The sequence below is a fragment of the Candidatus Thiothrix phosphatis genome (genome assembly GCF_035668035.1).
GTDB classification, from domain to species: Bacteria; Pseudomonadota; Gammaproteobacteria; order Thiotrichales; family Thiotrichaceae; genus Thiothrix; species Thiothrix phosphatis.
The window spans coordinates 1-53571 of the sequence record NZ_JAYMYJ010000132.1 but is presented as its reverse complement, the minus strand read 5'-3'; the positions used below and the strand labels follow the sequence as shown (position 1 = coordinate 53571).

Annotated in this window: 57 protein-coding genes and 2 tRNA genes; 13 read left to right on the top strand and 46 right to left on the bottom strand. The window is 55.0% G+C overall.

Annotation, left to right across the window (positions count from 1 at the left end; genetic code table 11):
• Window positions 1–134 precede the first annotated feature (134 nt).
• Entirely contained in the window at window positions 135–1709 is a 1575-nt protein-coding gene (locus tag VSS37_RS15495; RefSeq protein ID WP_324696653.1) for an SUMF1/EgtB/PvdO family nonheme iron enzyme, read from the bottom strand.
• A gap of 252 nt (window positions 1710–1961) precedes the next feature.
• Between VSS37_RS15495 and VSS37_RS15490 the strand changes: the two genes are divergently transcribed.
• Together VSS37_RS15490 and VSS37_RS15485 are read left to right on the top strand one after the other, a co-directional pair.
• Complete coding sequence (locus VSS37_RS15490; RefSeq protein WP_324696651.1) at window positions 1962–2441, top strand: hypothetical protein; 480 nt, start codon at window positions 1962–1964, stop codon at window positions 2439–2441.
• Between the two features lie 36 nt (window positions 2442–2477).
• A complete protein-coding gene (locus VSS37_RS15485) occupies window positions 2478–2954 on the top strand; it encodes a SixA phosphatase family protein (RefSeq protein ID WP_324696649.1) in 477 nt (158 codons plus the stop codon).
• Window positions 2955–2957: 3 nt separating this feature from the next.
• On the opposite strand, the gene ychF is transcribed toward VSS37_RS15485, so the two are convergent.
• The 9 genes from ychF to VSS37_RS15440 all read right to left on the bottom strand — a co-directional run bounded on the left by ychF (window position 2958) and on the right by VSS37_RS15440 (window position 9727).
• Window positions 2958–4049, bottom strand: a complete 1092-nt coding sequence (gene ychF, locus VSS37_RS15480; RefSeq protein ID WP_324696647.1) for a redox-regulated ATPase YchF — start codon at window positions 4047–4049, stop codon at window positions 2958–2960.
• Window positions 4050–4074: 25 nt separating this feature from the next.
• The gene (gene pth / locus VSS37_RS15475; protein WP_324696645.1) at window positions 4075–4650 is read right to left on the bottom strand and encodes an aminoacyl-tRNA hydrolase; all 576 of its coding nucleotides are present in this window, start codon (window positions 4648–4650) and stop codon (window positions 4075–4077) included.
• A gap of 11 nt (window positions 4651–4661) precedes the next feature.
• Window positions 4662–5234, bottom strand: coding sequence for a 50S ribosomal protein L25/general stress protein Ctc (locus VSS37_RS15470; RefSeq protein ID WP_324696644.1), 573 nt, complete (start codon window positions 5232–5234; stop codon window positions 4662–4664).
• A gap of 73 nt (window positions 5235–5307) precedes the next feature.
• Window positions 5308–6264 (bottom strand): ribose-phosphate pyrophosphokinase, encoded by a 957-nt coding sequence (locus VSS37_RS15465; protein WP_445971495.1) that lies wholly within the window; start codon window positions 6262–6264, stop codon window positions 5308–5310.
• A gap of 28 nt (window positions 6265–6292) precedes the next feature.
• A tRNA-Gln gene (locus tag VSS37_RS15460) sits at window positions 6293–6367 on the bottom strand.
• 51 nt (window positions 6368–6418) lie between these two features.
• Window positions 6419–6493: transfer RNA gene (locus VSS37_RS15455), tRNA-Gln, on the bottom strand.
• A 19-nt stretch (window positions 6494–6512) separates the two neighbouring features.
• The gene (gene ispE / locus VSS37_RS15450) at window positions 6513–7355 is read right to left on the bottom strand and encodes a 4-(cytidine 5'-diphospho)-2-C-methyl-D-erythritol kinase (RefSeq protein WP_324696641.1); all 843 of its coding nucleotides are present in this window, start codon (window positions 7353–7355) and stop codon (window positions 6513–6515) included.
• The gene (lolB, locus tag VSS37_RS15445; protein WP_324696639.1) at window positions 7355–7984 is read right to left on the bottom strand and encodes a lipoprotein insertase outer membrane protein LolB; all 630 of its coding nucleotides are present in this window, start codon (window positions 7982–7984) and stop codon (window positions 7355–7357) included. The genes ispE and lolB overlap by 1 nt, the downstream gene beginning before the upstream one ends.
• 24 nt (window positions 7985–8008) lie before the next feature.
• Window positions 8009–9727 carry a tetratricopeptide repeat protein gene (locus tag VSS37_RS15440; RefSeq protein WP_324696638.1) on the bottom strand — a complete coding sequence of 573 codons (1719 nt, stop codon included), beginning with the start codon at window positions 9725–9727 and terminating at the stop codon, window positions 8009–8011.
• A 148-nt stretch (window positions 9728–9875) separates the two neighbouring features.
• On the opposite strand from VSS37_RS15440, the gene hemA reads away from it, so the two are divergent.
• Genes hemA through prmC form a run of 3 tightly spaced genes read left to right on the top strand, consistent with a single transcriptional unit; the run spans window position 9876 to window position 13088 of the window.
• Window positions 9876–11156: a glutamyl-tRNA reductase gene (gene hemA / locus VSS37_RS15435; protein ID WP_324696637.1), complete on the top strand. Its 1281-nt coding sequence runs from the start codon at window positions 9876–9878 to the stop codon at window positions 11154–11156.
• A complete protein-coding gene (prfA, locus tag VSS37_RS15430; RefSeq protein ID WP_324696635.1) occupies window positions 11153–12232 on the top strand; it encodes a peptide chain release factor 1 in 1080 nt (359 codons plus the stop codon). The genes hemA and prfA overlap by 4 nt, the downstream gene beginning before the upstream one ends.
• Window positions 12225–13088 carry a peptide chain release factor N(5)-glutamine methyltransferase gene (gene prmC, locus VSS37_RS15425; RefSeq protein WP_324696634.1) on the top strand — a complete coding sequence of 288 codons (864 nt, stop codon included), beginning with the start codon at window positions 12225–12227 and terminating at the stop codon, window positions 13086–13088. Before prfA ends, prmC begins: the two co-directional genes overlap by 8 nt.
• On the opposite strand, the gene VSS37_RS15420 is transcribed toward prmC, so the two are convergent.
• The 6 genes from VSS37_RS15420 to VSS37_RS15395 all read right to left on the bottom strand — a co-directional run bounded on the left by VSS37_RS15420 (window position 13085) and on the right by VSS37_RS15395 (window position 19690).
• Window positions 13085–16834, bottom strand: a complete 3750-nt coding sequence (locus tag VSS37_RS15420) for a hypothetical protein (RefSeq protein WP_324696633.1) — start codon at window positions 16832–16834, stop codon at window positions 13085–13087. The two genes, prmC and VSS37_RS15420, sit on opposite strands and share 4 nt — an antisense overlap.
• Window positions 16797–17261: a type IV pilin protein gene (locus VSS37_RS15415; protein ID WP_324696632.1), complete on the bottom strand. Its 465-nt coding sequence runs from the start codon at window positions 17259–17261 to the stop codon at window positions 16797–16799. Before VSS37_RS15415 ends, VSS37_RS15420 begins: the two co-directional genes overlap by 38 nt.
• Before the next feature lie 12 nt (window positions 17262–17273).
• On the bottom strand, window positions 17274–17780 hold the full coding sequence (locus VSS37_RS15410; RefSeq protein WP_324696631.1) for a pilus assembly PilX family protein: 507 nt from the start codon (window positions 17778–17780) through the stop codon (window positions 17274–17276).
• 9 nt (window positions 17781–17789) lie between these two features.
• Window positions 17790–18656 (bottom strand): PilW family protein, encoded by an 867-nt coding sequence (locus VSS37_RS15405; protein ID WP_324696630.1) that lies wholly within the window; start codon window positions 18654–18656, stop codon window positions 17790–17792.
• Window positions 18657–18665: 9 nt separating this feature from the next.
• Complete coding sequence (gene pilV / locus VSS37_RS15400; RefSeq protein WP_324696629.1) at window positions 18666–19247, bottom strand: type IV pilus modification protein PilV; 582 nt, start codon at window positions 19245–19247, stop codon at window positions 18666–18668.
• A 260-nt stretch (window positions 19248–19507) separates the two neighbouring features.
• Window positions 19508–19690, bottom strand: coding sequence for a hypothetical protein (locus VSS37_RS15395; protein WP_324696628.1), 183 nt, complete (start codon window positions 19688–19690; stop codon window positions 19508–19510).
• A 133-nt stretch (window positions 19691–19823) separates the two neighbouring features.
• Here VSS37_RS15395 and VSS37_RS15390 point away from each other — a divergent pair, with 133 nt between their 5' ends.
• Window positions 19824–20720, top strand: a complete 897-nt coding sequence (locus tag VSS37_RS15390; RefSeq protein WP_324696627.1) for a formylglycine-generating enzyme family protein — start codon at window positions 19824–19826, stop codon at window positions 20718–20720.
• Window positions 20721–20729: 9 nt separating this feature from the next.
• Here VSS37_RS15390 and VSS37_RS15385 read toward each other — a convergent pair whose 3' ends face one another.
• The 10 genes from VSS37_RS15385 to VSS37_RS15340 form a co-directional block, all read right to left on the bottom strand.
• A complete protein-coding gene (locus VSS37_RS15385; protein WP_324696626.1) occupies window positions 20730–22067 on the bottom strand; it encodes a dihydroorotase in 1338 nt (445 codons plus the stop codon).
• Between the two features lie 20 nt (window positions 22068–22087).
• A complete protein-coding gene (folA, locus tag VSS37_RS15380; protein ID WP_324696625.1) occupies window positions 22088–22573 on the bottom strand; it encodes a type 3 dihydrofolate reductase in 486 nt (161 codons plus the stop codon).
• An 8-nt stretch (window positions 22574–22581) separates the two neighbouring features.
• Entirely contained in the window at window positions 22582–23109 is a 528-nt protein-coding gene (locus tag VSS37_RS15375; RefSeq protein WP_324696624.1) for a ClpXP protease specificity-enhancing factor, read from the bottom strand.
• Window positions 23106–23735, bottom strand: a complete 630-nt coding sequence (locus VSS37_RS15370; protein WP_324696623.1) for a glutathione S-transferase N-terminal domain-containing protein — start codon at window positions 23733–23735, stop codon at window positions 23106–23108. Before VSS37_RS15370 ends, VSS37_RS15375 begins: the two co-directional genes overlap by 4 nt.
• An 84-nt stretch (window positions 23736–23819) precedes the next feature.
• The gene (locus tag VSS37_RS15365; RefSeq protein WP_324696622.1) at window positions 23820–24593 is read right to left on the bottom strand and encodes a cytochrome c1; all 774 of its coding nucleotides are present in this window, start codon (window positions 24591–24593) and stop codon (window positions 23820–23822) included.
• Between the two features lie 11 nt (window positions 24594–24604).
• Window positions 24605–26032, bottom strand: a complete 1428-nt coding sequence (locus VSS37_RS15360; RefSeq protein ID WP_324696621.1) for a cytochrome b — start codon at window positions 26030–26032, stop codon at window positions 24605–24607.
• Window positions 26032–26634 carry a ubiquinol-cytochrome c reductase iron-sulfur subunit gene (gene petA / locus VSS37_RS15355; RefSeq protein WP_324696620.1) on the bottom strand — a complete coding sequence of 201 codons (603 nt, stop codon included), beginning with the start codon at window positions 26632–26634 and terminating at the stop codon, window positions 26032–26034. The genes VSS37_RS15360 and petA overlap by 1 nt, the downstream gene beginning before the upstream one ends.
• A gap of 287 nt (window positions 26635–26921) precedes the next feature.
• On the bottom strand, window positions 26922–27677 hold the full coding sequence (locus VSS37_RS15350; RefSeq protein WP_324696619.1) for a Nif3-like dinuclear metal center hexameric protein: 756 nt from the start codon (window positions 27675–27677) through the stop codon (window positions 26922–26924).
• A complete protein-coding gene (hisC, locus tag VSS37_RS15345; RefSeq protein WP_324696618.1) occupies window positions 27674–28726 on the bottom strand; it encodes a histidinol-phosphate transaminase in 1053 nt (350 codons plus the stop codon). The genes VSS37_RS15350 and hisC overlap by 4 nt, the downstream gene beginning before the upstream one ends.
• Window positions 28727–28829: 103 nt before the next feature.
• The gene (locus VSS37_RS15340) at window positions 28830–29195 is read right to left on the bottom strand and encodes a rhodanese-like domain-containing protein (protein WP_324696617.1); all 366 of its coding nucleotides are present in this window, start codon (window positions 29193–29195) and stop codon (window positions 28830–28832) included.
• A gap of 201 nt (window positions 29196–29396) precedes the next feature.
• On the opposite strand from VSS37_RS15340, the gene VSS37_RS15335 reads away from it, so the two are divergent.
• Both VSS37_RS15335 and VSS37_RS15330 read left to right on the top strand, forming a co-directional pair.
• Entirely contained in the window at window positions 29397–30257 is an 861-nt protein-coding gene (locus VSS37_RS15335; RefSeq protein WP_324696616.1) for an SIR2 family protein, read from the top strand.
• Between the two features lie 2 nt (window positions 30258–30259).
• Window positions 30260–30496, top strand: a complete 237-nt coding sequence (locus VSS37_RS15330; RefSeq protein WP_324696615.1) for a hypothetical protein — start codon at window positions 30260–30262, stop codon at window positions 30494–30496.
• A gap of 96 nt (window positions 30497–30592) precedes the next feature.
• On the opposite strand, the gene VSS37_RS15325 is transcribed toward VSS37_RS15330, so the two are convergent.
• Window positions 30593–31387, bottom strand: coding sequence for a P-loop NTPase family protein (locus tag VSS37_RS15325; protein ID WP_324696614.1), 795 nt, complete (start codon window positions 31385–31387; stop codon window positions 30593–30595).
• A gap of 114 nt (window positions 31388–31501) precedes the next feature.
• Window positions 31502–33070 (bottom strand): ATP-binding cassette domain-containing protein, encoded by a 1569-nt coding sequence (locus tag VSS37_RS15320; RefSeq protein WP_324696612.1) that lies wholly within the window; start codon window positions 33068–33070, stop codon window positions 31502–31504.
• A gap of 266 nt (window positions 33071–33336) precedes the next feature.
• On the opposite strand from VSS37_RS15320, the gene VSS37_RS15315 reads away from it, so the two are divergent.
• Window positions 33337–36708: an SdrD B-like domain-containing protein gene (locus tag VSS37_RS15315; protein ID WP_324696611.1), complete on the top strand. Its 3372-nt coding sequence runs from the start codon at window positions 33337–33339 to the stop codon at window positions 36706–36708.
• A gap of 12 nt (window positions 36709–36720) precedes the next feature.
• On the opposite strand, the gene VSS37_RS15310 is transcribed toward VSS37_RS15315, so the two are convergent.
• From VSS37_RS15310 to VSS37_RS15295, 4 genes are all read right to left on the bottom strand, one after another.
• Entirely contained in the window at window positions 36721–36987 is a 267-nt protein-coding gene (locus VSS37_RS15310; protein WP_324696610.1) for a nitrogen fixation protein NifZ, read from the bottom strand.
• A gap of 84 nt (window positions 36988–37071) precedes the next feature.
• Window positions 37072–38289 carry a cysteine desulfurase NifS gene (gene nifS / locus VSS37_RS15305; protein WP_324696609.1) on the bottom strand — a complete coding sequence of 406 codons (1218 nt, stop codon included), beginning with the start codon at window positions 38287–38289 and terminating at the stop codon, window positions 37072–37074.
• Window positions 38290–38306: 17 nt separating this feature from the next.
• Window positions 38307–39194, bottom strand: a complete 888-nt coding sequence (nifU, locus tag VSS37_RS15300; protein ID WP_324696608.1) for a Fe-S cluster assembly protein NifU — start codon at window positions 39192–39194, stop codon at window positions 38307–38309.
• A 33-nt stretch (window positions 39195–39227) separates the two neighbouring features.
• Window positions 39228–39551, bottom strand: a complete 324-nt coding sequence (locus VSS37_RS15295) for a HesB/IscA family protein (protein ID WP_324696607.1) — start codon at window positions 39549–39551, stop codon at window positions 39228–39230.
• A 281-nt stretch (window positions 39552–39832) separates the two neighbouring features.
• Here VSS37_RS15295 and VSS37_RS15290 point away from each other — a divergent pair, with 281 nt between their 5' ends.
• Window positions 39833–40921: a calcium:cation antiporter gene (locus tag VSS37_RS15290; protein ID WP_324696605.1), complete on the top strand. Its 1089-nt coding sequence runs from the start codon at window positions 39833–39835 to the stop codon at window positions 40919–40921.
• Between the two features lie 16 nt (window positions 40922–40937).
• Here the strand turns inward: VSS37_RS15290 and VSS37_RS15285 are convergent, their stop codons facing one another.
• The 5 genes from VSS37_RS15285 to VSS37_RS15265 all read right to left on the bottom strand — a co-directional run bounded on the left by VSS37_RS15285 (window position 40938) and on the right by VSS37_RS15265 (window position 44581).
• On the bottom strand, window positions 40938–41420 hold the full coding sequence (locus VSS37_RS15285) for an Rrf2 family transcriptional regulator (protein WP_324696604.1): 483 nt from the start codon (window positions 41418–41420) through the stop codon (window positions 40938–40940).
• The gene (gene draG / locus VSS37_RS15280) at window positions 41417–42349 is read right to left on the bottom strand and encodes an ADP-ribosyl-[dinitrogen reductase] hydrolase (protein WP_324696602.1); all 933 of its coding nucleotides are present in this window, start codon (window positions 42347–42349) and stop codon (window positions 41417–41419) included. The genes VSS37_RS15285 and draG overlap by 4 nt, the downstream gene beginning before the upstream one ends.
• Window positions 42328–42903, bottom strand: a complete 576-nt coding sequence (locus VSS37_RS15275) for a nitrogen fixation protein NifQ (RefSeq protein WP_324696599.1) — start codon at window positions 42901–42903, stop codon at window positions 42328–42330. Before VSS37_RS15275 ends, draG begins: the two co-directional genes overlap by 22 nt.
• A 232-nt stretch (window positions 42904–43135) precedes the next feature.
• Window positions 43136–43276 carry a hypothetical protein gene (locus VSS37_RS15270; protein WP_324696597.1) on the bottom strand — a complete coding sequence of 47 codons (141 nt, stop codon included), beginning with the start codon at window positions 43274–43276 and terminating at the stop codon, window positions 43136–43138.
• 3 nt (window positions 43277–43279) lie between these two features.
• A complete protein-coding gene (locus VSS37_RS15265; RefSeq protein ID WP_324696596.1) occupies window positions 43280–44581 on the bottom strand; it encodes a ferredoxin reductase family protein in 1302 nt (433 codons plus the stop codon).
• A 314-nt stretch (window positions 44582–44895) separates the two neighbouring features.
• On the opposite strand from VSS37_RS15265, the gene VSS37_RS15260 reads away from it, so the two are divergent.
• Window positions 44896–45699 (top strand): metallophosphoesterase family protein, encoded by an 804-nt coding sequence (locus tag VSS37_RS15260; RefSeq protein ID WP_324696594.1) that lies wholly within the window; start codon window positions 44896–44898, stop codon window positions 45697–45699.
• Window positions 45686–46558 (top strand): diacylglycerol/lipid kinase family protein, encoded by an 873-nt coding sequence (locus VSS37_RS15255; protein ID WP_324696592.1) that lies wholly within the window; start codon window positions 45686–45688, stop codon window positions 46556–46558. Before VSS37_RS15260 ends, VSS37_RS15255 begins: the two co-directional genes overlap by 14 nt.
• On the opposite strand, the gene VSS37_RS15250 is transcribed toward VSS37_RS15255, so the two are convergent.
• A complete protein-coding gene (locus VSS37_RS15250) occupies window positions 46548–47309 on the bottom strand; it encodes a S1 family peptidase (RefSeq protein ID WP_324696591.1) in 762 nt (253 codons plus the stop codon). The genes VSS37_RS15255 and VSS37_RS15250 overlap by 11 nt on opposite strands.
• 121 nt (window positions 47310–47430) lie before the next feature.
• A complete protein-coding gene (locus VSS37_RS15245) occupies window positions 47431–48021 on the bottom strand; it encodes a LemA family protein (RefSeq protein ID WP_324696590.1) in 591 nt (196 codons plus the stop codon).
• Between the two features lie 231 nt (window positions 48022–48252).
• Between VSS37_RS15245 and VSS37_RS15240 the strand changes: the two genes are divergently transcribed.
• Window positions 48253–48828 (top strand): Uma2 family endonuclease, encoded by a 576-nt coding sequence (locus tag VSS37_RS15240; protein WP_324696588.1) that lies wholly within the window; start codon window positions 48253–48255, stop codon window positions 48826–48828.
• 43 nt (window positions 48829–48871) lie between these two features.
• Here VSS37_RS15240 and VSS37_RS15235 read toward each other — a convergent pair whose 3' ends face one another.
• Genes VSS37_RS15235 through nifB form a run of 7 tightly spaced genes read right to left on the bottom strand, consistent with a single transcriptional unit; the run spans window position 48872 to window position 53254 of the window.
• A complete protein-coding gene (locus VSS37_RS15235; protein ID WP_324696586.1) occupies window positions 48872–49219 on the bottom strand; it encodes a 2Fe-2S iron-sulfur cluster-binding protein in 348 nt (115 codons plus the stop codon).
• Between the two features lie 17 nt (window positions 49220–49236).
• Window positions 49237–49521, bottom strand: coding sequence for a 2Fe-2S iron-sulfur cluster-binding protein (locus VSS37_RS15230; protein WP_002707388.1), 285 nt, complete (start codon window positions 49519–49521; stop codon window positions 49237–49239).
• Between the two features lie 50 nt (window positions 49522–49571).
• Window positions 49572–50855, bottom strand: a complete 1284-nt coding sequence (locus tag VSS37_RS15225; protein WP_324696584.1) for an FprA family A-type flavoprotein — start codon at window positions 50853–50855, stop codon at window positions 49572–49574.
• Entirely contained in the window at window positions 50852–51283 is a 432-nt protein-coding gene (locus VSS37_RS15220; RefSeq protein WP_324696583.1) for an ArsC/Spx/MgsR family protein, read from the bottom strand. The genes VSS37_RS15225 and VSS37_RS15220 overlap by 4 nt, the downstream gene beginning before the upstream one ends.
• Complete coding sequence (locus VSS37_RS15215; protein WP_324696582.1) at window positions 51276–51431, bottom strand: hypothetical protein; 156 nt, start codon at window positions 51429–51431, stop codon at window positions 51276–51278. The genes VSS37_RS15220 and VSS37_RS15215 overlap by 8 nt, the downstream gene beginning before the upstream one ends.
• Before the next feature lie 26 nt (window positions 51432–51457).
• Complete coding sequence (locus VSS37_RS15210; RefSeq protein WP_324696580.1) at window positions 51458–51736, bottom strand: 4Fe-4S dicluster domain-containing protein; 279 nt, start codon at window positions 51734–51736, stop codon at window positions 51458–51460.
• Window positions 51737–51748: 12 nt separating this feature from the next.
• The gene (gene nifB, locus VSS37_RS15205) at window positions 51749–53254 is read right to left on the bottom strand and encodes a nitrogenase cofactor biosynthesis protein NifB (protein WP_324696578.1); all 1506 of its coding nucleotides are present in this window, start codon (window positions 53252–53254) and stop codon (window positions 51749–51751) included.
• Between the last annotated feature and the right edge of the window lie 317 nt (window positions 53255–53571).

Genomic DNA, 53571 nt, shown 5'->3' with positions numbered 1-53571 from the left:
CGTTGGTCCTGGGCTTTTTTGCGTTGGGGCTGATGGCTAGTGGATTGGTTTTGGCCGGGAGGAAACCGTCGTCATGAGCAAGCAATGCCCACCTACGTCCCGCTACGCTGCCCGCGCCTGCGCCTCCCGGCGACCTATTGACCTTGGGAAAGCCGGAATCCCACGTTGAAGTCCCGGAAATCTGGCGAGTTCCTGAAGCGGTAAGCGGAACGCACGAACCACGGTCCGAAGCCCCACGAGCCACCGCGAATCACGCGGGCAGAGCCTGAACCCGGCCCCTGCGGGGCACTTGCAGGGGAAGACTTATAATAATCATCTGCATACCGATCCTGTACCCATTCCCAGACATTGCCCTGCATGTCATAAAGACCATAACCATCAGGCTTGAAACTGCCCACCGGCGCAGTATAAATATAGCCGTCATTACAACTTGTCACCCATGTCCAGTCAGGATATTTTTCCTTGGCTGCCTGATCCGCCATGTTCGCAAAGCTGCAACCATCCGAACCCTTTTGCCCCCAAGGAAACGCCCCTTCCTTATCCCCCTTCGACTGATCCCCCCGCGCCGCATATTCCCACTCCGCTTCTGTCGGGAGACGGTATGGCTTTTCTGGCTTGATTTCGCCATTCAGCCATTCCAGGTATTTCTGGGCGTCATCCCAACTGACGCAGGCGACCGGGTCATTGTCCGTCTGTTGGAAACCCAGCTTGCGCCACGAATTGCCCTTTACTTCTCCCCATGCACCTTTTTCATCCAGCGAATAACAGGAACCCGCCGTCTCAGCCGTGGTTCGATAACCTGTCGCATCGGCAAAGGCGCGGAACTGGGCGACGGTCACTTCGGTTTTCGCCAGTTTGAAGGCGGCGAGCGTGACTTTATGGGCGGGCTTTTCATCATCTTCACAGCCACCCTCCACATCGTCGCGTTTACCGTCACAGCCCATCGTAAAGCTGCCTGCGGGGATCGGAACCATCTCCGGCTCCAGCGGCGATTGGGCCTTCGCTGCCGCAGGCTCAGGTTTGGTTGCCGGGGGAGGTGCAGGCGCAGGATTTGGTGCCACCGGTTCGGCGACAGGCACTGATACAACCGGGGGAGGGGCGGAATGCTCAGGTTGCCGCTGGGTGTAAACATATCCGCCAACCGCAGAGACAGCAACCAACCCCGTGACCCACAAGCCGACACGGGATGGGGGCGGCGGCAACGGTGGTGGCCGGTTTCCGCCCGCCCCCAACAAGCTGTAAATCTGCGCCGCCAACTCGATAAAGGCGGGGTGGTCAGGCTTGCCATTCCAGCGGGTGAAATCCCCGGTTTGCCGCAGGGCAAACCCAAATGGCGGCTCAATCCCGTCAATCTTGATAGGCAGCAGCACATTGCGGGCCTTGCCCTTGCTGGCCTCTTCCAGCACCCATTCTGACTGCACCGACTGCTTTGACCACACCACCACCACACAGCGGCTGTTATTGATGGATTCATCAATCTTGCGGTGCCAATTTTCCCCGGTGTGGATGGATTGATGATCCCAAAACACCGACCAACCCTGTTGCGCCAAAGCGTCAAACAGCGGGCGCAGCCGCCCACGGTCTTGGGTTGAATAGCTCAAGAAAATGTCGTACATGCTGGTCACTGGTGGATAATCCCCGATAGACGGATGATAAATGATATTCGGCGTGATTGCTTCCTTACCAGTAACGCCTGTTGGACAGGCCATGCCAGCCCACGCCGGATGCCCCCCCTACCGGAACATGCTATGGTTGACACCGGTGCAATGGAAAAACATACAGGAGCATGACAATGGGCGCAGCGGAAAAATTACCAGAACGGTTCACCTACGCCGATTACTGCAAATGGCCTGAAGATGGGCATTGGGAACTGATAGAGGGCGTAGCGCATGCAATGGCTGCCCCATCACGGCAACTTGCGTTATCCTCTGCGGTATGACCAACAACACAGGACTACCCCCATGCTCTGGCTCGACTGGCTGAAAAAATGGAAGATGCAGAACCTGCAAATCAATGCAAAATTTCTACAAGTCACACTGGAATTCCACGACGGTGACCGTGATGCCGCCTGGGAAATGTATGTCGAACTGCTGACCCGCATCACCACCCAGGCACTGCCCGCCGGGGATGGCGACGAAAAAGCCGCGTTGGACAGCATCCATTCCCTGTTCCCCACCACCCGTGCCATCATCAAACAGCACGGGCGCGGCTGCCTGCAATTCACCAAGCTGGCGATTGTGGTGCTGAACCAGATCATCCGCCCCTTCACCGCCAAGTGGCACAAAATATCCTTATCCGGTGGCTTTGCCGATTCCGCCCAACGCGCCGAATTCCGCCAGGAACTCGCCGGATTGCAGACAGCCTTGCGCCGCTACACCGGCATGCTGGGGGAAATGGCCGGGGTGGAGGAAGATCTGGTGTTGCTTGAACTGGCGGATTGAAAATTAGTCGGTTACGGATGACCTATGGCAAACCACATGACGACATTGACCTTTTTACGCCACGCCACGGCGCAAGACCGCCTGTTGCCCATCCCCGACGCAGCCCGTCAGTTGATAGGGAAAGGCAAGCGCCAAGCCGAGCGCGCCGCTGACTTTTGCAGCAGGCATAGGCTGCTCCCCGCTTATCTGCTGTGCAGTCCGCTAGCGCGGGCGCAAGAAACGGCGCAAGTGTTCCAGCATAAGCTGCGCGGCTGCCCACCACCGCAAACCGTTGGCTGGCTGGCAGGGGCAGATGCGGAGACCATGCGGGAAGAACTGGAAAAGCTGGCGGGCAGCGGCCAGGATGACATCTGGCTGGTCGGTCATGAACCGGATTTTTCCGAGCTCATCTCCCTGCTGCTGGGTAGCCGGAAACCTATCGTGCAGGTCAAAAAGGCGTCCCTGATCCGCCTGGAGACGGATTTTCAGGGTGGTGAGCTGCTGTGGGGCATCCCCAACAGCCTGATGAAATGAAGCCTAAACGTTGAACAGGAAGTTCAGCACGTCGCCATCCTTGACGATGTAATCCTTGCCTTCCGCCCGCATTTTTCCGGCTTCCTTGGCACCCTGCTCACCCTTGCAGGCGATGAAATCATCATAGGCAATGGTTTGCGCCCGGATAAAGCCGCGTTCGAAATCGGTATGGATCACGCCTGCGGCCTGCGGCGCCGTCGCGTTCTTGCGGATAGTCCACGCCCGCACTTCCTTCACCCCCGCCGTGAAGTAGGTCTGCAAGCCCAGCAGCGAATACCCGGCGCGGATCACCCGGTTCAGCCCTGGTTCGTGCAAGCCCATGCTTTCCAGAAACTCATCACGTTCAGTATCTTCCAGTTGGGAAAGCTCTTCCTCGATGGCCGCGCACACCGGCACCACTTCCGCGCCTTCACGGGCGGCGATTTCATGTACGGTATCCAGGAAAGGGTTGTTCTCGAAGCCGTCCTCGCTGACATTGGCGATGAACATCAGCGGCTTGATGGTGATCAAGTGCAAATCACGCAGCAGCAGGCGTTCTTCCGCTGACAAAGCCAGCGAGCGGGCGGAATTGCCTGCGGATAAATGCTGGTACATGCGCTCCGCCATATTTTTCTGCGCCACCGTTTCCTTGTCGCCGGACTTGGCGGCGCGGGCCAGACGGTTGACGGCCTTTTCAGCGGTTTCCAGGTCAGCCAGCACCAGCTCAGTGTTGATGGTCTCAATATCGGAGGCCGGGTCAATCTTGCCCGCCACATGCACGATGTCGTCATTCTCAAAGCAGCGCACCACCTGGGCAATGGCGTCAGTTTCGCGGATGTGGGCGAGAAACTTGTTGCCCAGCCCCTCGCCCTGCGACGCGCCCGCCACCAGCCCAGCGATGTCGACGAACTCCATCGTGGTCGGCACTATCCGCTCCGGCTTGACGATGGCTGCCAACGCATCCAGCCGTGGGTCAGGCATGGGAACGATGCCGACATTTGGCTCAATCGTACAGAACGGGTAGTTCGCCGCCTGGATGCCCGCTTTGGTGAGGGCGTTGAACAGGGTGGATTTGCCCACATTCGGCAACCCAACAATTCCGCACTTGAATCCCATGATGTCAGTACCTTGTGTCTCAAAATTAGCGGGTGTGCAATGCCTGCATGGCCTTTTGCATCTCACCCTGCAAAATCAGTCCAATCTGGTCGGCGGCAGCGTCAATCGCCCGCAAAATGACAATTTCATCATCCTGCGAAGGGCGCGACAACACATAATCCACCACTTTGTTACGGTCGCCGGGATGCCCGATCCCCAAGCGCAAGCGCCAGTAATCCGCGCCCAAATGGGCATGGCAATCGCGCAACCCATTGTGGCCACCGTGACCGCCGCCTTGCTTCAAGCGCACATCGCCTGCCGGAATGTCCAGCTCATCATGCGCCACCAATATCTGTTCCAGCGGAATACGGTAGAAATCGGCCAGTTGCCGCACCGCCAATCCACTACGGTTCATGAAGGTCATCGGCTTGAGCAGCCAGACAGCGTTGCCGCCGACCTGCAACTTGCAGGCTTCGCCAGAAAAACGCTTCTCAGCGGCAAACTGGCCGGAATAACGCCTCGCCAGTTCGTCAACAAACCAAAACCCGGCATTGTGCCGGGTTTTGTCATACTGGCTGCCGGGGTTGCCCAAACCTGCGATGAGGCGTATCGGGGTTCCCATCCTTCACCGCCTTAGTGGCAGGAGGCAACAGCCGAGTCGTGGTCTTCGCCCAGCGCCAAAGCTGGCAGGCTGACGCCTTCCGGCAATTTCAGGTCTGACAGGTGCAGAATCTGGCCTTTTTCCATCTCGACCATATCCACTTCGATGTACTCAGGCAGGTTCTTCGGCAAACAGGAAACTTCAACCTCGGCAACCACATGGCTGATGGCAGCACCCTGCTCTTTTACACCTTTGGAAATGTCTTCATTGATGAAATGCAGCGCAACATGGATGCGGATTTCCTGGTCGTCACTGATGCGTTGCAGGTCGACGTGCATCACGACAGGCTTGGAAGGATGGCGTTGCAGGTCACGCAGGATAGCCCGCTCTTGATGATCACCGAAATCAACGGTAATGATCTGGGAATAAAACGCTTCATCCTGCAAGTTGCGCACCATTTCATTGTGGCGCAACGTGATGGACTTGGCATCCTGAGCCGCGCCGTAAATGATGGCGGGAACCAGATTTTCCCTGCGCAGGCGGCGGCTCGCACCCTTGCCCTGCATTTCACGTAGCTGCGCTTGCAGAACGTATTTTTTTGACATGTTGTTTCTCCGAAATAAATGGCCGGAATCCGCGACCAGACCCAGCCTGACAAAACCCGCGGACGGGAGTTACTTACAAGCCTTCAAACAGGGAGCTGACTGACTCATCCTGATTGATGCGTAAAATCGTTTTCGCCAGCACACCAGCGACTGAAAGCTGGCGAATCTTATCACATTTGCGCGCGCTTTCACTCAACGGAATCGTGTCGGTGACCACCACCTCATCCAATGCGGAATTTTCGATATTGCTGACCGCTTTACCGGAAAATACAGCATGACTGGCGTAGGCCCTGACGCTCAAGGCGCCATGCTCCTTCAACGCCACCGCCGCATTGCACAGTGTGCCGCCGGTATCGATCAGGTCATCAATCAGGATGCAATGGCGCTCTGCCACATTGCCGATAATGTTCATGATCTCGGACTTGTTGGGTTCCGGACGGCGCTTGTCGATAATCGCCAGATCCGCATCGCCCAAACCTTTCGCCAGCGCCCGGGCACGCACCACACCACCGACATCCGGCGACACCACCATCAAATCCGGCAAATCTTTACTCAGGATATCGTTCAGCAACACCCCGGATGCATAAATATTGTCAACCGGCAGGTCAAAAAAGCCCTGCACCTGATCGGAATGCAGATCAATCGTCAGCACACGGTCAACATGCCCGGTGGAAATCATGTCCGCCACCAGTTTGGCCGAAATCGGCACGCGCCGTGAACGCACCCGGCGATCCTGACGCGCATAACCATAATAAGGGATGACAGCAGTAATCCGCCCCGCCGAGGCCCGGTAGAGCGCGTCAGCAACGATCAACAATTCCATCAGGTTATCATTGGTTGGCGAGCAGGTGGATTGCACTATGAACACATCCCGACCACGCACGTTTTCCAGCAGCTCGACATGCACTTCACCATCACTGAAGCGCTCAGCCTTGATTTTGCCTAAGGGGATACCGAGGTGATCGACGACTTTGTGGGCGAGTTCCGGGTTTGCGTTGCCCGTAAACACCATCATTCTATCGTCAGACATGACACTTCCGCATTGAGTTGGGAGGAAATGGCAGGGCTGCTAGGATTCGAACCTAGGGATGCTGGAATCAGAATCCAGTGCCTTACCGCTTGGCGACAGCCCTGCTGAAAAACTTTCAACTTGAAGCAAATAAACTTGCAATTGTCCGGCATAATGGCAGGGCTGCCAGGATTCGAACCTGGGTATGCTGGAATCAAAATCCAGTGCCTTACCGCTTGGCGACAGCCCTGCTGAAACAACACAACTGATTATATTACTACCAGTCTTTGCCTGAGAGGCGATATTGTAACCCCTCGGGCAGCAAAACCAAACCATTCAGAAGGTAAGTTTTGCAGGATATCCTCACCTTCCGGCCGATTTTTGACAGATGCAAACAAGCAACTTCCAGAGCCGGTCAATCTCGCTTCTGCGTACCGGGACAACCAGCCTATGGCTTTGGTGACTTCCGGATAACGCTTTTCCACCACCGGCTGGAAGACATTAGCACCTTGCCCGTCATGGAAGCGGGCTAATGTAATGGGCGGGCAATCACGTGTCAAGTCTGGTGCAGAAAAAAGTTCGGCCGTAGGCACATGCGTTCGTGGATGGATAACAACGTACCATTTTTCCGGTGTATCCACGGGTGTTAATATTTCGCCGACCCCCTCCGCCCAAGCGGCATGGCCATGCACAAATACCGGCACATCCGCCCCCAACTGCAACCCCAACGCCGCCAGGGCTTCATCATCCAGGCCGCATCCCCACAAACGGTTCAGCCCTTGCAATACGGTGGCGGCATCTGAACTGCCCCCGCCCAAACCACCACCCAGCGGAATTTTTTTGTTCACCTGGATGTCAGCACCCAACCCACTTCCGCTTTCCTGCTGCAACAAGCGGGCCGCCCGCACGGCAAGGTCGGCCGCTTCCGGCACACCCGCCACCTCGGCAACCCGGTGGATGACACCATCGTCCCGCACATCAAGGGTGATCTCATCGCTGAAATCGAGAAAAATGAACAACGTTTGCAGCAGATGATAACCATCCGCACGCCTGCCAGTAATGTGCAGGAACAGATTAAGTTTGGCCGGGGCCGGTAGTGCCAGTGTCCGCATCAATAGCGTGTCCGCCAATCTTTTGCGATCACCTTGACCTTGGTGTTGTCCGGCGCACGGCTCAGGTTGATTTTTTCCGGCAACGCTTTCCAGTCATTACCCTGCCAACCGTTATATTCCACCAGCCAGCCGGATTGTTGCAGGACTTCCGGCCTGCCTTGCGCATCCAGCTTGACCTGCTGCACTGGCGCATCCGGTTCCGGCACACCACGCACCCAATATTTCATCCCGTCGAGCGGCAGGGAAACCCCCAATTGCCCTTGCAACAGGCGTTCAGCACTGGCGTCCTTATAGGTTTTGCCATTGGTTTGCAAGGTCACTTCTGAAGCGTTGCCTTTGAGATAAGCCACAATGGAGCCGGTCAAGGGGTTTTTGATATTCATTTCATACCCATCGTTGCCATTTTGTAGCCAGGACATATTGAAAGAAGCGCTTTGCTCCTTGAATTGCACCCCGACCTTGCCCTGCAAACGCCAAGCGCTCATGCGGGCAAAATCGGCCTGCCGCTGCCGCCAGGCTGATTCCGCAGCGGGTGAAGCGACCTCAGTGGTATGCCGGGGTTGGTTCTGGGAGGCGCATCCGCCAAGCGTAAGCAAGCAACAGCCAATTACTGGCATCCATTGTTTCATGTTGTTTTTCCTGGGAATTGGGGATTATAAACCGACCAGTTTTTCCTTGATCCTGACCAGACGTTCATCTTCTGGATACTTGGCCAGCATGGCATCCAGAATGGTTTTGGCTTCCGCTTTCTTGCCGCCTTCTGACAGGACTTCAACCAAATGGCCTGCGATTTCCGGATCCTGCAACAGATTATAGGCCTTCTGCAGCATGCTTTCCGCCTCCGCCAATTTACCCGTGCGAAATAGGATCCAGCCCATGCTGTCCATGATCGCCGGATCGTCCGGATGTGCTTTCAACGCCTTGCTGACCATTTCTTCCGCTTCCGGGTAGCGCTGCGTGTTAACCGCCAACATATAGCCCAAAGCGTTCAGCACGGTGGGATTATCCGGCTGCTGTTTAAGCAATGCACGCAGATTGGCCTCAGCCGCAGCAAAATCACCGGATTTTTCGGCACTGAGCGCGCGCGCATACAATGTGTCGAAATCGTCCGGTTTCAGGGCAAGCGCCTTGTCGAAACTGGCGATGGCATCCTTATAACGCCCCTTTTCATGCAGCAAATGCCCATCCACTTGCCACAACAGTGATTTCCGGCTGTCGAGGGTGGCAGCCTGCATTTGTCCGGCCAGCCATTGGCGGGCGGCATCCAGGCTTTCAGTCTCCACCAGCAAAGCCGCAATGCGGGTAGTGGCTTCACGGGCATAATTGCCTTCCATGGCTTTTTTGTAGGTTTCAATGGCATCCTGGGGTCGCTTCTGCCCCTCCTGGATTTGCCCCATGAAATAGCTGGCTTCGTTGACCCGCTCAGGAATATTCATCAATTTTTTGATCAACGGTTCTGCCAGTGCATATTCCTTTTGCTCCAGATACAACAGGCCCAGCGTGTAAAGGATGTCGATATTCTCAGGATGGCTGGTGTAAAGCTGTTTGTATATCGGGGTTGCGTCAGCACGACGGTCAGCCAAGATCAGCATGCGTGCATAATCCAGCTCAAGGTCAATATCCTCACTGGACTTGGAGGCGGTTTCCAGTTCCGTCACCGCTTCGGCAAGTTTGTCCATCCCCACCAACGCTTTGGCGATCAGGCGGGAAGCCTGCGTCTGTTGCGCCTTGTCCCCTGCCTGTTTGGCGGCTTTGGCTGCCTTCAAGCCATCTTCAAACTGGTCGGAATTGATCGCCAGTGTGGCTAGGGCAAGTTGCGCGCGTGGCGAGCTGTCGACTGTTTGCACATAGTGTTTGAATGTCTGGTAGGATTTTCCAGTATCAGGCTCCAACGCCAATAGGGAAACGATGAATTCAAAACCATGCCCTTCTGTTTTTTCCACGTTATCCCGGACTTTGACCAAATCCTTGACCGCAGCGTCATATTTTTCACCGCGCAGGTTATTGATCGCCCGGTGTTGCAAGGCTTCCGGCGAATTTGGATCCAACTCAATCCAGCGTTCCAGCGCCCGCGCTGCCAAGGCGTTGTCGTTTGCATCAAGTGCCAGCTCCACCGCGCGTTTGGCGAGCGCCGGGTCGTCCGACTGTTGCGCGGCGGCGGCATAGTGCAGGGCGGCCTGCCCTGGGTTGCCTTGCCTGATGAACATTTCCGCCGCCAAAATATTGTAGATTTGGTAGCTGAGTGGGCTGCTGAAGGTGGCGACATTACTGGTTTGCTGGCCAGCAAAGGTGTTGCTCCCCAAGGCGCACCCGCCAATCAGGATTGTGAGGGCAAGGCTGATAAACCGGCGTGGCAAGCGTGTGCTTTGCATGTGGTTCTCCGGTATTCTGCAATACCATTAATGTTTACGTTGTCAGCTCTTTTAAGGATATATTCAGCGAATTACCTTGTAATCGCCCATAACGTATCAGAAAATTCGCGGTTCTGAAAACGAAATGTATCCGTTGGAATAGCGCCGAATGTCCATCCTGATCGTTGGGGTCAATCACAAAACTGCTCCAGTCTCCATCCGGGAAAAGGTTTCCTTCTCGCCTGAAAGCATGCCTCAAGCCCTGCATTCTGTCCATCAGATAGTACAAGAGAACCTCATCCTGTCCACCTGCAACCGCACTGAAATCTATGTCGCCAGCCATCAGCAACAACCTGTGGACACCCTGATGGAATGGCTGGCGGGCTGGCACAATATAGCAACCACCCACTTAAAGCCTTACCTGTATGTCCACCAGCAGGAGGACGCCGTCCGCCACGCCTTGCGCGTCGCTTGCGGGCTGGATTCATTGGTGCTGGGCGAACCACAGATTCTCGGCCAGCTGAAATCCGCCCTGCAAGCCGCCAGCGACAACGCCGTCACCGGCAGCCAACTGAACCGGCTGATGCAACATGCCTTCTCAACGGCCAAAAAAGTGCGCACCCAAACCAGCATCGGTGCCAACCCGATTTCAGTCGCCTTCGCCGCTGTCAGCCTAGCCAAACAGATTTTCAGCAAACTGGAAAAACAGACCGCCTTGCTGATCGGTGCCGGTGAAACCATCGAGCTGGTTGGCAAGCACTTGGCCGCCAACGGCATCGGCCATGTCATGGTCGCCAACCGCAGCCTGGACAAGGCGCAGAAACTGGCGGCCAACTACGGGGGCAAAGGCATCGGCTTGCAGGATCTCGCCGAACACCTGCCGCAGGCTGACATCGTGATTTCCTCCACTGCGTCACCCGTCCCTATCCTGGGCAAGGGAGCGGTGGAACGCGCCCTGAAAATCCGTAAACACCGCCCCATGTTCATGGTCGACATTGCGGTGCCGCGTGATATTGAGCAGGAAGTCAGCAACCTGGATGATGTCTACCTGTATACGGTCGACGACCTGCAATCGGTGATCGAAGAAAACTTGCAATCCCGCCGCGCCGCCGCCGAGCAGGCGGAAAGCATGGTGGTGGAGGAAGTCGTCAGCTTCATGTCCTGGTTGCGTGCGCAAGACCACATGGCCACCATCCGCGACTATCGTGCCCGCACCGAGAACATCCGCCAGGAAGTCTTTGACAAGGCGTTAAGCCTGCTGCATAACGGCAAAAGCCCGGAAGAGGCGCTGCAATTCCTTGCCCATACCCTGGCCAACAAACTGTCGCATGACGCCACCCAAGCCATGCGCCACGCCGCCAGCAATGGCGACCACGCCCTGCTGCAACACGCCAAAATCCTGCTCAACCTGCCCTCCCCTGCAACCGACAACAACGGCAAACACCTGTGAAAGCATCCATCCTGCAAAAACTCGAAACCTTGAGCGAACGTTACGCCGAAATTGCCGCCTTGCTGGGCGAAGCGGACGTTATCGGCAACCAGGCGCAGTTCCGCAAACTGTCGATTGAATACAGCCAATTGGAGCCGGTGGCGCAAGGCTTCCATGCCTACCAGCAAACCGCCGCCGACCTCGAAACCGCCCAAGAAATGCTGGCCGACCCAGAAATGCGCGCCATGGCGGAGGAAGAAATCGACGTAACCCGAAACCGCCGCGCCGCACTCGCCATCGAACTTCAAAAACTGCTGCTGCCCACAGACCCGCATGACGGCAGCAACGTGTTTCTGGAAGTCCGCGCAGGCACCGGCGGCGATGAGGCCGCCATTTTCGCGGGCGACCTGTTCCGCATGTACTCCCGCTACGCCGAAAGCCGCCGCTGGCAGATCGAAATCATCAGCCAGAACGAAGGTGAACACGGCGGCTACAAGGAGATCATCACCCGCATCATCGGCCAGGGTGCCTATTCACGGCTGAAATTTGAATCCGGTGCCCACCGGGTGCAGCGCGTCCCCGCCACCGAATCGCAAGGGCGCATCCACACTTCCGCCGCCACGGTCGCCATCCTGCCAGAAATTGATGAAGTGGAAGCCGTGGACATCAACCCGGCAGACCTGAAGGTCGACACCTACCGCGCATCCGGCGCTGGCGGCCAGCACGTCAACAAGACCGAATCCGCCATCCGCATCACCCACCTCCCTACCGGCATCGTGGTCGAATGCCAAGACGAACGCTCCCAGCACAAGAACCGCGCCAAGGCGATGGGCTTGCTCCAATCCCGCATCTTCGAAATTGAGCAGCAGAAGCAGGCCAATGAACAGGCGGCTGCCCGGCGCTTGCTGGTCGGTTCCGGCGACCGTTCCGAGCGCATCCGCACCTATAACTTCCCGCAAGGGCGCGTGACTGACCACCGCATCAACCTGACGCTGTACAAACTGGATGAAATCATTGCGGGCAGCTTAGACCAGGTGATTGAACCGTTGATCAACGAATACCAGGCAGACCAACTGGCGGCGTTGGCGGATGAATGAAACGGTCGAGGGCAAACAGCAAAATCTCCGGCAACTGCTGACGGCAGCCAGTGAGCGGTTGGCATCAACCTCGCCATCGGCACGGGCGGATGCTGAAATATTGCTGGCACATTGCCTGCAAAAGCCGCGCAGTTACCTGTTCACCTGGCCTGAAAAGGAAGTGGGGCAAACCCTTGCCGCTGAATTCACCCGTTTGGTTGACGCGAGGGAACGGGGCGTTCCCGTGGCGCACCTGACGGGCTTCCGCGAATTTTGGACGCTGAACCTGAAGGTCACGCCCGACACCCTGATCCCCCGCCCGGAAACTGAACTGTTGGTCGAAACGGCGCTGACAAAACTGGCGGGCAAACAGGTGGTGCTGGATTTGGGCACCGGCACAGGCGCGATTGCGCTGGCCTTGGCTTGTGAAGTTCCTGCCTTGCACATCATTGCCGCCGACATTTTCCCTACCGCCCTTGCAGTGGCGAAAGAAAACGCCCAAGCCCACGCCATCCGCAATGTGCAATTCATCCTCTCAGACTGGTTTGATGCCCTGCCCGCCCAGCGTTTCGACCTGATTGTTTCCAACCCGCCCTATATTGAGGTTCAGGATCCACATCTGGCGCAAGGCGATGTCCGCTTTGAGCCGCCGGGGGCGCTGGTTTCTGGCGACGATGGCTTGCATGACATACGCCGGATCATCCAGGATGCGCCGCAATGGCTGGCAAACGGCGGATGGCTGCTGCTGGAGCACGGTTATAACCAGGGGTTGGCGGTGACAGGATTATTGTGCTCGGCGGGTTTCCAGGCAGTGCGTTGCCTGCCGGATTTGGCAGGCAACGACCGGGTCAGCCTGGGGCAGTGGCTGGCTGTTTAGTCGGACACATCATTGTCGCGCCAGAAAATGCGCGGCAGGATGTCAGACAGATCCGTCTTACCGGCAATGTCTTCCACACTGCTGCCGGTATTGCTGTTGTCACTGTTGGAATCATCCATGACCGGCAGTTGCATCTTGCCAACCCGGATTTCGACCGTTTGCTTGCAATCACCCTCTTTACAGTCCGTCCCATCTTTGGCGGTCGGCATGCGGAAGACAATCTTGGCGGCGTCCAGGATTTCATTGACCCCAGCCACCACGAAATCATCCTTGCTGTCATCCGTACTGCGGTCAAGATTGGCGACCGCCTTACCCGTGAACAGGTCAAGCACATAAGCGCGGGCGCTGTTGGGCGGCACTTCACAGGGGTCACCAGAAGCAGACTTGCCATTTTCATCCACTGGCGCGAAGGTGGTGAAGACAACCTTGTTAAGGAATGACACGGCCGGAGCCAACACTTTTTCACCGACATTGTCAAACGCGTAGTACCAACCCTTGTGACTGCCATTCAACAGGCTGTCCTCAGCGCTGGCAAAACCGCCTGCATCGCCGATATTGGTACGTGCATTGACCAAATCAGAGTTCTTGACCGTGGTGAAACCTGTCGGCCCTGTCGGCGGCTCGTTATAGACGTTAGGGTCCATGATGACATAGAAACGGTCTTTGGTATTGGTGTTGAGCGGATGGGTGCGGTAACCGCTCCCCAACGCAATGGTCATCAGCACCTTGCCGTTGTACTGCATCATGGCGACATCCGGTTCGTAGAAAAACTTGCGGGTATCCGTACCATAATCACCATCCGTGCCTAATGCGGCGATTTTGGTCAGTATGGCGTCCTTATAGTCATACATGCTGGAATCCGTGTCACGCAGGTCATGATCCATATCCACGCGCCACAAATTGCCGCCGGTATCGGCAAAGTACAGCCGGTCAAGCGCGCCATTGCGATCCATATCCAACACACGGATGTCGCCCGGCACACTGTCCTTGACTGGATTACTGGATGCGCTGTTGTTAAACAAATCGCGTTGCAAATCCCAAAGCAGTTCGCCTGTAAGCGCATCCACAATCATGACGTCACGCCCCAACGTGTCAGGCTGTCGGCTCAAATTATCACCTGATTTATAAGGAATCTGATTGTCCTTGGCCGAATCATAACCTGCGCCAAACACCAGCACATTCTTCAGTTCACTGCTGCTGTTGCTGCCAACGCGCATTTTTGCCAGGGCAGGCTTTGACCAAGTTTCCCCCAATGTGTCCCACGGCCCATCATCAATGCCGACCACGTTTTCTTTTTTCCACAAAATCATCGGATTGTCGGGCGATGTGATGTCAATGGCATAATAAACATTCCCCCCCCGGCGCAGGCCAAAGTACAGCACCCGCTTGTCACCGTCGGTGGCCTTGATGACGCCATCCATATTTTTGTCGTAATTCCAGAGCGTCACTGGGCCATCAATGCCATAAACATGATCCTCTGACGGCTTATTGTCAAAGAAGGTCTTGATATTATCCAGCAAACTACTGGGCATGAAACCCCACTTCTCCTCTCCGCTTTCAGCGTCAATGGAATGCAGGTAACCTTCATTGGTGGCAGCAAAAATACGCTGTTGGGTACCGTAATCAACCACCAGCGGCTTGGAGTTCAGAATGTCGCCCATATGCTGACGAAGCGTGCCGTCAGGATTTTTTCCGCGCACAAAATTCAGCAGGGCTGTGCGCTCATCACTGCTGATGCTGCTGCTGGACAGCGGACAGGTGGTCACTTCCTTGATATTGACGCACCCGGAATTATTGCCCGGAATGCCCTGCACAGTATGGGACACTCCATTACAATCTATATACTTGCCCAAGCAGCTGATACCGTCGCTAGTCCCCATCCACCAATCCTGCAAGCTATTTTTCGTGATATAAGTGCCTGCCAACATGGTGCTGGTGATATTGGCGTTGCTGGCGTCCAATTTGTTGGCGGCGACGGTTAGATCCAGTGAATTGCCAACATCAGTATAGAGGTTGCGGTCTACCGGGTTTGGCAGCCTGCTGGCGGCACCGCCAGTGGCGACATCATTGCCGCTGGCGGCGACGCCCCAGAAATCATAAGCGCCATCCACAAGCTCGCCTTTTTCATTGACCGCCACACTGCCATTTTTATCCACAATCTTGCTGGCAACCGTACCATCGGTCTGGGTGAACTGCTTGCGTTTGAACTTCTTCAGATTACCTGGCCAAGTCGGTTTAGTGTCGCGGTTAAACATCGGAATATAAACATCATCGCTATTCGCCAACATAGTGTTTTCATCGACGGCATAGGTTGGCGAGCTGAAAGATGAGGACGTCTTCTCAACAGAGTTGAGGATGGATTGGAACGCGTTGGATAAGTCAGCGGCGCTATTGGCAGGGAAAAAGCCGTTCTCTGCCGTAACCAAGCTTTTCATATAAGCCGTGCCTGTTGGCTCATCCGCCATGGCGAACGCCACAGCATAGGTTTCGACTTTTTGGTCACCCGACAGCGTTGCGCTTTGATCGGTATTCGCCAGCCAATGGGTCAATTCCGGCCCACAGGTGCCGCTGTTATACCCATTGGGGGCATTCGCACAATTGGCAACGCCGATATAATCCTCCACCCTTTCATTTTTTATCTCTGGCTTGATTGAATTCGTGAAATCACCAAAACCGCGCGAACCCAAATAGCGTTTGGAGGAAGGTGGGTAGTAGCCTGTGCCATCATGTTCTAAGCTGTCTTCGCTGCCATCATACGGGTATTCCGGCTTGCCATCCGACATCAGCACCAGATAGTTCGCCTGACAAGCATACTTGATCGGCGATTTGTATTGTGCTGATCCTGTAAAGTTATCACACACTTTCTGGCTACATATTTCCACGTCGGCGTCACAATAGCCGTCACTATCCATAATGCAATACTTGTCCCGATTAGGGTATTCATTACCCACCCAATGATAGGGGCGAGTAACACAACTATTCTGCACAATATTGCCATTGCACTCCCCAAACGTATTGACACATTCCACCTCATGGGAAGCTTTGCAATTCAAGGAAGCGCCATCATAGGTCAGAGGATGGGATGCCCAGGAGATGGAAGGCGAATCGAGCCCCCAGCCAACCGCGTCACCCCGAAAATAGCGGGAAGCTTCATACAATGAATCGACAATGGGCGTATAACCTTCCGCATTCCAATTATTGACAATACTGGCGAGGAATTGCCTCACCGTCGTACTGCTGGAAGCGGGATCTGGCAGATTGTCAGAACTCTTGTATGGGGCAATCAGCGGCGTCACGTATTCATCCGCCAAAGTCACCGGGAAATTCACCCCCTTGATTGAGTTCCACCAGTAAGGATCGTTTGCTGCCAAACCATGATTGGCGTAGTGCATCAGGCCGATGTTCAAATTGGCAGGAGCTGAATCCATGACCTCACTGAAAGAATCCTTCAGCACTTGCAAGCGCGACCTGTTGGTTGGATCCCCAGGCACAACTGTCTTCATACTGCCGGATACATCGATCAGGAACAGGACATTCGGAGCCACTTCGCCGCTTTTGTCGGCAAAATAGATTTCGGTCTCATCCGCCATCAATACCGGGCTGAATAACAGGGGGGCGGACAACAACAGCCACCGCAGGCTACAACATATTTTTTTCATGGCATTATTTTTGTAATTCAGGTTAGTGGCGCTATGCGCCGCCGATGGTTTATTTCCAACAGGTTTGGGCGGTATCAGCAGCGGCATGCGCAGCGTCCACACCGCCGCGTTTCGCGCCACGATTGTCCAGCGTCATGGCCTGACAAGCTGCATCATTATGCTGAGGGCTTGATGTTGCAGGCGTTGCACTCAGTACATATGAATTGCAAGGCGAGGTGTTGACGCCCCCACACCCACCAGGCGTTGGTGTTTCGGAAAGCGTATATTGGCCATCATTGCTGATAGACGGATACCCCAATTGCGCCAGATCCTTGGCGTAGCTGTAATTGCGCAGAAAGTAGCTTTCCTGGCGCTGCGTAATTTCCATTAACGCCACTTGGGCATCCGCCCGCCTGCTTTTCTGCACATAGGCGGTGTAATTGGGGTAAGCGATTGCCGACAAAATCCCGATGATTGCTACCGTGATCATCAATTCAATTAAGGTAAACCCTTGATACTGTTTTTTTATTTTCACTGTTATTGCCTCTTAGTGGACTTTTGGCACTGGTTTCAACACACCTTCTGAATGCCTGCTGCGCGCTCCAGTTCCCGTCAGTGACGCACTGGCGTCGGTTGTAAACACCCGGCAGGCAATCCCACCTGCATCCGGTGTCATTTCTGTCGTCATCGCCACACCTTTCAACGGGGGGCAGCCTTCTTCCTCGCCCATCGCAGTTTGGCCTGCCGCATTGATGCCACTGATGTTCTCGGCGAAGTTGGATAATTGCAGCACCTTGACTTTATCCTTGCTGTATTCAGATGGAGAGGTTCCGGATTGTGCCGTCTGCATCACGTTATACAGGCTGATTGACCTGCGGAGCATGGTGTCCGCCCCTTCAAAGGTCAACATGTACATCATCTGGTTGCCAGCGATCTTATTGTCCACTGACGCCATACGGGTAGCTGCAAAACCAATCACAGTCAGGGTCAGCAAAATTACCATGCCCCATAACAGGACTGATCCACGTTGGTTTTTTCTGGTTATCGTTGCCATCCTGTCACCTTAATTACTCACTACATTACGCAAATGAATGACGGCTGTGTACACTGACCGCTGATACCGGTCATTAAGGGTCTGGGTCACATCCAGCACCTGATAGGAATGCGCTTCTGGGGCTGGTAAAACCGGGTCAATGGATCTGACCAACAGGCCAACCTTGATGCTGATGATACGTTGCCATTCCCCCGCCCCCACATTCGTGGCGTTGACATATTTGTCTACTGCGCCATCCGCATTAACATCCACCCCGTACATGAATTGGATATTTTCAATACCATTTACAATGGGTCTTTTGTACTGGTTGGTATTGGAGCCTACACCGTATAGGATTGGTATCAAACTCCCTGCAGAGTCGCGGCTTGCCCCATCATCATCGACATGGAAAGCGTTATAAATCAGTGAATCTTGCAAACTTGGAGAACCCTCAAAACAAGCAGAAGGCAGGACTCCACTCAATACATCGGTAAACAGTGTTTGATCACCTATAAAGCGAATGCTTACCGCATCACCATAACGATTAAGGGCATCTTGAGTAGAACTTTGTTTAAGGGCAGTCAAAGCCCTTGCCTGAACGGTGCCACATCCGCCCGCAACAGGATCGGGATCACCATTAACATAAAAATAGCCGCCGATTGACTCCAAAGGCAATTTGGAAGGCGTGGCGTAACCAGCATGTTCAAGGTGCTTGCTGAGGGCATTCAAGGCCACGCGCGCGTTTTCATCCATCATGGAAAGCTGGTCGCGAGTCTGATAATTACGCTTGCTGCTGAGATATACAGTTCCAACCCCCGCAACCAACACCAGACTGACCATCATGGCAATCATCAGTTCAATTAATGATAAACCCCGTTGTTTATTGTAGATTTTCATATCGCATCCCTAAATGGTGGCCATCAACCTGATATTGAACGCTTCCACACCATCAGCATCACCATCAAAGTCCCCCCCTTTCTTGGTGGCGTTCCGTTCATTCCACTGCAGATTGACTTGCACCCCTCCATGGCAATCGCCAGTTGGGCAGGTTACCTGCAACTGCCCCCCCATCAGAACATTATTGACACCGCTGCCCAGACCATCGCCGCACATGATGTTATGCAAGTCATAAGTCGCTACCTGAACCCCAGTGCAGTCTGTATCTGTAGAACAATTCTTGGCTAACCCATTACCACAATAATCGGAGGAAGTTTGTGGATTAGCCAGTAGGTAGGCAGAGGCCGGGACAGGTCCAGAACCTGTCGTCATGCGAAAGAGTTCCTGTTTATTGGAGCGCATTCTCTCCAGCAAATCATGCACCAGCCAAGTCGCTTGCTGCATTTGATAGGAATTATGGGTTGTTTTCATGCTGGCGATTTGTAAGCCAGCAAGCCCTAACAGTCCGGCAGACAATACAACCGTGGCGATTAATACTTCCAGCAGACTCAGACCGGCCTGCTTACGAGGAATCTGTAAACGTATCGGCATAACGCCACCTGTTAGAATTATGATTATGGAGCCAAGTTAGACCCATTATACCGAAAATGAGAATCTATGAATAAATAATACAAATTATAGTGATAAGCTGCAATATTTGACGCATCAGCGGTAATGAGCTAAATAATTGACCATAAAAAAACCCCGGCTATACCGGGGTAAAAACTCTCAACTCATGACCAATTACGTAATTGCATTACCTTAACGGTCGTTGTCTATCCCATAATGGTTCATGAATAGATGCGAATTGCTTAATGAAACCTCATCGAAAACAGCGTATCCATAGTCGAGCGCACCCCCTGCTGACGCAACAGGCGTTCCAACTGCTTACCTAAGTCACCTAAATCCTTGCTATAGATAATTAATCCATCTAGCAGTAATTGTGCTGCATTACGCTCTTGCATTTTATCCCTCATAAAAATCCGTCTACTCATTTATAGATTCCCCTTTTCTGACCACACTAGCATCAACCCTCAGTTTAAATATAGTGCAAGAATAAATTTTCTGTGTTGTATTTCTGTTAGGATTACGGATAATCCATGAATTTAAGTATATTAACCAGTACTGATGAGTATGGCTACAGCAGAACTCCCCTCCCCCGAACCCCAGTTGATGTTCGTAGATGAACTGAACAGCTTACAAATCATGCAGTTACAACGGATCGTAGCAGAGGCTCATGGTTTGCCGCCTGTTTTCCACGATGCACTGAAATCCGGAATATCCGGCCCTGAACTGGCTATCATTCCAGCTGGACGTTTTGAAATGGGTTCCGAGCCGACCGAAACGGGACACCGACGGGAAGAAGCCCCCCGCCATCCTACCTTGATCCAGCGCCCCTTTGCTATCAGCATGTACCCGATAACAGGCGAAGAATTCAAACACTTTCGCAAGGACACGGAATGGTTCCTGCGTCCGGAACTGATCTGGCATGAAGGCCGTTACCCGGTTATCAATGTGCGCATGGAAGACGTCAAACTCTACCTCGCTTGGCTTTGCCTGCAAACTGGCCAGACTTACCGGCTACCTACCGAGGCGGAGTGGGAATACGCCGCCCGCGCAGGCACCACTACGCCATTCCATCAAGGCGAGGATGTAAGCTGTAAGGACATCCACTTCAACCCATTGTTTCCCTACAAGGAACAGCAGGAAAAACGCCGCTGGTACTTGCCGCGCTGTTTTCCCACCCCAAAAGCCAGCGAAGTCGGCATGCATGCGCCCAATGCCTGGGGACTGCATGACATGCATGGCAATGTGTGGGAATTCACTTCTGACCATTGGACCAGTTCACATCTGAACGCCAACCGTGACGGTAGCCCTTCCATCGGTGCAGACCCGTATTGGTACGTCACCAAAGGTGGGTCATGGTTTGACCCGGCGGAACGGGCAAGAAGCGCCGCACGGAAAAAACGCTATCTGGATGAAATGGACACCAATCTGGGATTCCGGGTTGTGCGGGAATTATAGGAATGGCATCTAACGGTCGAATTCCAGCGCCATGCCAGTTGGGGTTACATCCAGCAGACAGCCATCCCTCCACACCAGTTGCCCATTGACGATGGTGGCCGCAATGCTTGAGCGGAATTCGTAGCCATCGAATGGCGTCCAGCCACATTTGGACAGGCTATTGGCATGGTTTGCGAGAAAGGGCTTATCCACGTCAACCAATACCAGATCGGCCCAGTACCCTTCCCGGATGTAGCCGCGATCCTTGATATTGAACATTTGCGCAACAGCATGGCTGGTTTTTTCAGCAATAAACTCCAGTGTAAAAATACCGTCCTGATAGTGCTCCAGCACAGTTTGCAGCGCGTGTTGCGCCAGCGGCAAACCGGAAGGCGCTTTGAAATAACTGCTGTTTTGCTTTTCCTGCCAAGTATGTGGCGCATGATCGGTGCCAATCACATCCAGCCGCCCATCCAGCAACGCTTGAATGATACCGGCGCGATCCTCTGCTGTTTTAATTGCGGGGTTGCACTTGATAAGCGCACCTTTGCCAGCGTAATCCTCATCAGAAAAGTGCAGGAAATGTACGCAAGCCTCCCCTGTAATCCGCTTATCAGCCAATGCAGCATCAGAAAGCATTTCAGCCTCCCGTGCGGTGGAAACATGCAGGATATGCAGGCGTGTATTGCAACGTTTCGCCAACTCCACCGCCAACGCAGAGGATTTGTGGCATGCCTCCTCACTGCGGATGGTCGGATGGAGCGAAAACGGGATATCGTCACCGTAAATGCTGCGGTAGCTCTCCTCATTTTCCAGAATGGTCGGCGTATCTTCACAGTGAGCTGCGACCAGAATGGGCGAATAAGTGAATATCTGCTCCAACACATCCGGATCATCAACCAGCATACTGCCAGTAGACGCCCCCATGAAAACCTTTACGCCACAAGCATCTTGCGGGTTCAGTGCCTTGATCGCCTCAATATTGTCGTTGGATGCCCCCAGGTAGAAAGCGTAATTCCCCACTGAACGCCCTACCGCCAGCTGTTTTTTTGCATTCAGAATGTCGGCAGTCAACGTATTCGGGATGGTGTTCGGCATATCCATGAAACTGGTAATGCCACCCGCCGCCGCCGCCCGGCTTTCCGTCGCCATATCCCCCTTGTGGGTAAGGCCTGGTTCACGGAAATGCACCTGATCGTCGATCATCCCTGGGAACAAGTGACGTCCAGCGGCATCTAACACCTCGACTCCTGACGCTGATAAATTAGCCCCAATTGCCTCAATGCGCCCCTTACGAACCAATACATCAGCACTGACGACCCGCCCTTCATTAACCAAATTTGCATTGACAATCAATAAAGAACTCATGGGAGAGAATCTCCTTGAAATCAGGATTCCCGTTCAAGAATCAAAAATGTACAGGGATAGGGGTTCTGTGCGTCGGCTGGATGCTCAATACGCTCCGATTCACGCCATTGACCCTGATTATAGTCGGGGAAAAAAGTATCGCCCGTCAAAGCAACATCAATCAGGGTTAAATACAGACGATCAGCCTGCGGTAAAAAATATTGGTATACTTGCGCCCCGCCTGCAATCATGATTTCTGGAGCACCTGAAACCGCCGCTAACGCAGCTTCAGGTGAAGCGACCCGTTCAGCCCCAATAGGCCGAAAATCCGCAGTGCCTGAAAGCACCAAAGTGCGTCTACCGGGCAGGGCACAACCAATGGAATCCCATGTCTTTCGCCCCATAATAATAGGCTTACCTAACGTGTTGCGTTTGAACCATGCAAGGTCGATTGGCATATGCCATGGCATCTTGCCTTCTTGACCAATGACCCGCTGGTGCGCCATCGCGGCGATCAGAGACAACATCAATGCTATTACTTCACCACCCGCAAAGATGGACGCTTGGTTGGCTTGGTTGGGGGAGGTTCATCTTGATCCGTCGTTTCGGAAGATTTGTCTTCTGCCCCATCCATTTCATCGCTGACGCCATTCCCACTTATGGCGGCTAATGACACAGGGCCGGACATAGACGCCTCCGACATAAATGCATCCATGTGTTCTGCATATTCATCCGCCGGGAAACTGATGCCGTCCTGGGTTTCACGTGAATAAATCGCCATTACCGACCACATCGGCAACCAAATGGAAAACGCCTTGCCACCGAAGCGGGCGTTAAACGTCACTTCATCGTCCCGAATCATTAGATTGTTGGTGGCACTCATGCTGACATTCAACACAATATTGCCATCTTTGACGAACTGGCGCGGCACCATCACCTGATCAGAACGGGCATCCACCAAAATATGCGGCGTCATGCCATTGGCGACAATCCATTCATAAATAGCCCGCAACAGATATGGGCGTTTTGGGGTCATCTTGATAGGTTGATTGGACTGATTCATGGCCGAATGGACTTTTCCACCTTACTCAGGGACTGTTGGAAAGCATCGCGTGAAAATACCCGCTCCATATATTTCAGGATTGGCTTGCCCAGCTTTTCAGGAACATCGATGCCATATTTCGGCAACCGCCACAAAATTGGCGCAATGGTGCAATCGACCAGTGAGAATTCATCGCTCAGAAAATAGGGCTTGACGGAAAAAACTTCAGCCGCAGACAACACACTTTCGCGCAAAATCTTACGCGCCTGCGAAGAGGTCATGTCATCACCGTGCTCTATATCATGCACAAGCGAAAACCAGTCTTTCTCGATACGGAACAACGCCAACCGGGAGTGAGCCCGCGTCACAGGATCAACTGGCATCAATGGCGGATGAGGGAACCGCTCATCCAGATATTCCATGATAATGCGGGCATCATACAACACCAGATCGCGGTCAATCAGCGTCGGGGTAGTATTGTAAGGATTCAACTCCGCCAGCTCTTCAGGTTTATTGTCGGGATTGATATTCAAAATGTCGACGGTTATATCCTTTTCCGCCAAGACAATACGCACCCGATGGCTATCGGCGCAATCAGGCGCTGAAAACAATGTCATTACAGATCTTCGGCTGGAAAGCGAAGCCATATGAGCAGGACTCCCTGTACTGAAAACAAAAAAGCCACTCTATCTTACACTAGAGTGGCTTGGAGGTGTTATACCGGATAGGGATTAATGGACATCCTTCCAGTATTCCTTCTTCAGGAAGTAAGCAACAACTGCAAACAATCCCAAGAACAACAGGGTGAAAACACCATAGGTTTTACGGCTCAGTTTTGACGGCTCACCGACATATGCCAAGAAATTGGTGATATCGCGCGCCGTCTGATCATACTCGGCAGGCGTCATGCTGCCAGGCTTGACCAGTTTCAGCTCACAATGCTCAACCGCATGTTCACCTTCACCTTCCTTGACACATTCTTTTTCCTGTAGACCCTGCAAATCCCACAGGACATGCGGCATACCGACATTTGGAAACACGGTATTGTTCACACCCATTGGGCGGGTCGGGTCAACATAGAATGCTTTCAAGTAACTGTAAATCCAGTCAGGGCCACGGGAACGGCCAACCAACGTCAGGTCTGGCGGTGGAGCGCCAAACCATTCCGCCGCATCCTTTTGGGAGATGCCGTTTTTCATCAAGGCACCCGCTTTATCTAAGTCGCCATTGGCGTCACGGGTAAAAATCAGGTTTTTGGTCACCTGTTCATCCGTCAACCCCAAGTCTTTGGCCACGCGGTTATAGCGGCTGAAATTCAGGGAATGGCAGCCCATGCAGTAGTTGGCAAAATACTTCACACCACGTTGCAGGCTTGCTTGGTTATGGATATCAACATCCGCATGCTCCAGTTCCACCCCTTCTTCATTTGCCCACGCCGTATTGGCGACGGTCATCATCAGGGAAGCTGAAAGTGCGAACATTACACTTGCAATAAACTTTTTCATGTTGTCACACCTCAACCTGTTACACGTTCCGGAACCGGCTTTTCTTCGTTGCAGCTTGACTTGAAAGCAGGCAACAACAGGGTCAAAGCCAGATAACCCACTGGCCAGATGAACTGCTTGATCATCTGCGCAGTCGCTTCGGAATCACCCGGGGTATAACGGAACAAGAGGTCATAACCCAACACAACCGCCAACAGGATACCGAACCACATCACATATTTCGCCCTGGCAGGATAGCTGTGAATCCACAACACTGCGAAAAACATGAAGTAAATCTGGGTCATACGGGTACCCAACTCCTTGTAGGCTGGCGTTACAGGTTCAACGCCCATCCAACCCAACACCATGAACACAGCAGCAAACAGGATCAGGTTGATCTTGTGGGCATTGGTACGGTAGCGCCAGGATTTGATCGGGTTACGGTCAATCCAGGGGATCAGGAACAGCATGATGATTGCAGAGAACATCGCCACGGTGCCATACCAAGGGTCAGGAATAGCGCGCAAAACGGTATAGAACGGGGTGAAATACCAGACCGGCGCAATGTGCAACGGTGTTTTCAGCGCATTGGCTGGCTCGAAGTTGGGCTTCTCCAAGAAATAGCCGCCGCCATCCGGCGCAAAGAACAGGACAGCAAAGAAAGCGATCAGGAACACAACAACGCCCATGATGTCCTTGACGGAATAGTAAGGATGGAACGGGATGCCATCCGCAGGCGCAGTTTCACTCCAACGATTGCCTTTAGGGCCTTTCTTGATTTCAACGCCGTCAGGGTTATTGGAGCCAACGGCATGCAGCGCAACGATATGCACAAACACCAACGCAGGCAACACTAACGCAGGCAGGAAGAAGTGCAGCGCAAAGAAACGGTTCAGGGTCGCATCGCTCAACACGAAGTCGCCACGAATCCAGGTGGACAGCTCGCCGCCAATATAAGGGATTGTGCTAAACAGGTTAATGATTACCTGCGCACCCCAATAGGACATCTGCCCCCATGGCAGCAAATAGCCCATGAACGCAGTCGCCATCAGTGCCAGATAAATTGCCATCCCGATCAGCCAGATCAACTCGCGCTTGCCTTTGTAGGAGCCGTAAATCAGGCCACGGTACATATGCAGGTACACCACGATGAAGAACGCGGAAGCGCCTGTGGAATGCATATAGCGGATAAACCAGCCGCCCGGCACATCACGCATGATGTATTCCACAGAAGCAAACGCCAGCGTCGCATCTGGTTTGTAGTGGAATGCCAAGAACAGGCCAGACACGATCTGGATCACCAGCACCAGCATCGCCAGTGAACCGAAGAAATACCAGAAGTTGAAGTTTTTCGGCGCATAGTACTCAGCCAGATGCGCTTTCCACGTTTCCATCAGCGGGAAACGGTCTTCGACCCAGCCCAAAAGGCCAGTATAGTTATGTGCAGGACGCTCAGCCATTATGCCTTACCTCCGTTTTCACCAATCAGAATAGTGCTGTCGCTTTTGAAATAGTACGGAGGGACTTCCAAGTTGGCGCCAGCCGGTACATTCTTGAATACCCGCCCTGCCAGGTCGAAACGGGAACCATGGCATGGGCAATACCAGCCGCCTTTCCAGTCAGCGCCAAGATCCGCTGGAGCCAGTTCAGGCCGATAGGTAGGGGAACAACCCAGATGGGTGCAAATGCCAACCAACACCAAATATTGCTCCTTGCCTTTACGGGTACGGAACATATTCTTGGCGTATTCAGGCTGCTGTTTGATATTGTCGGAATTGGGGTCTTTCAAACGCTCCGCCAACCCTGGCAGACTATCCAGCATTTCCTTGGTTCGATTGACGATCCATACAGGCTTGCCACGCCAGATAACACGTAATAACTGACCCGGCTCCACTTTGCCCACAGACACCTCCACAGGAGCCCCGGCGGCAAGCGCGCGGGCACTGGGTGACCATGAAGCAAGGAACGGGGTCGCAATCGCTGCCGCACCTGCTGCGCCAACCACGGAAGTGGCGGCAATCAGGAAGCGGCGACGGCTTTTATCTACTCCAGAATTTGCCATCGTTTGCTCTCTCCCAAATAATCAAAACGTAACTGCCCGCCCCCGCTTGCGGCTGAATCCGTTTGCGAAAGCGTTAAATAAAATACATCGCCACATAGCAAATGCCCATATTAGCAAATGCTAAAAAACTCAGTAGGATGTCCGAACTTCTGACCAAAATCAAGCGAAAATACGGAGCGTGACACAACACCACCTGAGCCATTGATTTAAGTCATGATTCCCGTCTGTCCGGTCTCCTTCCAGACAAGCGCGGCAATGATAGCACAAAAAAGTCGAAATCTCCTGACTTATACGGGGTTATCCAAATCAAGAAAAACATGCTCCAGCCCGAACTGCGCCGCCAGATATTCCCCCAACGCCTTGACGCCATAACGCTCAGTGGCGTGATGACCAGCAGCAATGTAATGGATGCCATTTTCACGCGCGCTGTGCACCGTCTGTTCCGAAATCTCACCACTCAGGTAAGCATCCACGCCCAGCTCAAACGCCTGCTGGATATAGCCTTGCGCACCACCGCTACACCAAGCGATACGCCGGATGGGCTTATCGCCACCAGCGACCAACAACGGCTCACGCCCCAGCACCGCCTGCACCCGTTGGGCAAACGCCTCCAGCGTCTGCGGCTCGGGAAGAAAACCGATGTTGCCGACGCCTTGCAATTCGCGCTCATCCATCACGCCTTCAGTCTGAAGGCCAAGCAGTTTGCCGAGTTGCGCATTATTCCCAAGCTCGGGGTGTGCATCCAGCGGCAGATGGTAACCGAACAGGCTGATGTCATGCCGAAGCAAGGTGGCGATTCGGCGCTTTTTCATGCCACGAATGACCGGCGATTCGTTTTTCCAGAAATAGCCGTGATGCGTCAGAATGGCGTCTGCGTTCAGCTCAACCGCTGCATCCAGCAAATCCTGACTGGCGGTGACGCCGGTGACAATCCGCGTGACTTCCGCCCTGCCCTCAACTTGCAGGCCATTGGGCGCATAGTCGCGGAACTTGCTGATATTCAGCAGTTTGTTGAGATAACTCTCCAGTTCGCTGAGTTTCATAAAGCTGAAAGGATGCGCATGAATTCCGACATTTCCGCGTCCGTGCCGATCGTGATGCGCAGATATTCGTTGATGCGCGGCTTGTTGAAATAACGCACCAACACACCGTGCTGTTTCAGCTTCAGGTAGGTTTCTTCAGCATTGCCTGTAGGTGGACGGGCAAAAACGAAGTTGGCGGCGGAAGGCAGGACGGTGAACCCCAATGCCTGCAACCCTTGCACTGTTGATGCGCGGGTCGCCATGATTTTCTGACGGATAGCTTCGAAATACGCTTTGTCACGCATGGCGGCGGCCGCGCCGACAATCGCCATGCGCCCCAACGGATAGGAGTTGAAGGAGTTTTTCACCCGCTCCAACGCATCGACCAGATCACTGTGGCCGACAGCGAAACCTACCCGCAATCCGGCCAGCGAACGGGATTTGGAGAACGTCTGCACCACCAGCAGGTTCGGATATTGCGCAGTCAAGGGAATGGCGCTTTCACCACCAAAGTCAATATAGGCTTCGTCCACCACCACCACGGAACCATGGTTACGCTGCAACAGGGTTTCGATCGCATCCAACCCCACCGCCATACTGGTGGGCGCATTTGGGTTGGGGAAAATAACACCACCATTTTTGCCGCTGAAATTCGCCAAATCCAGGCTGAAATCAGCCTGCAACGGAACCTGTTTCACCTCAATCTGGTAGAGGTTGGCATAGACCGGATAGAAGCTATAACTAATGTCCGGAAACAGCAGCGGTGCATCGTGTTTGAGCAAGCCATGAAACGCATGCGCCAGCACTTCATCCGAACCATTGCCGACAAACACGTTCGCACGGGTCACGCCGTAGTGTTCGGCAATGGCGTCCTTGAGCGCATCGGCATTCGGATCAGGATAAAGGCGCAAAGTGCCGTCCGCAGCGGCGTGGATTGCTTCCAGCACCTTGGGCGACGGCGGGTACGGACATTCATTGGTGTTCAGCTTGATGTAGCGCTGGTCTTTAGGTTGCTCACCCGGCACATACGGGGCGAGCCCATGCACCAGTTGGCTCCAGTATTGGCTCATGCGTGCTTCCGGCATTGGGAACGTAAATACGGATAATATAGGGGAAAGGCGAATTTTTCCATATACGCACCCTCGCAGAACCAAGCCTGCAATAGCGGGGTGCTTAACCTACCAAGCCTTTTTCTGAGGGGAATGCAGATAACGCAACATTGGAGGGTGTGGCAGCCTGTTGTTGCCAGCCTTCCCAAGCCTGCCAGCCGCCTTCCAAATTATAAACCCGGCTCAGGCCAAACTGGGCGAGGAAACTGCACAGCTCGCGGCTTTGGTTGCCGTGGTAGCAGTAAACCAGCACTGGCGGATTCTTGCGGCGCTGCATCACCAGCTTGCCGACAACGGCCTCGCTGGCAGGCTGCGCGCCTGGCAATTGCCCTTTGCTGCGGGTATGTTCGTCCCGTTGGTCGATCACGACCAGCCCTTCGGTGGTAAGAAAATCCGCAATTTCCGATGCATGAATGTCCTGATAGCTCATGATGTTCCTATCGATACAAATGGTTCCCGATATTTACCTGCCAGCAATTGTCATGCCAATGGACGACAAGGGCTTGTTGCCTTCCCGACAAAGCAGTTTATTTAATTTCATAAGCAGTTGTTTAATTTGAAAAATAATTCTGGCCTCAAAATTGCAGAGCAATTGGGCAAGTACATATTGCAATATTTGTGAGGAGCAACAATGTCGGATATGACACTCAAAACCCTGCTGGCCGGGGTCGAAAGCGGCAAGATCGTCCCTTATCTCGGCGCAGGTGCGTTACAGGGTTCTGTGGACAAGGCCAATGGACAGGCGATTCCTGCCGACAGCGACAGCCTGATCCTGGCGATGAACAACGGCAAGCCGATGTCTTCGCGCCTGATGTGGGAATTCGCCCGCGCCGCGATGGATGTGGAGCTGAAGAAAGGCCGCAAGGCTGTCCACCGTTTCCTGGAAGAAACCTACGGTGCCCGTCAGTGGACGCGTGCTCCGATCCACGACTGGTTGGCCAGCATCAAGCCGCAGTATGTGATCGACATCAACCGCGATACCCAGTTGCAGGATACCTACGCCGACCAGCCGCACACCCTGGTACGGGGCACTGCGCGAATTGCAGGCACCAACTACCGTTTCACCCTGAACGAATACACTGCCAGCAATGGCTACCGTGAAGTGACTCAGGAAGAGGTCAACCCTGAACTGCCCGTCCTGTTCAAGCCGATGGGTAGCCCGCGCCCGGATTCTGTCTACATTGCCTCTGACGCGGACTATGTTGACTACATCACCGAGCTGATGGGCGGGTTTGCGATTCCGTCGTTCCTCAAGGAATACCGCAAAGGCAGGCAATACCTGTTTATCGGCATGCGTTTCCAGCGTGATACCGAGCGTATGGTGATGTCCGACATTACTTATGCGGCGGATGAACCCAAGGGCTGGGCGCTGATTCCACAGGCGACTGACAAGGAAAAGCGTTACTGCGCACGCCAGGGCATTGAAATCATCAGCGCGGATGTCAGTGACCTGCTGACCGCTGCCGGTTTTGCACCTGCCGAGGCGGCCTGAGTATGCGCGAATTTGTTCCTTGCAAGGGCAAAGAGTATTGCCGCGATGACGGTGAGACCTGCCTGACCTGCGGGCGCAAGCTGACCGAAGTGGCGCGCACGGTATTCCTGATGAATGAACTCAGCGATTTCGTCATGGAACAGGAATATACCAATGTGGATGAATTCGCTGCCTACATCGCGCGCAAGCTGGTGAAGAAGGTCAAACACCGGCGGGAAACGGCGAATACGTCAGATTGATTGTTGTTCCTACCTGTCAGGCCATGGAAGCACGGCGGAAACAATCCGCCGCGCCTATTCAATCAACGGCCTGCCTGATCCCAGGGGTCGGGCGACTTATGCGAACTGGCTATCAGGATTTTCGGCCAGAACAGGAACGCCATTGTCGTCAGCTCCAGCATCAACAGGTTCGGAGGGGGGGTTGGGAAGCCCCCTCCCGGCGGATTCACCGCCCAATACCTGATCAAACTGGGCATAGCAGTTTTCCATCCAAACTGTCACGCGTTTGCGTTCCACCAAGCTGAGCAGGTCGCGGTTGTTGGCCGCAGCCCAGAAACTCAGGTTGCTGAAATCCACTTTCTGCATCAGGGCCGGTTGCAACTGCTTCAGGGTGATAATCTGGGCGTCCTGCTCCTGCGCCTTGCGGTAGGTGGGGGAGCGTTCAAACAACTGGAAGTTTTCGCCCCGGCCTTTATTCATGACGACAACAATCTGCACACCATCCGGTTTGTTTTCCAGCAACTTGTTCAGCAGATGGGCGGAATCTGCGCCATCGTCCATCACATGCCACAGGTAAACCGGGCGGTTCAGTTCGGCGAAAATACCGAAGGAATCACTGTCCTCAGCCCACTGGTTGACATGCCTGCCGGTTTGCGCCGCCAGATCCACCAGGATATTGGCGTCAGGGTTGCTTTCCGCCGCTGCGACGATTTCATCCAGGCTGTTGTAGTTTTCAACATCCAGGACGGTTGTGAAGTCTGCATAAAAACGGCTGAATGTGCTGTGTGAATGGTCAGCGTCAAAACCGACAAAAGTCTGGCCATGATCAATAAAATATTGTGCAAGCAGGCGCGCCGTGAGGGATTTGCCCACGCCGCCTTTTTCGCCGCCGATAAAATGGATACTGCCCATTGTCTTCTCCTTGAGTGGGTTCAGGTGTAATAGTTGGGTTCTTGGCTCAGAAACGAGCGCCCAATTGTACGGCGGTGCAGCATACGCGTTTACAGGCGTTTAATGAAGTTATGATTATGCTTGTAGTGGCAATAACAGGCTGTGCCGGGTATCCAAAGCGCTAATAAATGCCGGGTCGTGGGAGACAATCAGCAGCGCGCCGGGGTAGTTTGCCAGCGTTTGTTCCAACAACAGGCGGGAATCCAGATCCAGATAATTGTCAGGTTCATCCAACAGCAGCAAATCAGGCGCAGTTTCCCCCAGCAGCACTGCCAGCAGGGCGGTTTTCAAACGCTCGCCACTACTCAAGCCCTTGACCGCCTGTAACGCCTTGTCGCCGCGCAAGCGCACACCCGCCAGTTCGGTGCGTAGCCGCTCTTCGCTGATATCCGGACGCAGGCGAAGCAGGTTGGCAAGGGCGGAAGCATCTGCATCCAGCAGGCTAAAATGCTGGTCCAAATAAATGCAGCGGGCATGGGTTTCACAGTTACCGGCAACCGCTGGCTCCAGTCCGGCAATGACGCGCAACAGGGTGGATTTGCCACTGCCATTCCTGCCCTGGATATGCCAGCGTTCCCCCTGGCGCACCGTGAAAGAAAGCGGCCCGAGCCGCACATACGGCAAGCGCAAGCCAGAAACATGCAGGCACAGCCTGTGCCGACTGCCTGCGGAGGCTGTGCGTAAAATTTGCGGCCTGATGATTTCCAAACGTTCCTGGACAGCCTGCAACTCCGTGTGCAAGTGTCCGTTGCGCTGCTGGTGCTGCTGCCTGAGCTTGCCGAAGCTGCTTTCGGCGCGGTTCTTGCGGGCATCCAACAGCAGTTTGCTTTGTGAGCCGCGCTGCTGTTCGCCCTGCTTGCGGCGTTGGGCGGCTTTTTTCAAAGCAGCCTGCTGCTCCAGTTTCTGCTGGTGCTGAATGTGCTTGAGATTGGCCAGTTGCTGTTCTGCGGCGTTAACCCTGGCGGCACGAATGGCCTGGTAAAGCGTATAGTTGCCGCCGTATTCATCGAGGCCGTGCGTATTCAGCTCCAGAATCCGCCCCACTTGTTGCAGCAACTCACGGTCATGGGTGGCGATCAATGCGCCCCCCGGATGACGGCTGAGTTTTCCAAGGAGCCACTGGCGGCCTGCAACATCCAGATGGTTACTGGGTTCATCCAACAGCAAATAATGATCTGGTTGCAGGAAAACACGGCATAGGGCAAGCCGGGCGTGTTCCCCGCCGCTCAGATGCTGAACCGGCGCAGATAAAGGCAAATCCAACCCGGCTTCACACAATGCCTGTTCCCATAAAGCAGGCAAATGCCAAAGGTTTTCCATCCGGGCGAAATCCTGTTCATCAACTGAACCAGATTGAATGCGTAAAAAGCTGTCGTACAACGGCCCCACACCCAATGCATCGGCCAACCGTAGCCCTTGCAACTGCCCTTGCCCCACCCAATCAAACGGCACGAACCAACGGATAGCGCCACCCGTAGGCGGGAAAGCCTGCGCCAGCAAGGCAAGCAGCACCGATTTCCCCTGCCCGTTGCGCCCAACCAGCCCTGTCAAGCCGTCGCCCAAGGTGGCGGCAAGCCCGGAAAATACCGGCGTAGAATCAAATTGTTGGGTTAACTGGGAAAACTGACAAACAATACGCGCCATAACGAACTCCTGGGATGCTCGGCAGGCCACGACCGGGAAAGGGAAATGAGGGAGCAGCAAGCCTACAACAAATGCCCCATCCCAGCAATCAAGCGCACCAATAAATCACACGGACTGAATTACTGTCTTGTTTTTTACCACTTTATAAAATATATTTATAAAAATAAACCAGAACATTTGTAACATTAAATATAACAAAGAGATTTGGGGCCGACGGAATGATTGATAAAATAATATGTTGGTGCAAACAGCTCATCGGAGCCAGTTTGCTGTTATTGCTTGCACCACTTGCCTTTGCCGACATTACCGGCACAGTCTTCCGGGATCTCAATGCCAACGGGATTCATGAAACCGGCTCGGCCTACCATGAACCTGGGGTTGGGGACATCACCGTGTCTTGCATGGATAGTGCAGGCAATACCGGAACGGCCACCACCTCCAATGTTCCCGCCACGTTGGGCCAGTATGACCTGGCAGGTTGTTCCGGCCCTTCCCGCGTGGAATTTTCCGGTTTTCTGCCCGGAGATTACGCGGGGGCAGCGGGCACCGGCAACCACACCAGCGTCCAGTTCATCAATGCGCCTGCCACCAATGTCGATTTTGCCGTCACATTGCTGGGCGACTATTATGGCCCCGGAACCGCCACCCTTCCCAAAATCGCCACCAGCATCATGACCAACGGCGACCAAAGCAGCGGGGTGGAAAAATCCCTGGTCAGCATCCCTTATGATGCGAGCGCGGATTGGCAGGCGGATGTCACACAACAGGCATTGGATACCGACACTGGCAGCATTTATGGGATCGCCTACAAGAGAGACACCAACCAGATATTTTCCAGCGCCTATTTGAAACGGCACGTCGGCCTCGGCCCTGCCGGCCTGGATGCGGTTTATGTCACAACCCGTGGCGCTAATGACACCCAAGTGTTTGTCCGGCTACAGGCCGACCTGGGCATTAATGTCGGCAGCATCGGCAATAACGCCGCCCGTGGGTTGGGTGCCCTGACCGCCCCTAGCCACGATGTGGACGCCTTCAACAATGTCGGTGAAATAGGCATCGGCGACATCGACATCTCGGCAGATGGCAAAATCCTGTATGTCACCAACCTGTACGACAAAAAGCTGTACGCCATCAAGATAGACGCCGACAACAATCCTGCCACCAAGCCAGTGGCGGCGGATGTGACCGCCTACCCGATACCGGAGCCTGCAACCTGTAGCGCCATGACGCACACCGCCATCCGCATCAATCTGGGGGGCGCACGTTATGTGCAACCGGATGGCACGGTTTGGATGGCCGGTTCTTATTCCTTTGGCGGCCAGGATGGCGTCACCACAGACTCAATCGATGTTTCCGCCCCCGGCACAACGGATGAAGCCCTTTACAAAACCTGGCGGGATTATTTGTCCAGCGTACACGTCCCCTTACAGAATGGCGTTTACACCGTCAAGCTGCATTTCGCCGACTTCTGGGGCGGGGCTGCCCCAGATGGGCGTAATTTCGACATCAACTTCGAGAATGGCCAATTGGTCGAAAACGCCTTCAATATCTACGAAGCGGCGGGTGGCAATGGTAAGGCAGTGGTGAAAACCTACACAGTCACGGTCAACGACAACCAGTTGGACATTGATTTCAACGCCATCAAGGGCAGCCCCATGATGGCCGCCCTGGAAATCATCGGCAGCACGGAAGCACCAGCAGGCAACTGGCGGCCATTTGCGATTGGGACAGAAGGCGGCGACGTATTTGTCGGCGGCGTGTGCGACGCCCTGAATTCACAAAACCCAGCCGACCTGAAGGCGACTGTCTACCGGCTGGATACAGGAACAGGCGCATTCACCGATGTGCTGGATGCCCCGTTGGATTACCAGAAAGGCCATGTCTATGAAGGTGTTTGCTCCGGACAACGGGGCTGGTTCGGCTGGCTGCCTGACGATGTTTTCCCCCCCATCTGTGACCCCGGCACCAGGATCCTGGCCTACCCCCAACCGATGTTGACCGACATTGATTTTGCCGCAGACCGTTCCATGCTGCTGGGCTTCCGCGACCGGCTGGGGGATCAGGTCGGCCAGGACAACTATGCCCTGACCGGCACGAACCTAGTGAATGCCGTCTCGGCTGGCGATGTCTTACGGGCGGCCCGGAGCGGGAGTGGCTATACGCTCGAATCCAACGGTTCAGTGGCGGGTCTGACCAGCGCGGGTGCCGGTAATACTGAAGGCCCTGGCGGTGGGGAATTTTACTACCAGGATAATTTCGGCTACGGCCATCGTGAGACAGGCATGGGCTCGCTGGCATCCCACAAAGGTTTCGACCAGTTGCTGTACAACCGCATTGACACGGACATCATCAGGACTGGCGGCATCGCATGGTTGAGCAACTTGGATGCCCAACAGGTGCATGCCTATACCTTGTACAACCAAAGTGCGCAATTCATGGGCAAGAGCACCGGGCTGGGCGACATGGAGCTGTTGCTTGACCCTGCCCCCATCGAAATCGGCAACCGCGTCTGGTTGGACACGAACAAGAACGGCATTCAGGATGCGGATGAAAACGGTATTCCTGGCGTGCAGGTGCAACTGCTGTCCGGCCCAACCGTCCTGGCGACCGCCACCACCGACGCCGATGGGACTTATTACTTCAGCAATGGTGCCGGAACCTCCACCACCAGCCATATTTACGGCGTCACGGCGTTGCAACCGGAGCAAAACTACACCCTCAAATTCCCGACCAGCACCAACGTGTCAGGTTCCAGCCATCTTCTGACAACAGCCTTGGCGGGTAGTGACCCACTGATTGATTCAAACGCGCCTGCCACTGGCGAAGTCGCCGTGAACGCGGCGGACATCCCAGGGCCGGGAGCCAACAACCACGCGTTTGACGTGGGGTACGCCGCCGCCACCCATAGCATCGGCAACCGGGTCTGGATAGACGCCAACAACAATGGTCTGGCTGATGGAGGTGAAACCGCAGTGGGCGCAGGCGTCAAATTGGAATTGAAGGATGCGGCGGACGCAGTGCTGCAAACCACCACCACCGACGCCAATGGACGCTACCTGTTTTACGGGCTGGCGGCGGGCGGCTACAAGGTTTGCGTCAGCGCCGACAACTTCACTACCGGCGCGGTGCTGGCAGGCTATACCGCCAGCACCGGCAAAACGCCGCCGCCCGACGCCAATACTGACAATACCGATGGCGATGACAACGGCGGCGATGACCTCGCCAACGGCCTGTGTTCCAGCTTGGTGACGCTGGGAACAGACGAACCAACCGGGGAAACCACCGCAACGGGCGATGACGGTGACGATGGCCATGGCACACCAGACGCCAATTCCAACCTGACGGTGGATTTTGGCGTGGCTTTACCTGCGCCGGAAGTCGACTTGTCGCTGCTGAAAACCCTCGACAAAACGGCAGCCAAACATGGCGACACCGTGACCTATACCCTGACCGTGAGCAACGCCGGCCCGGATGCAGCCACCAACGTTACGGTGACTGACCAACTCCCTTCCGGCCTGGCCTATGTCAGCAACACACCGGGTGCTGGAACTTATGATTCCGCCAGTGGCGTTTGGACGGTTGGGGCCATTCCGGCGGGCGGCAATGCGACGTTGGACATTACGGCCACTGTGCAATAGGAACTATCGCGCTCAGGAAGGGGCTGATTCCGTTGGCAGGGTCAGCTCCTCCGGCCAGCAGCCCACCGGGAACCCCAGCTCCCCCTGCGCATCCTCAAACCGCACCAGATAAAATTCATCATCCGGGTATTCCTCGTAATGCCCGGTATTGACCAACACGCCACGTGCACCCGCCGCTGCAATCAATGCACCATCAGGATAACCCGGCACTTCGCCATCGCTCACGATGTCGGCGGCGGCGAACACCATGTCACCTGACTGCAATTGGGAAATGTCCATCCCCGTTTCCTCCCGAAAGGCAAAAGGCCGTGGAGGGGTTGCCTCCACGGAGGTTCACTTTATGGCAATGAGAACTTGACGAAATCAGGCGTAAGCCGGGGCGAAGGCCTTTTCCGGCTCTTCCAACGGCGCATTGCGGGCGTTGTCCCAGTAGGGAGACAGCTTGCGCAATTGCTGGATGACCGGCGGCACGGCCTCAATCACTTTCTCAACTTCCGCCATGTTGTTGTAGCGGGACAGCGAGAAACGCACCGTGCCATGCGCGGCGGTATAAGGGATGCCCATCGCCCGCATCACATGGGAAGGCTCCAGCGAGCCGGACGTGCAGGCGGAACCGCTGGAAGCGGCAATGCCATGCTTGTTCAGCATCAGCAGGATGGCCTCACCCTCGATGTATTCAAACGCAATATTGAGCGTGTTCGGCAGGCAGTTGTCCGGGTCGCCGGTGACGAAACAGTTGGGCACGGCGGCGAGGATGCCTTCCTTCAGCTTGTCGCGCATGGCGCGCACACAGATGTTTTCGTGCTCCATATGCTCCAGCGCCATTTCCGCGGCCTTGCCCAACGCAACGATGGAAGCCGCGTTTTCAGTGCCCGCGCGGCGGCCACGTTCCTGATGCCCGCCGCGTAGCAGCGGACGGAAACGCATGCCCCGGCGCAGGTACAGCACGCCAATGCCTTTGGGCGCATGCAGCTTATGGCCGGAGAGCGACAGCATGTCGATCTTGGTGTCTTTCAGGCTGATCGGGATTTTGCCGACCGCCTGCACCGCGTCGGTGTGGAACATGACGCCTTTGGCGTTGGCCATTGCCGCCATTTCCACCACCGGGAAATACGTGCCGGTTTCATTGTTGGCCCACATCACTGACACCACCGCCACATTGTCGGTCAACAGCTTGGCGTATTCCTGCAAGTCCAGGCGGCCTTTGCCATCCACCTTCAGGTAATGCACAGTGTAACCTTCTTTCTCCAGGTTTTCGCACAGGGACAGGATGGCGGGATGCTCAACCACGGTGGTGATGATTTCCTTGCGCTCCGGCTGGCAGCGCAGCGCCGACAGGATGGCGGTGGAATCCGATTCGGTGCCGCAGGAGGTGAAAATGATCTCGGAATCGTGTTCCGCGCCCAACAGCTTCTGCACCTGCTTGCGGGCGTTTTTGATCGCCAACCCGACCTTGTTGCCGAACTGGTGGATGGAGGAAGGGTTGCCAAACTGCTCGGTGAAAAACGGCAGCATGGCTTCCACCACTTCCGGCGACACCATGGTGGTGGCGTTATTGTCCAGATAGATACCTTCGCTCATGACATACCCCTTCGCATTCACATCATTTTGGCCATTTCAGTGGCAGGCAGGACGCGGATGAATTCACCCAGGTCTTCCATGACGCGCTGTTGCACGCCGCCGAGCGTCGCCGCCGCCATCTGGCAGCCGGAACACGCGCCGCTGAGGTTGACGAAAGCGACTTTCTTGTCGAAATCCACTTCCACCAGTTCAATGTCGCCCCGGTCAGCCTGCAACTGCGGGCGGATCGCTTCCAGCGTGCGTTCGATGCGGCGCATCCGTTGCAGGTTGGTCATCGCAGCCTTGGCCGGTTTGGCGGGCTCAACAGGCGCGGGTGCCGCAGCGGCAGCTTCGGCGCGTTCCGCCATGACCTTGTTGAGGATTTCCTCAATGCCTTCAAAACAGGCGGAACAGCCGCCGCCAGCCTTGGTGTAGTAGGTGACTTCCTGCACCGTGCTGAGGTTGTTGGCGCGGATAGTCTCTTCAATCAGCACCGCGTCGACCGCGAAGCATTTGCACACCAGCGCGCCCTCTTCGTGGTCATCCTTCCATTCTTCGCCACGGAAATTGGCGACCGCCGCTTGCAGGGCCTCGCGCCCCATGACGGAGCAGTGCATTTTTTCCGGCGGCAAACCATCGAGGTAGTCGGCGATGTCCTGGTTGGAAACTTTCAGCGCTTCGTCCAGCTTCATGCCCTTGATGATTTCCGTCAGGGCGGAGCTGGAAGCGACCGCAGAACCACAGCCGAACGTCTGGAAGCCCGCGTCCTCGATGACCTCGGTTTCCGGGTTGACGCGCAGGGTCAGGCGCAGCGCATCACCGCAACTGAGCGAGCCGACATCGCCAGTGGCGTTGGCGCCTGCCACGGCCCCGGCATTGCGCGGGTTAAAAAAGTGGTCTTGTACCTTTTCTGAGTAATCCCACATGACTTGAGTCTCCTGTTCGGTATCCGTTCTCTATCAGGCTGCAAACGATTTGCCGCAACCGCAGCTCTGGGTTGCATTCGGGTTTTCAAACTTGAAGCCGCTGCCGTCAATGCTGTCGATGAAATCGACGGTCAGGCCGCTCAGTTTGGGGGCGCTCTCCGGATCGATGAACACCACCAACTCAGGGAAAGCCACTTCCAGATCACCGTCAGCTTTGGTTTCGACCAGATTCATGGAATATTGCAGGCCGGAACAACCGCCGCCAGAAACACCGATACGCAGGCCAGCGATGGGTTTCTCAGCTCCATTGATAAAACGCCCGAGGGCTTTCTGGGCGTTGTCGGTCAGTGTGATCATGCTTGTAATCTCCCGTTGAAAGTGTTTGCAGAGAGATTTGCAAACCCTGTGCCAAACTATTTTGTTATTGATTTTTATGGTTTTTTATAGAACTGGATCGATTTATGTAGGATTTGGCACAGGGCGGGAGAACCCTGCTTGTCGTCAAGCAGACATTCGTGCCATCCCCCAACCCTAACCCCATGCCCATAAGGCTGCACGGTATCTTGCTGATCATTGCCGTATTATTTACTCTGGCATTTATTGGCCAACAGGCTCTTCAACCACAAGGAGTATGGCCTATGGCCACAACCATTCAGCGTTCACCCGCCTGGGCGCTCATCGCACCCATCGTCACGTTACTCTTGTTGGCCGGGCAATTGGGCCCGTTTGGGCTGGACGGATGGTATAGCGCCATGCTGGGGGCAAGTTTGATGTTAAGCATCATTGCGGCAGTACACCATGCTGAGTTGCTGGCTTATGGGATTGGTGAACCGTTGGGGACGCTGGTGTTGGCCTTGGCGATCACCGTGATTGAGGTTTCGCTGATTGTTTCGGTCATGCTGGCCACTGATGGCGGCGCGACCATGCTGGCTCGGGACACGGTGTTTGCGACCGTCATGATTATCCTGAACCTGATTATCGGGTTGAGCTTTGTCATCGGCTGCTACCGTTTTGGCGAACAGCGCTTCATTTTGCCTGGGGTGAGCACAGCCCTGACAACATTGTCAGCGATTGTGGTGTTGGCCTTGATCCTGCCCAATTTCACGACCAGCACATCCGGCCCCCACTACACAGACAGCCAACTGGGGTTTGTGGCGATTGTTTCGTTAGTGTTATATGGCGTGTTCATCTTCGTGCAGGCAGTCCGGCACCGTGATTATTTTCTTGTCCAACCCACTCGGCAAGAAGCCAAACAACAGCCAGACATGCCCATCAAAACGCTACTGACCAGTGGCATTTTCCTGATCTTAAGCCTAGTGGGCGTGGTGTCAGCCGCCAAGTTGCTGTCCCCCATGGTCAAGGGGTTTGTGGCTGCATGGGGCGCACCCGAAGCCTTGGTTGGGATCATCATTGCCCTGATTGTGCTGATGCCGGAAGGTTTTGCATCATTACGGGCAGCAGCAAACAACCAACTGCAAACCAGCCTCAACCTAGCGCTGGGGTCAGCCTTGGCGACCATTGGCCTCACCATCCCGACCGTGGCCGTGGTGGCCATCACCCTAGACATGAGCCTCGTCCTGGGGCTGGAAAGCAAATCCATCATCTTGCTGACGTTGACATTATTTATTGCATCATTGTCGATGAGCACCGGGCGTGTCACGGTTATGCAAGGTACGGTGCATATTGTGTTGTTCCTGACGTACCTGTTTATGACCATCGTACCTTGAACCGCCGCCATTGCCGTTAGGCGCACGTCCCATGCGCCGGGAACATGCTGGCGATATAGCCGCTGACTGAGTTGGCGGTGTGCTTGCTGTTATGCCCCGCTTTGGCCTGCACGAAATCCGCCAGCGTCATGTCGGCCAGAAAATCGCGGATGCGGCGGTTGAGTTCCTGCCAGCCATGCGCCGCTTCCAGCGCGGACAGGTCAGCGGCTTCCGGCAGCTCCACATCGGTTTCATCCGTCAATGCATGGGTGGCGAACAGGATGTCGGCAATGCTGATCTGGGTGGCGGGCCGCGCCAGCCGGTAGCCCCCGCCGACCCCTCGCAAGCCTTCCACCAGCCCGTGCTTGCGCAGGCCGCTGAACAGGTATTCGAGGTAGGAAGTGGAAATGCCCAGCGATTCTGACAGGCCGGTGAGGCTGACCGGATTGGCGTAGCGGTCGTGGGTCGCCAGTGACAGCATGGCGACGATGGAATGCTCGTCTTTGCGGGATAGTCTCATGGGGAAAGTCCTTGGGTTGCTAGTTGATAGAGGGAACGCGCCTGCTCAAGGCAGCGGCTGCGGATGGCGTTGTCCAATTTGGGCGGCCAGCGGGCGGGGAATCCGTCCAGCCCGTAATGCGCGCCAGCGACCATGCCGAGGATGGCTCCGGTCGTATCGGCGTCGCCGCCACGGTTGACCACATCCACCAATGCCGCCTCCAGCGAATCCGTGGCGAACAGCGCCTGGAACACGGCTTGCAGGGTATCGACAATGTAGCCGCTGGGGTTGTCCCGGCGGGCCTTGCGGTATTCGAACTGCGGATGGCGCCGCACCAGCTCCTGCGCCAACAGCTCCAGTTCGCCCAATGGCTCGCCGAGGATGGCGGCCTGCGTCATGTGCAGGATGCATTCCACCCCCGCGTCCGACAGCGGGTTGTTATGGGTGATATGGGCTTGCAGGCGGGAAGCCGCCACCACGTCCGGCAGGCTTTGGCGCAAGGTGAAGATCCCCACCGGCAGGCAGCGCATGCAGGCACCGTTGCCTGCGTCATGCTCGCTTTCCGGCATCGCTGTCTGGCCGGTGCGGCGAAATTGCACCACGCCGCGCCGCACGGTGTTGCCGATGTCCTTGGGCTTGCCGCGCATCCACTCGCTGAAGGCGGTGGCGATGCTGACCGGCTCCAGCTTGCCTGTGCTGAGAATGGCATCGCCCAACGCCAAGCTCATTTCAGTGTCATCGGTGACCTCGCCCGCTTTCAGGCGCAGCCAACCACCGCCGCTGATGTCGCGGTGCACGCCGTATTCGTGGCGGATTTCTGCCGGGGTCATGAATTCGACGGTTGCGCCTAGCGCATCACCCACCGCCAGCCCGAGGTAAGCGGCCATGCTGCGTTGCAGGGCGGGCGGTTCCGCCGCCGACCCGCCACTTACTCCTCCGGCCCGAAGCATGCTTGATAATCCACGCAGACTTCACAGGAGGGGGAACGGCAGACATAGATGCCCTCCCCTTCACACATTTGTTTGTACAAGAATTTTTTCCACTTCATATCGTTGGTGTTGAGCGCCGCCAGCGGCTTGAAATTATCCAGCATCAGCCTGGAAAGATCCTTGCGCGACCACAGCCCAAGGTCTTGCCACAGGTGGTCGCTGCCCATGCAACCGGCGCAGAGGATTTCCACCATCCAGCCCACATCGGGGCCAGGATGGCTATGGCTCTGATGGAGCAATGTGCGCAGGTCATCCAGTTCCGGGAGGCGTCCGACGTCCAGATGACGCAACTGGGATGGCCGGGAAAAATGCGGCAAGGTGGGGAAATGATATGCCATCATGCTGTTGAAAACGTCCAGCGGCAAGCCGAGGTTCAACGGCATGGCACCTTGCCCGCACAACCAGGATGCATACATTTTGGCGATCAGGTCGTCGTTGCTGTCACCACGGCGGTGCTGCATCAGATGGTTGTAGTGCGTCTGCAAAAGGGATGTGGCATCTGGCATGAGAGTCATGACTGGTTTCCTGTCAATGCGATTATTTAAAATTAGATGCAATAAACAAGCCAGTTTTTAAAAACGTGTCAAGCCCAAACTGGCGGGTCATCACATGACTATATCGCGTACAGTAAAGGAGGAGAATGACAGAATGATGTCGGGAAGCCCACAAACCGCCGGAACACCGAATTGGGGAGCATGATGCTCCCCATCTGAGTGATGGAAATCCCGCCGGAAGCGGAAACAAAACTTAAATGGACGACCAGCCAAGGCTGAGAAGCAGGATCAGCGCCATCAGGATGGCGGACAGCATCCTTGCTGAAACGAGGATTTGCATATCCCCGGCTTGTTTGACAATGGTGGGCAAGGCAGTACGGTTTTTTAGCATCATTGTTTACACCATATTGAAACGTTCAACGTGAATATTCTGACGGGGAACACCCAATTGCAGCAAAGTATGTTCGGTTGTATCCATCAGGGATGAGGGGCCGCAAATAAAATAGCTGGCCTGCATGAAAGTCTGCGACAAGCCCATGTGTAAGTGTTGTTTGATGAAAAGCGCGTCATAACGGCGTTGCAGCTTGGGATTCTGCGGGCGGGACAGGATGTGCTGCACCCGCAGGTTTAAATTATTGCGCAGACGTTGTATTTGGTTATTGCAGATAATGTTGTGTTCATCCCTGCTGGACAGCCATAAATAGCATTCCCGCCTGGAATGACGGCTTGCCAGGGTTTCCAGCATGCTGACCAATGGCGTCACCCCCACGCCCGCGCCAATCAACACCAGCGGTGCATGCTCATGGTTGTCCAAGTGGAATTGCCCGTGGGGGCCATCAATGTAAACAATTTCCCCAACTTTCAGGTCAGCCACTTCCGCGCTGAAACCTTGATGGGCCTTGATGGTGAAGCCAATATTGGTGGCGTCTTCCGCGCTGGTGGAAATGGAAAACGGGTTATAGGTCAGGGAAAAGGGTGATTTACGCGCCGCAATCCAGGCGAACTGCCCTGCCTTGAAACGGAAGCCCCGTTTGCCATAAGCGTCAGGGTTGACAGGCTCCAGGTGCAGCGTGGTTGTATTGCCAACCCCCTCCTCGATTTTCACCACTTTCCAACGCTGCCAATGGTTCATAAAGGGCTTTAGCACCCGCATCCAGAAAAGCAGCAGCACAAACCCTGCTGTCAGCAAGATCCATAGCCCTTGCACCGATGAATCGCTGAAGTAATGGTTTACCAGCACGGCATGGGCAAGGCCCGCACTGATGACAATTAGCGCCAGCGCCCAATGCCATATTTTCCACAGCGGATAACTCATCCCCAACTTACGCCGGAAAATTGACATGACCATCAACGCCAATAAGGCCACAACTGATGCAACCGCAAATTTGGCGCGCAGTGGGGAAGTTAAAATATTCAGCAATGGCCAATATTTATCATCCATTGCAAATAGGATTATCGGGTGGGCCAAGGCAAATGCTGCCGCCGCATAGGCCATGTAACGGTGGACACTCACGGCGCAATCCACGCCAATCGGCTCTGAAACAATCCTGGAGCGGGACACCAGGGCAAACTGCAAGGCGAACATGGACAAGGCGACGAAACCAAGCGCCAACGAAAAATCACGCCAAAAATCGCACCTGTTGGCCGGGTTTAGGGCTGCAACCAGTAGCGGGGCAATAACGACAAGCAGATAGGCCACGCTCCAAAGAAGGGTTCTTAAATTTAGTTTTATCATTATGTTGTATCCGATTGGGCTGGTTTGAATCAGATACTGCCATCTTATTTCATAATAATATTTTATGGAACATGAAACCTTGACGAAATGCAGGTTAAAAAGTGGTTATGACGGATAACACCGCCGCCATTTCCTGCCTCCCGAGATAACACACAGCAAAGCAGGGGAATGGCAGGATGATGGCGGGCAACCGACAATGGGGATGATGAAGCATAAAACCTGCGCCGGAGGCATTTCCCCATGATGACTGAAGAAACCTACCCTATTTTCAAACCATTATGACGGTTATCGCGCATATGTCCGACCTGCATTTTGGAAGGGCTGTCCCTGAGGTCACGCAAGCGTTGTTGGACTGCCTGGATCAGCTTCAGCCGGAGCTGGTCATCATCAGCGGCGACCTGACCCAGCGGGCGAAGGACGAAGAATTCAAGCAAGGGATGGCGTTTCTGCGCAAGCTGCGCCAGCCGCGCTTTATTGTGCCGGGCAACCATGACCTTACCGCCTACAACCTGCTGGAACGGCTTCTGTACCCCTGGCAAAAGTGGCAGCAGTATGTCGCGGCTGACCTGCAACCGATCATGCAGACGGATGCTTTCATGGCAGTCGGCCTCAATACCGCACGGCGCATGGGCTGGTATACGGACTGGTCACGCGGGCGCATCAATCCGGGGCAAATCCGCTACGTGCAAGACATGTTGCAGGATGTTCCGGCAGACTGCCTGCGTATCGTGGTGGCGCACCATCCGTTCTGGCTGCCGGATTCGAGCATGTGCCGCAGCCTGGTTGGCGGGCGGGAAGCTGCCCTGGAAGGTTTCCAGGCGGCAGGGGTTGATTTGATCCTGGGCGGGCATGTGCATCTGGCGTATGTGCAACCCTTGCATGGCATGCTGATTTCACATGCAGGCACCACCACCTCAAACCGGCTGATTCAGGGGCAGCCGAACAGTTTCAACGTTATCCGGGGTGACCGCGAAATACTAAAACTGGAGCAAATGGAATGGCGTGGCACGGCATTCGTCCCCGTCCAACAGCAGTTTTTCAAGCGTGCAGCAGGAGGCTGGCAGGTACATGGAAACTTCTGATCAAGCTGTGCCGGTTTTCATCAATCCGGAATCAGGCAGCGCCAACGGGATCATCGGGCAACTACGTGCGGATCAGCGCTTGGCGGTGCATGCCTTGCCGGTTGCCCGGATGGAGGACGCAATGCGCCAAGTCATCCAGAATGGTGCTTCCCGTATTTTGGTGGCCGGTGGGGATGGCACGATTGCCCTGGCGGTGAATGTGCTGGCGGGCACGGACGTGGCGCTCGGGGTTATTCCGGGGGGAACCTTGAACCATTTCGCCCAGCGCATGGGCATTCCCAGCGATACCCAGGAAGCGGTCGAACTGGCGCTCAGTGGCACAGCGCAACCAATGGATGCGGGCCGTGTGAATGACAAACTGTTCATCAACACCAGTTCGGTTGGGGCTTACGTGAGTTTTGTGCGTACCCGGAACAAACTTGAACGGCGCATGAGTTATCACGTGGCGAGTGTGCTGGCCGGGTTGCGTCGTTTGTGGCGTTTGCGCAGCACCCGTTTTTCATTGGATGGCAGGCAGGTTCACAGCCCATTGGTGTTTGTCGGGGTCGGTGAGCGGGAGCTGATGTTCCCCACCTTGGGGCAAAACCGGGATGATGGGCAAAATGGCCTGCACCTGATTGCCGTGCGTACCCACAACAAGTTGGAAACCTTGCAACTGGCGTTCAATGCCTTGCTACGCGGGATTGACCCTTTAAGCCGCGCCAAGCAAGTGGAAGAGCGGATGATCAACTCACTGGAACTGACTTACCGGCAGCGGCGGCGGCACATTCATGTGGCGGTGGATGGTGAATTGCTGCTGCTGGATGCACCATTGCGTTATCAATATGTCTGTGATGCTGTCAGCATTATCAGACGGTGACTGCTGGCGCTTCGGGATCTTCGGTCAAGCCCATCAACACATCTGAATACCATGCCGTAAACAGGTTCAGGCGCTCATCTTCTTTCTCATCACGGTTGCTGACATCTAGGCGGGAGGAATGCACCCCCAACAGCATCCACGGAAAATCTTCCCGCCCTGATACGTGCTCAGAGGTGCGCAATACGACCGGCGAACCACTGCTACCCCGGTGCAGCAATGAATCAGTCAGGAAGTAGCCCTGCCCCTGGAAACGCAGGTTGAAGGATGACGCAATGATGGCGTGACGCATGACCGGCAGGTTGTGCAGGTTGTCCTGAAAATTCAGCGGATACCCCACTACCCTGACCGATTCCCCAACTTCAATGCTCGCCAGGTTTGCAGGCAAATCCTCTGGCGTAAACGTCGCGTACAGGCTGTCTTGTGGAAAAGCCGCCAAATCCAGCGGCAATGCCACCACATCGACCGTACCGGATTTATCGGTTGCTTCCCGCCATAGCGCTGTTTGGGCGTCGTCGTACAGCGGGATGGAGTAAAGGCTGGTGATGGCCAGATTCTCCGGGTCTGGATGCAGGCTGATTTCCAGCCGATCCGGTTTGTGCTTGCTGGACTCATCCCACACCACATGACGGTTGGTGATCAGGAACAACGCATTATCGCGCTGGAAATAAAAACCCGACGCACAACTCAGGCAACGGGTTTGCTGGTAGCTGCAAATGTGGGCAACTGCCAGCAGAATGGATTCAGCTTTCATCTTCATCACCTTGTTTTGCCTGATGTGAAAACTGTAGACCATGTCGCTTGGGTTTGGGGAGGCAAATACCGCCAGTTTTGGTGGCTGGCACCGTCTTGGGTGGAAGCTGCTTCGCCGGGGGTCATAACTGGATGAGCGGCGCTTTGCGTCCTGCTTCAGCCTCCAGCGGTTGCAACTGGGCGGCGCGATGGAAACCGAGGATTTTGGCGAACAGCACCGCCGGGAAGGATTGGGCTTCGCTATTGAAATCCGTCACCGACTCATTAAACGCCTGCCAGGAAAACGCCACCTCGTTTCCGGTGGTGGTCAGCTCTGCGGAAAGCTGCATCATGTTCTGGTTGGCTTTCAGGTCAGGATAAGTTTCGGCGATGGCGAAAAAACGCCCCAATGTGCCGGACAAAGCACCTTCGGCCTGCGCCATGGCCGTGAGCGCCGTGGCGTCCGCCGGGTTTTGCGCGGCGGCCTGGGTGGCGGTTTGCGCGGCGTTGCGGGCATTGGCCAGTTCTTCCAGCGTGGTGCGTTCGTGCACCATATAGCCACGGGCGATTTCCACCAGATTAAAGATCAGGTCATACCGCTGTTTGAGTTGCACGTCGATTTGCGCAAAGGCATCACCTATCCGGTTACGCAACATTACCAGCCGCTTGTACGGCTTGATTAAGATGAAAACAAAAAAGGCAAGGATGCCGATAAAGATCCTGGTTCCTGACATGAGAAGACCTCCCTTGCAAACATTGCTGATGGCGTGTTGGCGGATTCTCTCACAGGGCTTACATAGTAACCAGCAGGAACAATTTGATTTGTAGAGTGGCGGAGAATTTACTCCAGCGCAGTTCGCCATGGTGATGACCGAGGGTGTTGAGCGGGTAAGTTTCCAGGCGGGCTGAGGTAGACAGAATATTGATTATGCTATGCTTGCTTCATCCAAGCGGGAGAACCAGCCATGCCACAGGCGGTCAAGTATAACCCCATCAGCTTTGCCGACTACCTGGACGGAGAACGCGACGGCGAGGTGCGCCACGAATACGTGGATGGCTATATCTACGCCATGGGTGGGGCAAGCGAGTTGCACAATGCTGTGAATGCCGAATTGTTTGCCGCGCTCTACCCGCATTTGCCGGATGACTGCCGTGCCTTTATGTCGGACATGAAAGTTAAAGTCGAGCATGACGACAAGATTTTCACTTACTACCCTGACATTATGGTGGCGTGTGGCTCCAACGACGGCGACCAATACGTTCGCACCAACCCCATTCTGCTAGTCGAGGTGCTGTCACCTTCCACTCGACGTACCGACTTGACCGAAAAGTTGATTAACTACAGCAAGATTCCCAGTTTACTGGAATACGTGATGGTGCATCAGGATAACCCACATGTGCATATGCATCGTCGGCGTACAGGCTGGCAGGTGGAGCATTTCTTTGCAGGTGATACCTTCACGCTGGAATCCATCGGTTTCAGCATGAGTGTGGAGGCGATTTACCGGAAGGTGCGCAAAGAGGTGGGGCTGGAGTTGTAAAAGGCGGGTATGACGTTTGCCCTACCCACCCTCTGATTCATGATCAGTATTCGACGAGAATGTCTTCATCACGCGGGATGAACTGGCAAGCCAGACGCCATTGACTGGGTTGGTCATTGGTGGTCAGGTCGTCCAGCTCTTCCTTGGTGACTTTGCCCAGTTCGAGCAGGATTTTCTTTTCCTTCTCTTCCATGTGCAGGCCCATTGGCGTTTTGTCACCCAACTGGGTCACTTTGATCACGCAAGTGCCGCATTCGCCGTTTTCGCAGGAAAAGTCGATGGGGATTTTGTTGGTTCTGGCAATTTTCAGCACGGTTTCGGTGAAGCTGCCTGCTACGGCATAGACAGTCTTGTCCTTGTATTGGGGACTGGAAAAAGTAATCAATGGCATGGTGTTTCTCCTTGAAATCAGGCGGGTTTGACTTTGCAATCGCCGAGGATTTGCGCTTGGCAGGCAAGGCGGAAATGACGCCCAGCCATATTTTCGCGCAGGACTTTCTCTTCCAATACGGAAGGTTCAGTCAGGTTGTTCCAACCTTCAGTCACCTCCATCATGCAGGTGCCGCAGTCACCTTCGCGGCAACCGTAGATCACGCCTGCGCCGATTTTTTCGGAAACTTCGATCACGCGGGTTCCGGCAGGGACGTTCACCGTCTGGTGGATGTCTTCAAAGGTAATTTTCGCTTTTGGCATGTTAAATCTTCCTTCAGATTAGCTAGTTAAAGTTGTCTGGCGACCTGGAATCAAAGGTTTGCAAAATCAATGACCTCACGCTTTTCTTCCTTGCCAGTCAGAATGTTGGCTATTTCCCTACCAAACCCTGTGCATTCATCAAGTTCTTCTTGTGTCGGAATCAGTTTGACGCGCAAGCCCTCGCGTGGAACCCGCATTTTCAGGCCGCGCATCCGGTCTTCGATCATGCGCACCGCTTCGCCGCTCCAGCCGTAGGAGCCGAACGCCGCGCCCAGTTTGCCCTTGAGGTTGACGACCGCCAGTGAGGAGAGCAGATCCCACACCGGCTTGACAGCGTCGCCATTGATGGTGGGGGAGCCGAACAGCAGCGCATCAGCTTCCTCGATCAAATCCACGAACGGGTCGACTTCGCCGCCTTCCAGGTCATACAGCGACACGCGCACGCCCTCCACGGTGTCCGCCCCGCTGTAGATGGCCTCCGCCATGCGCGCCGTATTGCCATAAGAGCTCATGTAAAAAATGATCATCGACTTGTCGGTGTCACCAATTTCACGGGTGAGGGTGGAGGTGGAAAGCTCGCGGTAATGCGCCACATAGCGGCGCGGGCGTTCGCGCAGGATCGGCCCGTGGGTGGGCGCGACCACCTTCATTTTCAGCGGTTCGATCAGGGTCAACGCCTCCACCACCCATTGCTTGAACGGGCGCATGATGTGCGCGTAGTAGTAGTCGAATGAAAAGCGGAAATCCCCCACCTTGTCGTTGAACAGGCGCACATCGCAGTAATGGCAGCCGAAAATATCGCCGGAAAACAGCACCTGTTGTTCTTCGAGGTAGGTGCATTGTGTATCTGGCCAATGTAAAAACGGTGTGTGCAGAAAACGCAGATGCCGGTCGCCCAGGCTCACCCGGTCGCCGGTAGTGACGGTGGTGTATTCAAACGGTTCCTGCCGGTTGGGGCGCAGCAGCGCTTTCAGCATGGAGGTGGCGCGGGTGGAAATGTACAGCCTTGCCTGTGGCGCGCGCCGCATCAGTTCCGGCAAGGCTCCGCTGTGGTCAGGCTCCAGGTGGTTGAGCACGATCACCTTGATTTCGTCGTAACGCGCCACCGATTCCAGTCGGCGGAAAAACTCATCCTCGAAACCTTCCTTCACCGTGTCGACGATGGCGACGCCTTCACTGCCGCGTATCAGGTAGGAGTTGTACGTGGTGCCGTTGGCGGTTTTCAGGATGATGTCGAACGTGCGCAGGGTCGGGTCGAGCGCACCGATCCAATACACATTGGGTGCGAATTCAACGGCTTCTTTCCATTTCGAGACATCCAGAGGGGCGTTCATGTGGCCTCCGCAGGGGGATACTGGCAGGGGTTGGCGGCATGCGCTCTGGGGCAGGTTTCGATGCCTTCCGGTGCTTCGTATACGCCGAGTGCCTGCAACACCGGGTTGTCGTCAAAGCCGCTGCATTGTCCGGCTTCGCATGCAATCAGCGGGCGGCGGATCAGCAACGGGTCTGCCACCATCGCCGCCAATGCCCCAGCTTCGTCCAGCACGGTAGGGTCAACTTCACCGCTTTTGACGCGTGGTGCGGTGTAGTTGAACCATTCCGTCACCGGCTTGGCGGCAAAAAACGGGCGGAGACGCTCCGGCGTCCAGGGCGTGGTGAGGAGATCATGGGCACGAAGAACATGCCCCAGTTGCCGGAGGATTTCCTGTTGTTTCCGGTTGTTGATGCAGCCGGGTTTTTCGTAAAAGTCGAGTTCAGCCATGCCTATCGCCTTCCAGCGTCATGCTCAACAGCGCCGAATGCCGCTTGAGCAAGTAGCTGGGCAGGCCGGGGTAGGCGCGTTTCAGCGCCGGGTCGACCTGGTGACGCTGTTGCAGTTTCTGCAAAAATTTGAGCAAACGTGCTTGCATGGTTGAGTCCTCGTATTGTGGCGGGCTTACCGCAACTGGATTTCAGCCTTGACCTGTTCCCAACGCTCTGGCGGTATGCCAGTCAGCGAGCCAGGCGGGTTTAAAGCAGCACCAGCGTTGTCGACGATGACTTCTTCGATCGGGCAGATGCTGGCGCATTGCGGATCGGCGTAGTCGCCATCACACTCGGTGCACTTCTTGGCGTCGATCAAAAAGTGTGGCAACGCGGCGTAAATGGCCTGGCTGGGGCACAGTGGCTCACAAGCCCAGCAGTTCACGCAACCTTCAACGATTTGCAGTGCCATGGTTCAAACTCCTTACGCTGTAGCGCGTTGTTTGCTTTCAGGCTGCTTGTCGAGCAGACCTTTTTCAGCCATTTCGCGGTAGACGGCGGCGACGGCATCTTCAATCGCTTCCATCGCGTGCTCACCATTCGGCATGATGCCCGCTTCTTCCAGCAAGCCCCATGGCTCGTAGCCAATCTTGGAACACAGCACGACTTCGCAGCCTTTGAGGGTGTTGATGGTTTTCTGCAGGACGCTTTCGCCATCGCCGCAGGTTTCATCGCCGCTGCAATACAGGTCGGTTTTACGGTGGCTGATGAAGCGCACGTCGAATGCATTGGCTTCGTAAATCAGGAATTCACGCGCATGGCCGAAGTGCTGGTTGATCACACCGCCGCCGGAAGTGGCGACTGCCATCAGCACCGGGCGGGTTTCTTTCTTTGGCATACCGAGGGAAGCCAGCGAAATGAAGCTCTCGTTTTTCTTCTGCTGTTTGGCAGCCAGGGTGGCTTCGATTGCAGCATGGACTTCGGCACGTTTGACCATGGCGGCTTCGTAGTCGACATCTGTCGCTTCGATCTTGTCCATAGTGAATTCGTCGCCACGGTCTTCGCCCAGCATACCGACTGCGTCAGCACGGCACTGGCGGCAGTGGCGCATCATGTTCATGTCGCCTGCACACGCGTCTTGCAGGGTTTGCAACTCGTCGTGGGTTGGGCCGCGCTGACCCATGACGCCGTAGAAGGTGCCGTGTTCGGCTTCGGCAATCAGTGGCATAACGTTGTGCAGGAACGCGCCTTTTTCCTTGACCACGCGGCTGACTTCTTCCAGATGCTTGTCGTTAACCCCTGGAATCATGACGGAGTTGACCTTCACCAGAATGCCGCGATCGGTCAGCATTTGCAGGCCTTTCTGCTGCTGTTTGATGAGGATTTCAGCACCTTTGCGGCCATGGATGCGGCGGTTTTTCCAGAATACCCAAGGGTAAATCTGTGCGCCGACGTCAGGGTCTACACAGTTGATGGTGATGGTGACGTGGTCGATATTGTGTTTGCACAGTTCTTCGACCTGTTCCGGCAGCGCCAGACCGTTGGTGGAAACGCACAGTTTGATGTCGGGCGCTTTCTCGGTCAGTTGGCGGAAAGTGTCGAAGGTACGTTCAGGGTTGGCGAGTGGGTCGCCAGGGCCTGCGATGCCCAGCACAGTCATTTGCGGGATATTGGCCGCGACGGTCATGACCTTTTTCACTGCCTGATCAGGGGTCAGCAGTTCGGAAACCACACCAGGGCGGGATTCGTTGGCACAGTCATATTTACGGTTGCAGTAGTGGCACTGGATATTGCAGGCCGGAGCGACTGCAACGTGCATACGGGCGTAATGGTGATGTGCTTCTTCGGAGTAGCACGGGTGGTTATGTACCTTGGCGCGGATATGCTCCGGCAGGTGGCCCAGTTGGTCATCGCTGCTCCCGCAGCCACTGGATGCACATCCCCCAGCGGCGGGGGTGGTTTGGCTTTGCCCTAAAACAGTTAGTTCCATGCGTGTTCTCCGTGACGAAATGGTTTCGTGTGGGTTTTGGAAGGCTGTTTCAAGTTGCGTGCCAAGTGGGTTGAATTGGATTTTACTTCTTATTTTTCAATGTAATGTAGTGATGTTGTTGGTTGTGCTACAAGCGGTTTTGATGGGGAATGTCGGGAATGTGATGTAGGGAATGCCACAGGGAAATTTGGAGATTGTTTGAAGAGAACTAACTGCCTGGACAAGTGATCGAACGTGATGAAACCTATTTTTGATGGGTAAGGCCATAAATTCAGATGAACCACAGACTAGTAGATCGACCATGTAATGCCTATCGT

Bases quoted from the DNA above. Each gene is read 5' to 3' on its own strand.
- VSS37_RS15495 (WP_324696653.1), bottom strand. From the start codon at position 1,709: ATGGCCTGTCCAACAGGCGTTACTGGTAAGGAAGCAATCACGCCGAAT.
- VSS37_RS15490 (WP_324696651.1), top strand. From the start codon at position 1,962: ATGCTCTGGCTCGACTGGCTGAAAAAATGGAAGATGCAGAACCTGCAA.
- VSS37_RS15485 (WP_324696649.1), top strand. From the start codon at position 2,478: ATGACGACATTGACCTTTTTACGCCACGCCACGGCGCAAGACCGCCTG.
- ychF (WP_324696647.1), bottom strand. From the start codon at position 4,049: ATGGGATTCAAGTGCGGAATTGTTGGGTTGCCGAATGTGGGCAAATCC.
- pth (WP_324696645.1), bottom strand. From the start codon at position 4,650: ATGGGAACCCCGATACGCCTCATCGCAGGTTTGGGCAACCCCGGCAGC.
- VSS37_RS15470 (WP_324696644.1), bottom strand. From the start codon at position 5,234: ATGTCAAAAAAATACGTTCTGCAAGCGCAGCTACGTGAAATGCAGGGC.
- VSS37_RS15465 (WP_445971495.1), bottom strand. From the start codon at position 6,264: ATGTCTGACGATAGAATGATGGTGTTTACGGGCAACGCAAACCCGGAA.
- ispE (WP_324696641.1), bottom strand. From the start codon at position 7,355: ATGCGGACACTGGCACTACCGGCCCCGGCCAAACTTAATCTGTTCCTG.
- lolB (WP_324696639.1), bottom strand. From the start codon at position 7,984: ATGAAACAATGGATGCCAGTAATTGGCTGTTGCTTGCTTACGCTTGGC.
- VSS37_RS15440 (WP_324696638.1), bottom strand. From the start codon at position 9,727: ATGCAAAGCACACGCTTGCCACGCCGGTTTATCAGCCTTGCCCTCACA.
- hemA (WP_324696637.1), top strand. From the start codon at position 9,876: ATGTCCATCCTGATCGTTGGGGTCAATCACAAAACTGCTCCAGTCTCC.
- prmC (WP_324696634.1), top strand. From the start codon at position 12,225: ATGAATGAAACGGTCGAGGGCAAACAGCAAAATCTCCGGCAACTGCTG.
- VSS37_RS15420 (WP_324696633.1), bottom strand. From the start codon at position 16,834: ATGCCGCTGCTGATACCGCCCAAACCTGTTGGAAATAAACCATCGGCG.
- VSS37_RS15410 (WP_324696631.1), bottom strand. From the start codon at position 17,780: ATGGCAACGATAACCAGAAAAAACCAACGTGGATCAGTCCTGTTATGG.
- VSS37_RS15405 (WP_324696630.1), bottom strand. From the start codon at position 18,656: ATGAAAATCTACAATAAACAACGGGGTTTATCATTAATTGAACTGATG.
- pilV (WP_324696629.1), bottom strand. From the start codon at position 19,247: ATGCCGATACGTTTACAGATTCCTCGTAAGCAGGCCGGTCTGAGTCTG.
- VSS37_RS15395 (WP_324696628.1), bottom strand. From the start codon at position 19,690: ATGAGTAGACGGATTTTTATGAGGGATAAAATGCAAGAGCGTAATGCA.
- VSS37_RS15390 (WP_324696627.1), top strand. From the start codon at position 19,824: ATGAGTATGGCTACAGCAGAACTCCCCTCCCCCGAACCCCAGTTGATG.
- VSS37_RS15385 (WP_324696626.1), bottom strand. From the start codon at position 22,067: ATGAGTTCTTTATTGATTGTCAATGCAAATTTGGTTAATGAAGGGCGG.
- folA (WP_324696625.1), bottom strand. From the start codon at position 22,573: ATGTTGTCTCTGATCGCCGCGATGGCGCACCAGCGGGTCATTGGTCAA.
- VSS37_RS15375 (WP_324696624.1), bottom strand. From the start codon at position 23,109: ATGAATCAGTCCAATCAACCTATCAAGATGACCCCAAAACGCCCATAT.
- VSS37_RS15370 (WP_324696623.1), bottom strand. From the start codon at position 23,735: ATGGCTTCGCTTTCCAGCCGAAGATCTGTAATGACATTGTTTTCAGCG.
- VSS37_RS15365 (WP_324696622.1), bottom strand. From the start codon at position 24,593: ATGAAAAAGTTTATTGCAAGTGTAATGTTCGCACTTTCAGCTTCCCTG.
- VSS37_RS15360 (WP_324696621.1), bottom strand. From the start codon at position 26,032: ATGGCTGAGCGTCCTGCACATAACTATACTGGCCTTTTGGGCTGGGTC.
- petA (WP_324696620.1), bottom strand. From the start codon at position 26,634: ATGGCAAATTCTGGAGTAGATAAAAGCCGTCGCCGCTTCCTGATTGCC.
- VSS37_RS15350 (WP_324696619.1), bottom strand. From the start codon at position 27,677: ATGAAACTCAGCGAACTGGAGAGTTATCTCAACAAACTGCTGAATATC.
- hisC (WP_324696618.1), bottom strand. From the start codon at position 28,726: ATGAGCCAATACTGGAGCCAACTGGTGCATGGGCTCGCCCCGTATGTG.
- VSS37_RS15340 (WP_324696617.1), bottom strand. From the start codon at position 29,195: ATGAGCTATCAGGACATTCATGCATCGGAAATTGCGGATTTTCTTACC.
- VSS37_RS15335 (WP_324696616.1), top strand. From the start codon at position 29,397: ATGTCGGATATGACACTCAAAACCCTGCTGGCCGGGGTCGAAAGCGGC.
- VSS37_RS15330 (WP_324696615.1), top strand. From the start codon at position 30,260: ATGCGCGAATTTGTTCCTTGCAAGGGCAAAGAGTATTGCCGCGATGAC.
- VSS37_RS15325 (WP_324696614.1), bottom strand. From the start codon at position 31,387: ATGGGCAGTATCCATTTTATCGGCGGCGAAAAAGGCGGCGTGGGCAAA.
- VSS37_RS15320 (WP_324696612.1), bottom strand. From the start codon at position 33,070: ATGGCGCGTATTGTTTGTCAGTTTTCCCAGTTAACCCAACAATTTGAT.
- VSS37_RS15310 (WP_324696610.1), bottom strand. From the start codon at position 36,987: ATGGACATTTCCCAATTGCAGTCAGGTGACATGGTGTTCGCCGCCGCC.
- nifS (WP_324696609.1), bottom strand. From the start codon at position 38,289: ATGAGCGAAGGTATCTATCTGGACAATAACGCCACCACCATGGTGTCG.
- nifU (WP_324696608.1), bottom strand. From the start codon at position 39,194: ATGTGGGATTACTCAGAAAAGGTACAAGACCACTTTTTTAACCCGCGC.
- VSS37_RS15295 (WP_324696607.1), bottom strand. From the start codon at position 39,551: ATGATCACACTGACCGACAACGCCCAGAAAGCCCTCGGGCGTTTTATC.
- VSS37_RS15290 (WP_324696605.1), top strand. From the start codon at position 39,833: ATGGCCACAACCATTCAGCGTTCACCCGCCTGGGCGCTCATCGCACCC.
- VSS37_RS15285 (WP_324696604.1), bottom strand. From the start codon at position 41,420: ATGAGACTATCCCGCAAAGACGAGCATTCCATCGTCGCCATGCTGTCA.
- draG (WP_324696602.1), bottom strand. From the start codon at position 42,349: ATGCTTCGGGCCGGAGGAGTAAGTGGCGGGTCGGCGGCGGAACCGCCC.
- VSS37_RS15275 (WP_324696599.1), bottom strand. From the start codon at position 42,903: ATGACTCTCATGCCAGATGCCACATCCCTTTTGCAGACGCACTACAAC.
- VSS37_RS15270 (WP_324696597.1), bottom strand. From the start codon at position 43,276: ATGATGCTAAAAAACCGTACTGCCTTGCCCACCATTGTCAAACAAGCC.
- VSS37_RS15260 (WP_324696594.1), top strand. From the start codon at position 44,896: ATGACGGTTATCGCGCATATGTCCGACCTGCATTTTGGAAGGGCTGTC.
- VSS37_RS15255 (WP_324696592.1), top strand. From the start codon at position 45,686: ATGGAAACTTCTGATCAAGCTGTGCCGGTTTTCATCAATCCGGAATCA.
- VSS37_RS15250 (WP_324696591.1), bottom strand. From the start codon at position 47,309: ATGAAAGCTGAATCCATTCTGCTGGCAGTTGCCCACATTTGCAGCTAC.
- VSS37_RS15245 (WP_324696590.1), bottom strand. From the start codon at position 48,021: ATGTCAGGAACCAGGATCTTTATCGGCATCCTTGCCTTTTTTGTTTTC.
- VSS37_RS15240 (WP_324696588.1), top strand. From the start codon at position 48,253: ATGCCACAGGCGGTCAAGTATAACCCCATCAGCTTTGCCGACTACCTG.
- VSS37_RS15235 (WP_324696586.1), bottom strand. From the start codon at position 49,219: ATGCCATTGATTACTTTTTCCAGTCCCCAATACAAGGACAAGACTGTC.
- VSS37_RS15230 (WP_002707388.1), bottom strand. From the start codon at position 49,521: ATGCCAAAAGCGAAAATTACCTTTGAAGACATCCACCAGACGGTGAAC.
- VSS37_RS15225 (WP_324696584.1), bottom strand. From the start codon at position 50,855: ATGAACGCCCCTCTGGATGTCTCGAAATGGAAAGAAGCCGTTGAATTC.
- VSS37_RS15220 (WP_324696583.1), bottom strand. From the start codon at position 51,283: ATGGCTGAACTCGACTTTTACGAAAAACCCGGCTGCATCAACAACCGG.
- VSS37_RS15215 (WP_324696582.1), bottom strand. From the start codon at position 51,431: ATGCAAGCACGTTTGCTCAAATTTTTGCAGAAACTGCAACAGCGTCAC.
- VSS37_RS15210 (WP_324696580.1), bottom strand. From the start codon at position 51,736: ATGGCACTGCAAATCGTTGAAGGTTGCGTGAACTGCTGGGCTTGTGAG.
- nifB (WP_324696578.1), bottom strand. From the start codon at position 53,254: ATGGAACTAACTGTTTTAGGGCAAAGCCAAACCACCCCCGCCGCTGGG.